This is a genomic window from Flavobacteriales bacterium (genome assembly GCA_016699575.1).
Taxonomy (GTDB): Bacteria; Bacteroidota; Bacteroidia; order Flavobacteriales_F; family PHOS-HE28; genus PHOS-HE28.
On record CP064979.1, the window covers coordinates 2,420,859 to 2,478,131 of the forward strand.

Sequence of the window (57,273 nt, forward strand, 5' to 3'; positions counted from 1 at the left end):
ATCTCGTGCATGGTGGCCATTCCGGCGGGCACCATGGTCAGATCGAGGAAGATGGCCTTGATGCGATCGTCATCGGCGGCTTTCTCAATGCTGGCCAGGATGTCGTTCAAGCCCTGCTTGCCGCTGCCCTTGAACGGACCGAAGTTGAAGTTGATGTCCTGATCGCTGCCGCGGTCCACGATCTCCTGATCGAGGGTGATGTGCAGGATGCTGTTGTCCTGCACCTTGGTGGGTTTGCCGCTACCGAACGAACTGCTGTCGCCGAAACTGGCCAGGCTGCTCACCAAGGCTACAATGAAGATGAAGATGAGCACCACCCCGATGATGAGGGTGCCGAGCATGCTGGCGAACATGAATTTGAAGAACTGTCCCATGGTCTTGCGTTGAGCGGGTTGCCCCTTGTGGTTGTTTGCGCAGCGAAAATGGAAGATGCTGCATACGGCGCACCTGTCCGATCCATGAGCGGTGGGCGAAGGGGTACGGTTGGTCCGGGCTGGCAGCCTTTCCCAGGGCATTCACATGATCTCTCGCCCAAGTGCTCGTTTCCTGGCCTGCTGCGCACCACCTTCGCGCTCGGCACTCGTCCATTCGTCCCATGCACATCGCCCGACCGGTCACGCTCCTTCTTGCCCTGCCCGTACTGTTGGCGGCCGCCTGTGGTGGTGGTGGCCCCGACCAGCCCAAGCAGGATACCGCAGCGGATGCCCCCCTGCTCCGTCCAGTGCCCGCCTCGGAAAGCGGGCTCGCCTTCAGCAATGCCATCACCGAGACCAGCGATCTCAATTACTTCACTTACCAGTACATGTACAACGGCGGTGGCGTGGCCGTTGGCGACCTCAACAACGATGGCCTCCAGGACGTGTACTTCACCGGCAATCAGGTGCACGACAGGCTCTACCTGAACAAGGGAGGCTTGAAGTTCGAGGACGTTACCCGGGCTGCCTTGCCATTGGACACGCTCGGTTGGCGCACCGGCGTGAGCATGGCCGACGTGAACAACGATGGACTGCTCGACATCTACGTGTGCCGCAGTGGGCCAAGCTTCGATCCCGCCCTGACGACAAACCTGCTCTACATCAACCAAGGTCCGGACGCCAAGGGTGTGCCCGCGTTCACCGAAGAGGCTGAGCGCTACGGCATCGCGGACACCACCCATAGCACGCAGGCCGTGTTCTTCGACATGGACAGCGATGGCGACCTCGACCTGTACGTGATGAACCATCCGCATCTGCACGAGCGCGGCATGAGCAACGTGGATGCGATGAACGCCATCCGCAACCGGACGGCACCGACCAGCCGATTGTTCCGCAACGACCTTCTCCCCTCCACCGGAGTGGCCGGGGGAGGCCATGGCACCTTCACTGACATCACCTACGAAGACGGGATGCAAACGTTCGCATACAGCCTGGGCGTGAGCGTGAGCGACCTGGACCACGACGGCAAGCCCGACCTGTACGTGGCCAACGACTACGACATCCCCGACCTGATGTACATGAACCAGGGCAACGGCCGCTTCCTGGAGCAGGTGCAGGCGCGCACGGGGCACATGAGCAACTTCGGCATGGGCACCGATGCAGCCGATTACAACAACGACGGCTGGGCCGACATCGTGGTACTGGACATGACCGCCGAGGACCACGTGCGCAACAAGACGAACATGGCCAGCATGAGCCCCGCCAAGTTCTGGAACAACGTGCGCGGCGGCATGGGCTTCCAGTACATGCTGAACACGCTGCACCTGAACAACGGGCCGCTGCCGCCGGGCTGCACGCCGCCGGGCGCGCCGTTCGGTGGATACAGCGGCATCACCTTCAGCGAAGTGGGCCAGATGGCGGGCATGGCGCGCACCGATTGGAGCTGGGCGCCCCTGTTGTGCGACCTGGACAACGACGGTTGGAAGGACCTGGTGGTGACCAACGGCTTCAAGCGCGACATGCGCAACAACGACTTCGTGCGGAAGTTCGAAACGTACGTGGACACCGCACGGCAGAAACACACCGCCGACCTGCTCGAACTGGTGCCCAGCAACAAGCTGCGCAATTTCCTCTACCGCAACAAAGGCGACCTCACCTTCGAGAACGTCAGCGAGAAGTGGGGCTTCACCGAGCCGGTCAACAGCAACGGCGCGGCCTATGCCGACCTGGACAACGATGGCGATCTGGATGTGTTGATCAACAACATCGACGCGCCCGCTTCGCTGTACGAGAACACCGCTACCCAACAGCACTCCGAGCGGCATTGGTTGCGGGTGAAGCTGAACGCCTTGCCGGGGCGCTCGGCCTTTGGTGCCAAGGTGACGGTGAAGACCGACCTCGGTGCGCAATACCAAGAACTCTATCCTGTGCGCGGCTACCAGAGCTGTGTGGAACCGGTGCTGCACTTCGGGCTGGGTGAAGCGAAGGGGGTGTGGAAGATCGAGGTCGTTTGGCCTGATGGTCGATCACTCTTCCTGCACAACCAAGCATTCGATACTTCGTTGATCATCCATGATGATGGTCGGGAAATGATCACCGGGGGGCCACTAGCTTCGGAAGGCACCAATACTGTTGGCAGGTCGTTGGACCCCGCCTCCATCGGCCTCGACTTCCGGCACGAAGACCCGCCCTACGACGACTTCAAACTGGAGGTGCTGCTGCCGCATCAAATGAGCATCCTCGGTCCGATGCTCGGCAGTGGCGATGCCAATGGCGATGGCTTGGACGACCTTTTCATCGGCGGTGGTCACGGACAAAGCGGCGCGCTCTACTTGCAGCGTCGCGATGGGAACTTCGTGAAGGCTTCTGCACAACCCTGGAGCGCGCACGCTGCCATGGAGGACATGGGTTCATTGTTCTTCGATGCCGATGGCGATGGCGACAACGATCTGCTGGTGCTGAGCGGCAGCAACGAGCACGATGTGCTGGGCGAGTTCTTCCTGCAACGGTTGTATACCAACGACGGCAAAGGAACCTTCACATATGCGCCTGACGCGTTGCCGCCCATGGCCACCAGTGCCCAGCGCGCTTGCGCTGGCGACGTGGACCGCGATGGCGATCCCGACCTGTTCATCGGGGGAAGGCAGACACCCGCGCACTATCCCTTCGCGCCGCGCAGCTACTTGCTCCGCAACGATGACGGCCGCTTCACGGACATCACGGAGATGAGCGGGAACGTACTGATGGGACCGGGCATGGTGACGGATTGTGAATTCGCAGATATGGACGGTGACAAGGACCTGGACCTTGTGCTGGTGGGCGAGTGGATGCCGGTGTCCGTGTTCCGCAACACGCAGGGCGTCTTCTTCAATGCAACGGAAGAGCTTGGCTTCACGGGCAGCAATGGCTGGTGGAGCAGCTTGGCCGTAGCCGATATGGACGGCGATGGCGACAACGACCTGGTGACGGGCAACCTTGGCTGGAACAGCAAGTTCAAAGCGGACAAGGAGCATCCGCTGCATGTGTACTGGGCCGATTTTGACGGCAACGGCCGCAGCGACATCGTACTGAGCAAGGAGAAGGACGGCAAGAAACTACCCGTGCGCGGGCGCGAATGCAGCAGCCAGCAATGCCCCATGATCCTGGAGAAATTCCCCACCTACGATGCCTTCGCGCACAGCGACCTGGAAGGCATCTACTCAGCGGAGAAGCTCTCATCGGCTTTGCACCTCACCGCCACGCTCATGCACAGCGGGATTTGGACGAACAACGGAGGAACGTTCGCCTTCAAGCCGTTCCCTAACATCGCGCAAGTGGCGCCCATCAACGGCATCATTGTTCACGATGTGGATGGCGACGGCAAGCAGGACGTGATCACTGCGGGCAACAATTGGGGTGCGGAGGTGGAGACCGCGCGTTACGACGCTGGCATCGGCTGTGTGCTGCTCAACAAGGGCGATGCGGGCTTCATTCCAATGACTTCCCAGGCGAGCGGTTTTTACGCCAACGGGAACGTGAAGGACCTCGCCTTGCTGAAGACCACTGGCGCACCGCTGCTCGTGGTCGCCAACAACAGCGATGTGCCGGGCGTGTTCAGGCTGAATGCAACTGGCGGTGGGAAACTCGCGGCCGTGCGTTAGGCGCCCTTCAACGTGAAGGTGAACACCGTTCCTTGGCCCTCGGTGCTGCGTACGGCAATGCTCTGGTCGTGTGCGTCGATGATGTGCTTCACGATGGCCAGGCCGAGGCCACTGCCACCCTCGTTGCGCGCGCGGCTCTTACCCACGCGATAAAAGCGCTCGAACAAGCGCGGTAGGTGTTCCGCTGCGATGCCGATACCGTTGTCCGCGACCTCCACCACCACCTGGCCGGTCTCCACCCGGTAGGCGTTCACCGTTACGTTGCCCCCGGGGCGGCCGTAGTAGATGGCGTTGTTCAGCAGGTTCATGAACACCTGGGCGATGCGCGATGGGTCGCATTCCACCATCAGCGGCCCATCAAGGCCGTTCTTCAGGACGATGCCCTTGGCGGTGGCTTGTTGCTCGGCGTCCTTCAGCTCTTCGTTCACCAGATCGTGCAGGTCGGCGCGCTCCATGGTCATCTCCATCACACCGCTTTCCAGCTTGGCGATCATGTCCATGTCCTCCACGATCTTGCTGAGGCGGTCGGTGCTGCGCGCTGCGCGTTCGAGGAAGTCGCGGTTCACTTTCGGGTCTTCCAGGCCGCCATCGAGCAGGGTGAGCACGTAGCCTTGGATGTTGAAGATCGGTGTCTTCAGCTCATGGCTCAGGTTGCCGATGAACTCGCGCCGGAACTGTTCCCGCTCGCGCAGCTCCTTGATCTCCGCTCCTTTCTCCTTGGCCCAATCCTCCACCGTGGCCTGCATTTGGCCGAGCACATCGGTGGTCATATCAACGGCTTGTCCGGTGGTGCCTTTGTTGGTCTTCAGGTCGTGCACCATCCGGAACAGCAGGCGGATGCGCGCATTGATGAACCGCTCCAAGGCCACCATCACCACGGTGTAGCCGGCAGCGAACGCCACGGCTGCCAGGAGCAATGCCCACCATGGGCTCACGTCAAGACCAAGCTGGTCGCCCAACACCAGGGCCAGCACGCCGACCAGAATGGCCACGAACGCCGCCGCCACCAGCGCCACCTGGCGCGGGGTCATGGTGTCGATGGAGCGCTCCTTGGCCATGGGAGCGCAAAGCTACCCCGGCAGGTTTCGCGAACGTTAACACGGTGAACCGGTCGCGCGGAACGGACTGCCTCCCAGGGGTGGTGATGCATCTGCTTCCGCATTTGCCGGACCGTTCGCTATTCTTGTGTGTGCGACACTTCGTTCTTCCTGCCTTGATCATGGCCACTTCGGCCCATGCGCAGCTCTTCGACAAGGAGGAGCTCCACCGCATAGCAGAGGCAGAAGGCTGTCGTCAACATTTCATCTTGCCGAAGAGCGGCGGCCCGCCCACCCGGGGGTTCGATGTGAAGTACCACCGGATGCTCTGGAGCGTGGATCCGGCAGTGCGTGCGATCCAAGGCGGCGTCACCACCTACTTCGCCTGTTCCATCGCCGGACAGCAGGAAGTTGTTTTAGACCTCAGCGACAGTCTCGCGGTGGACAGCGTGACCCATACAAGTGGTCAACTCCCGTTCGCGCATGCTGGCGACCTCCTTTCCATCACCATGCCGGCGCCCATGGCCCTTGGCGAAGTGGACAGCGTCACGGTCCATTATCACGGTGTGCCGCCCAGTACCGGGTTCGGCAGCTTCGAGCATACCAAGCACGGTCCGGACAGCACATGGGCGCTGTGGACGCTGAGCGAACCCTACGGCGCGCGCGACTGGTGGCCCGCCAAACACGACCTCAATGACAAGGCCGACAGCATCGACATGTATGTGACCTGTCCGAGCAACTACCGCGCTGGTGGACAGGGTGTGCTGGTGAGCGAGTTGAACAGTGGAGGTTTCACAACCTACCACTGGCGCCATCGGCACGCTGTGGCCTACTACCTCATTGCGTTGGCCGTCGCGGAATACGCCGTGTACTCGGATATAGTGCAACTGAACGGTGGGCCTACCGTGGAAGTGCTCAACTACACCTTCAACGAATCGTTGGCTGATGCACAGGGAACGACCGACGACATCGGTAGCCAGCTCCAATTGTTCAGCGACCTCTTCGGCATCTACCCCTTCGCCGATGAGAAGTACGGCCACGCCCAGTTCGGCTGGGGCGGCGGCATGGAGCACCAGACCATGACCAGCATGGGGGGCTGGAGCTACGAGCTGATGGCGCATGAGCTGGCGCACCAGTGGTTCGGCAACAAAGTGACATGTGGGCGGTGGGAGGACATCTGGCTGAACGAAGGCTTCGCCACCTATCTGAGCGGCTTGTGCTATGAATACCTGGCACCGTTCTACTGGCCCATCTTCAAACGCGGCCGGATCAACACGGTCATCAGCCAGCCGGACGGTAGTGTGCTGTGCACGGACACTGCCAGCGTGCCGCGCATCTTCGATGGCCGCCTCACCTACGCCAAGGGTGCCATGGTGCTCCATATGGCGCGGTGGGTGTGCGGCGACACGGCCTTCTACAATGGCGTGCACAATTACCTGCACGATCCGTCGCTCGCTTTCGGCACCTCGCTTACCGCGGATCTCAAAGCGCACCTTGAGGCTACCAGCGGTCTTGACCTCACGGAGTTCATGGAAGACTGGTACGTGGGCCAAGGCTACCCGACCTATACTGTGCAATGGAGCCAGGACGGGAGCAACGCCGTTCAGGTGCAATTGGACCAGGTGACCAGCCACACGAGCGTGGACTTTTTCGAGATGCCCGTGCCGTTGCGCTTCTGGAGCAACGGTGCTGATACTACCGTGGTGCTTGACCACACCTTCAGTGGGCAGGCGTTTTCGTTCGTGCTCCCTTGGGCGGCGGACAGTGTGCAACTGGACCCGGACCTATGGATCGTACAAGGGACAGGCAGCATCGTGCTGCGTGTGCCGGTGGCCAGTTTCGGTAGTGCACGTCCGCTATTGTTCCCCAACCCCACGGACGGAGATGCCACCGTTTATGTCGGTCGTTCGATGCAAGGCAATGTGACCGTGCGGGTAACGGATGCAACCGGTCGCGCGGTTGTGGACGTCGTGCAGGTCGTGAACGATCGCCGCGCGCTGGTGCCCTTGGAGCGCCTCCGGGCAGGGGCTTACACTGTGCAGCTCGTAAGCGGTGCGGAAACCATTACGCTGGGCGTGGTGAAGCGCTAGCCATCATCCGCTCCACGTACTTCCCCAGGATGTCGAACTCGAGATTGACGCGCATGCCCGGCAGCAGCGCATGGAAGGCGGTGTGCGCGTACGTGTAGGGGATAATGGCAACGCTGAAGTGCTCGCCGGTGAGGTCGGCGATGGTCAATGAAACCCCGTTGACACAGATACTGCCCTTGTGCACCAACAAATGCTTCTCCTCCGGAAGATGGAACGTGAACCACCAGCTGCCGTCCCGGTTTTCCCGCCCGGTGCATTCCACGGTGGTATCCACATGGCCTTGCACCATGTGCCCATCCAAGCGATCGCCGAGGCGAAGGCAGCGTTCGAGGTTCACACCGTCGCCGGAACGCAGGGAGCCGAGGTTGGTGCGTTGAAGCGTCTCTTCGATCGCGGTGACCTTGTAGTGCGCGCCGTTGACTTCCACCACCGTCAGGCAAACGCCATTGTGCGCAACGCTCTGGTCCACCTTCAGCTCATGCGCCATGCGGGCCGATACAACGATGTCAAAGTTGCCGCCTTTCCGGCGCACCTCATGCACCGTCGCCACCTCCTCCACGATACCTGTGAACATCAGTTGCCGTTGGTCTGGCTGCCGTTGCTGCCGAGCACGTGCACGTAACCGTTGATCTGCTCCGGCACGATGCCGATCAATCGCTGGTAGAACACCGTGCACGTCACGAAGTACACACCATCCGGCACGGGCTCATTGCGTTCGGCTTGCAGACCGTTCCAGTTCACGGCGGGGTCTTCGGTGGCGAAGACCACCATGCCCCAGCGGTTGAACACCTTCAGGTCCACGCGCTCCACGCCACGCCACGGGAATGGAACGAACAGGTCGTTCTGGCCATCGTTGTTAGGGCTGAAGACGTTGGGCAGGGCATAGTAGGGGCAGTTGTCGCCGCATACGATGTTGGTGAACGCGCTCTCGTTGCCCGCACTGTCCGTGGCTGTTATGGCATAGCACCCGGCCACACTGCCATCAATGACGTGCTGGAAGGTGGTGTCCTCGCAACCGCTGATGGTGCCGATGAGCAGGAGTTCGCCGTCCTGTGTTGGGCTGAAGTAGACGCTGTAGGTGGCGCAGTCGTCGGAGCAAGTGCTGTTGGGGTTGTTCCACGTTAGCGTGTTCAGGGGCGTATTGCAGTCGTTGTCGAGCACCAGTGTTGGTGGGCACGGCGGCGTAAGGTCCACTGGCACGCCGCAAGCCTCCTGGCTGTAGTTGATCAGTATGTCCTGGAAATCGGGCAAGCTGTAGGCCCCGGTGCTGCGGATGCGGTAGCAGTATTCATCACCGTTCACCAGGCCCGTGTCCGTGAACTGCGTCGTTGGGGTGGTGCCGATGGTCACGAAGTCGGTGCCATCGAAGCGCTGCACCTCATACAAGGAATTCACCCACGGTGTGCTGCTCTGCCAGCTCAGGTTAAGCAGTTCGTCGTTCGGGTCAATGCTCAGGAAGATGCTTGTGGCCGGGCTGCTGTCGCCGATGGTATCGTTGCCACCGCCCGCATAGAGTTCCACCCGGTACACGTGCGGACCGGTCTCCGTGTCGATGTTGATGTCCAAGAACGTCGTATCGGGGTTCTGGAACAACGCCGATGTGATGGATGTATGGATCAGCGTGTTCGCACCGTTGAAGCCATTGCCACGGTACAACTTGAAAAAGTACGGTCCGGGGTGCTGCAGCGTGTCCAGGTCCCAAGCGTTGGCCCAGCGCACGGTGTCGATACCAGCCACGACATCGGTTGCCCCAACGCTCACATGAGTGATGATGGGCACGGTCTGCTCGAGGATGGCGCAGAACTCGATGCTCGCGTAGCTCTGTGCTCCATCCGGGAAACACGCCACCAACATGTAGCAGTACTCGTTGCCGACGAAGAGGTTGGGGTCGTTGTCGAGGAGGCTGGTGCTTGTGATGCAACTGCTTGTGATCTCGGTGTAGCCCGTGTACGCGGGTACGCCCGTTTCGCAGTTGTCCGGCACAAAACCGTACGAGCCACTGCGGCGATAGACCCTGTAGCCGGTGGCGTTGCTGCAGATGCTTGCGTCCCAGTTCAAGAGAATGGCATCGCTCTGTGGCGTGGCGGCGGGGTTCTGCGGGGCTGGTGCCACCACCGTGATGAACATCGTTTCGAAGTCCTCCAGATCAACGGGGTCGCCCATGGCCTCACCGTTGTCGCGCGCATTGAAGACCACTTGATAAGGTTGCAGGCGCACGTGGTCGCAGACGGTGGCCCAAGTGAAGTTGGCAGTTGCCGGATTGCCGGTCACGGCATTGGTCAATTGTGCTGGGCTGCTGCCGGGGGTGAAGGGTTCACCGATGCCGGTGATCGTGACATCCTGGTCCGTGTCAGGATCCGAGGCTATCACAGGAACGGTGAGGAACGTGCCAGCGGTCACGCATGTGTCATCGACGGCCGTGAGTTCAGGCACCTGGTTGTTGCAGGGGTCGATCACGTAGATCTGCATATCGCGCTCCACGTAACCGATGGGCTGTCCATTGCGCCACTCGATCACCATGAAGGCGATGTTGTAGATACCGGCCAACTGCGGGCTCACCCAACTGATGGTGCCCGTGACCGGGTCCATGTCGAACTGGTTGTCCGGGCCCGGGATGATCTCGTCAGGGAAGAAGTACGGGTCGATCTCCTCGCATCCGGCACCACGGCACACACGCAATTGATAGCTGAGGCTATCGCCATCGGGGTCATACGCCCCGGGGTTGTGGTACCACGGTTGGAAAATGCAGGCGTCCTGGATGGGTGAGTTGAGGAAGCGGGGTGAACATCCGTAGCTCTCTCCGGCACCTAGCGGGACGTTGATGACCGTTTGCACGCAGATCGGGATATTGACGCTCCCGGGGATGTTCACCACACCACCGATGCGGTTCGGGTCTTCGTATTGCAGCGTGTACACGGCACCCCCCACGTACGTATGCACATCGGTGTAATAGTTGATCTGGATGTCGTTGCCGAGCAGGACCACGCTGTCGCGCGCGATGGTGTCCAAGGGGCTGCCATCGCCCCAATCGAGAATGAACTCCGGACGGTCGGCCGGAGAACTGGTGCGCGTGTGCGTGATGATGGTGACCTCGTACTCCAGGCCGCCGAGGTGGCAAATAATGATCTCTCCTGCCTGGTTATGCGTGGCTTGCGCCCCGAAGGACAGGGCCATCAGCAGGCCGAAGAGGAATGTTCGGAAGCGGTTCATCGGAAGGGGAGAACAAAGTACGGCATTGCGCGCACGAGCTGCGTTAAGTGACCTGCATAATGGGCAATGGCGCCATGCAGGAACGCACCGGCAGGGGGGCTTGGTGCCTGGCCTGACGTCGATCCAGCTGCTGGGCGTGGGAGGCTATGGGCCCGTCCGACCGGTCGCGGCTTCGGGTGCTGACCCCGCCGCGAAAGCGAGGATCTTCCTAACCAGAACCTCGGCCATCTTGCGCTTGCCCTCGTGCGTCACCCCAGCAATGTGCGGTGTGATCACTACGTGCTCATGGCCCAGCAGGCGTTTCATCGTGTGCGGCTCGCGCCCGAGGTCAAGCCCGCTCAGGTCGGGCCGCTCGAACTCCAGTACATCGAGGCCGGCACCGATCACCTTCCCGGAATCCAGGCCATCGAGAAGGGATGCTGTATGCACCACACCACCGCGTGCCGTGTTGATCAACCAGAACGGCTTGCGCATGCGCGCGATGAACGCAGCATCGACGAAGTGCGTTGTTTCCTTGGTCAGCGGAAGATGAAGACTGATCGCATCGCACTCCTCCTGGAGCTGTTCCAGCGCGCATTCCTCCACACCAGCGGTGGCATAGTTCTTCAGGTACTTGTCGTGGGCCATCACGCGTACATCGAATCCGTGCAACCGCTGCGCGAACGCCGAGCCCATGTGGCCGAAACCGATGATGCCAACGGTCTTGCCTTCCAGGTCGGTGCCGCGGTTCTCCTCGCGCAGCCAAAGCCCAGTGTGCGCCTGTTCATTGCCCCTGACAGCGTGCTTCAGCAGCATGAGGAGCAGCATCACCGCGGTTTCCGCCACGCCATCGCGATTGCCCTCCGGCGAGTTGAAGACGGCGATGCCTGCCTTTTTGCAATAGTCGCGGTCGATGTTCTCCAAACCTGAGCCCAGGCGTCCGATGAACTTCAGATCACCGAGCTGTCGCAGCAGATCGGCACTGAGCTGCCGGCTTCGCACTACGATGCCTTGGTGACCGGCCAGGGCATCAACCAGGTGCGCATCATCCACCTGGTGCAGGGCGGTGCATTCGTGACCGGCCGCCACCAACTGCTCGGCGAGCAACGGATGGGCGCTATCGACAAAGCCGATCCGCATGTTCAATGGAACTGGCCGTACATCAGGTGGCCCACGGTGAAGTAGGTGAGCAGCCCGAAGATGTCGTTGACCGTGGTAACGAAAGGACCTGTCGCGAGAGCGGGGTCCACCTTCAGCTTGTCCATCACCAGCGGTGTGAGCGTGCCGAAGAGAGCAGCAGTGATGATGACGGTGAAGAGTGCCGCGCTTACGGTGTAGGTGAGCGCTTGGGGTTGCTGAAGCGCGAGGTTCAACAGGAAGATGAGCCCGGCGCAGATCACCGCGTTCATGATGGCCACCTTGAATTCCTTCCACAGACGATGGCCCACACGCACGTTCTCCATGTCGCCGCTGGCAAGGCCCTGCACCACGATGGCGGAGCTCTGCACGCCCACATTGCCGCCCGTTGCCGCGATGAGCGGCATGAAGAACGCCATGGTGGGATCGATCCGCAGGTCATCCTCGTAGAGGCCGATGACACGCGAACTCAGGATGCCGCCCGCGATGCCGATGAGCAGCCACGGGAGCCGGGCACGGATCTGCAGCCACGGCTTGTCGGTGATGTCCACGTCCTCGCTGATACCACTGGCCAGTTGGTAGTCCTCCTCGGCTTCTTCCGTCATCACGTCCATCACATCGTCGAACGTGATCCGCCCGAGCAGCTTGCCGTGATCGTCCACCACGGGCAGCACCGCCAGGTCGTACTTCTTCATCATGGCGATGGCTTCCTCGGCCGGTTCGCCGGTTGTGATGGTGATGACGTCCTTCTGGCAGATGTCGCGCACCAAGGAGCGTGTGCTTTCGGCGGAGAACAGGATATCCTTCAACGGCAGCAGGCCGACGAAGCGCTCGTCCTTGTCCACCACGTACACGGTGTACACGTGCTCCACCTCCTGCGCTTGTTGCCGCATGTCGAAGATGGCCTGGGTCACGGTGCGGTCGTCGTGCACCATCACGAGTTCCTTGGCCATCAGCGAACCGGCCGTGCCCTCTTCGTAGGTGAGCAGTTCCCGTATGTCCTCCTTCTGTTCCTCGTCGTCGATGTGCGCGATCACCTCGCGCTGTTTCTCCACCGGCAGCTCGGCCATCACGTCGGCCGCATCATCGCTGTCGATGTGTTCCAGCAGGTCCTCCGCGATCTCTTTCGAGGTCAACGACCCCAGCAGTTCCTCGCGGCGGTCCTCGTCCAGCTCGAGCATCACCTCCGCGGCGGTCTCGGGCTCCAGCAGCTTGTATATGTACCGTGCCTCGTCTTCGTCCAGCCGGTCAAGTATGGCCGCAACGTCCGCCGGGTGCAACTCGCTCAGCAGCGTCTCCACACTGCTGTCGCGCCCTTCGGCCACATCATCTCTGATGCGGTCCAACAGGCTTTTGGTGAGCTCGAATGACATGACGCGCAGCCCCGCCATGCAGGGCGCGCGAAGCTACGGAAGCGGGGTGGGGGAAAGTCCCCCTACGCAATGGTCTCGAAATGTCGTCAAGCAGCGCGAAGTGGGCGTGGGGGCTCTTGGACTTGGATAGTCCTAACTTTCACTGCACATCGTCATGAGTAATTCCAGAACAACTCTTCTGATCGCTCTTGTCATTGCCACGATAACAGCGGCCCACGCCCAAGTATGGTGCCCTCCCGGCGCTCGCTGGCTTTTCGATACCGGTAATCCGTGGCAAGTGGCCCAAACAGAGGTCGCCTATGTTGGCGATACGATCGTTGATGGTTTTGTAGCACAGAAGCTTGAGCGTCACTACAAGCTCGTGCAGTCGTTCGGTAACGACACACTGATCGAAGGCTATCATTCGCCGTGGATTACCCGCGTGGAGGGTGACATGGTCTTGGACAAAGTAGAAGGTGTTTGGGATACCCTCTTCCGATTTGATGCGGTGCCCGGCGACCACTGGCAACCGAACTGGCTTGATGGAATTGAATGTCCCGACTACACGCTACACGTTATCGATACGTCGGTTGTGGTCTTCTATGGTGTTCCGCTCCGGCAGATCGAGTTGGAGGTGTACCAATTCGCGGTTCCGATGGGATGGTTCACCACGTTCACGGAACGATTCGGCGGTGCATTCTGGCTTGGTCCTCCTCCGTGTACAACGTATGAGTGTTTCTGCTCACCGCTGTGTTACCAGGACAACGAGATGTTCAACCCGCTCAACCCATGCACCTTCACCGTCGGCTTAGAGGATCTGCAGGCAGGTGAGGATGCCCCGCTTCAGATTTCCCAGCTCGGCTCGGGGATCGTTGTTGAGGTCCTAGCGCGATGATCGGCAGTGAACTTTCCATCCATGACCCGACTGGGCGGGTTGTGCGACTACAGGTCACAACAGGTGCGAATGTGCTCGTTCCGATCACTGGCTTCGCGCCAGGAGCGTACATCGCATCACTTCGGACAAAAGACCGACTGCTTCAGGGCCGCTTCATACTGCCTTGAGCACCAACAACGTCAAGCCCCAACCGTCGGAGTCGCAGCTTTTGTCAACTCCAAGAACTCCTCCACGCCCAATTGCTCCGCACGCAGCCGCGCGAACCGCTCCGGCACACCGTGCGTGAAACCACCGTGGGCCTTCAACGCGTTGTGCAGGGTCTTGCGGCGTTGCCCGAACGCGGCCTTCACCACGCTGAAAAATAGCCGCTCGTCGCAGGGTAGTTGCACCACGTCGTTGCGCTGCATGCGGATCACCGCGCTTCTGACTTTCGGCGGCGGGATGAACGAGCCCGGCTCCACATTGAAGAGGTGCTCCAAGCGGTAGAAGGCTTGCGCGAGGACACTGGTGATGCCGTAGGTTTTGGACCCCGGCCCAGCGCACAACCTATCGGCGACCTCCTTCTGGAACATGCCCACCACCTCGGTGCACGCGTTGCGATGTTCCAGCACCTTGAAGACGATCTGCGTGCTGATGTTGTACGGGAAGTTGCCGATGACGGCGAAGGGACCCTCGCCCAAGGCGCCCAAGTCCAGCCGGAGGAAGTCGCCCATGATCAGTTTGCCCTCCACCGCGGGCAGTGCTGCGCGCAGTTGATCGGCGGCAGCGTGATCCACCTCCACGCAACGGAGGTCGATGTCCGTGAGCTGAAGCAGGTGTTGCGTCAAAGCGCCGGTGCCCGGACCTACTTCCAGCACGCGCCGGTAACCGCCGTGGTGCGTGAGACTCTCGGCAATGCGTTGCGCGATGGCAGGCTCCTTCAAGAAGTGCTGGCCGAAGTGCTTCTTCGCCGTGGCGAACCCGCCGTGCTGGGCTTTCATGCCGTGTGCACCACTTCGAGCAGCGTGCGGAACGCCGCGAACTTGCCATCGTAGCGTTCGCTGTGCTTGCGCTGCAACGCGGGCGCGTGCAGGGCCTTGTAGATCTCGTAGGTGGCCAAGTCGGCGCAGGTGTACTGGATGGCGTAGGAGAACTCTGCGGGATCGTCGGTCAGTACACGGCAGATACGGTTGTCGAGGAAGAGGCCGGTGGACATGACATCGGGGATGTGCTCGGTCTTCATCCACTGCAACCATTCTTCGTGCGCGTCGGCATCGATGCTCACGGTGACGTTGTACACGATCATGGTGCGGTGCCGTTCAGGAATTTCTCTTCCTCGGTCTGCTCGCCATCATGGTCGCCGCGCAGGAAGCGGTATCGTTTGCGGGCTTCAGCGGTGAAGATGCTGCCGGGTTGCTCGAATAGGAGTTTCTCAAACAGTGCCTTCGCCTTCTCCTTGTCGTTGAGGCGCTCTTCGTACAGCTTGGCCATCTCGAACAGCGCGTTGTCCACGAGGATGTCGATGGGGTAGAGGTCGATGATCTTTTGCAGGTGCACCACGGCGGAATCGAACCGGTGCTGCGCGGTGGCGATGTGCGCGCGCTGCAACAGCACTTCATCGCCGATGCTGTGCATAGGGTACAACGCATCGAGGCTGTCGAGCACGATCAACGAGCTGTCGTACTTGTGCTGGAACCGGAGCAGCTCGGCCCTTGAGTAATAGGTGAGCGGCACGGCGTTGCTGTCGGCGCCGAGGTTGTCGGTGATGAGCAGCGAAAGCTCCATGGCATCGTTGGCGATGAGCTTGCTGGTGCTGGCTTTCAGGATGTCGAGCTGGGCCTGGCACCAGAGGAAGTCACCGGCATAGAAGCTCACTTTGGCATTGCGGAACCGCGCGTCGTGGCCCAGTGCGTCGTGCTTGTAATCGAGGTCAACTTGGCTGTACAGAAGTGAGGCTTCCCAGATGTCACCTTCCAGGACTTCCACATCGCCAAGGTCCAGTTTCAATTGCGCTTGCACCTTGGGGTCGAGGCCGGGGATGTTGATGCCTTCCTCCAGTATGGCGGCCGCACCGGTGCGGTCATCCAGGTAATAGGCGCGCAGGCGGCCCAAGCCCCGCATCAGTTCGATGGTGCCATTGGCGCGGCCCAGCTCGCCGAGCGTGGTTACGTATTCCTCCTCCAGTTGGCGCAGCTCTTCCATGGGAGGCTGCGCTTGGTCCGTGACTTTCGCGTCCAACGCTTTGATGAGCCCGATGCGCGCCGAGGTGTAGAACGGCTTGTCGGCACCGAGGCTGCGCACATGGTCGAAGCACTTGCTGGCAATGTCCCAATCGCGGTTGTTGGTGGCCAGCGTGCCCAGCTCCATCACGCGGGCACCTTGCTCGTTGAAGCGCTTGTCCATCGCCTTCGTCTGCACGAACGCGCTGTAGAGGTCCTTCTGCTGCTCGTACATCCAGATGAGCAGTTCCTGGAAGATCACATTGTCCGGGTTGCGCTGGATGCGTCGCAGCAGTTCGGTACGCAGCACTTCGCTGCGCGCGTCCTTCTTCTCGAAGTCGATGGCCCGCCCGAGGCTGTTCTGCACGGCTTGGATATAGCCCTGGTTCACGGCCAGCACTTCCATGAACTCGCGCACCATGCCTTCGATGTCGCCCTTCGCGCCGTAGAGAACGGCGATCTCGTAATGGAAGTTGGTCCCGTCCTTCACGAGCTTCTGGCCCCGTGTGTAGGCATCCAGCGCGCGGTCGAATTCGTTCTCGCGCTGGAAGGCGTTCGCCACCTGGCGCACGCGGTTCGCATCAGACGTCAACGACTTCAGGGCTTTGTCGTACTGCTGCGCGCTCTTGTCCGTTTCGCCCATCATGCGGTACAGGGCTCCCAGGTCCACGAGCACCTTCGGGTCTTCGACGCGCTTCAACTGGTCCTTCACCACCTTCTCGGCCTCGGCGTACTGCTTCAAGTTCACATGGCTCTTGAAGAGCTGCTCGTAGAAGTAGGGCGTGGGCGTCTTGCGGTAAAGCTTTTCGTAGTAGAGGATGGCCTTGTCGTATTCGCCCCGCTGGAAATACTGGGCGGCCAATTGCTCATCGGTGCCCGGTTGGGCCAACGCCGCGCTGCACGCATGGAGCAGGACGAAACCGATGAGGAGCAGTCGTTTCATGGTTGCTGTTGAACGACGCGTTTCCGGGCAAGCAGGGTGTCCACCAGTGCATGGCCGTTCTGCCATTCGCGTTGCGCGGTCCCCAAACTACGTTCCACGATCTCCGTGCGTTTCGCCAGGTCGGCGAGGATGATCTTCTCCTGCTCGTAGAAGGCCAGCTCCTGGTCCTCGGGCCACAGGCCTTTGCTGGCGTCCTTGTGCAGGTCGCGGAGTTTGTTCCGGCTTTCCTCGATGGCCGAACGGTACCCACGGCGGTCGTTCAGCGCGCGGTTCAAACTGCGGTTCATGGCCCGGTAGTAGTTGCCAGCTATGAGGGCTGTGTCGCGCTGGAGCGTGTCCTTGAAGAGCGCCTCGATCGCGTCGCGCTGCTTTTCGAACGTGGAATCCATGATCGTAAGGGCCGTTGTATCGATGGCATCGAGCCGCAGGGCGAGCGAATCGGCCACTTTGATCAAGCTGTCAATGGCGGTCACGCGTTGCGGGTCGTTGGGCCTGCGGCAACCTTGGTTGAAGGTTCCGAGGACCAGGAGAACGAGAACGATGCCGAGCGCAGTACGCTTCATTTGGTGATCAGTTCAAAACCGGTGTAAGGCACCAGCGCTTGCGGGATGCGGATGCCGGCTGCTGTTTGGTTGTTCTCCAGAATGGCCGCCACAATGCGGGCCAGCGCCAATGCGCTGCCATTGAGCGTGTGCAGCAGTTTCGGCTTCTTGTCCTCGCCACGATAGCGCAGCTTCAGCCGGTTGCTCTGGAAGGTCTCGAAACAGCTGATGGAGCTTACTTCCAACCAGCGCTTCTGGGCTGCCGCGTACACCTCCATGTCATAGGTCATGGCACTGCTGAAACCCATGTCGCCGCCACAGAGCAGTAGTTGACGATAGGGGAGCTCGAGGTCGCGGAGCAGGCCTTTCACGTGCTCCACCATTTCCTCCAGCACGGCATAGCTGTTCTCCGGCTTTTCAATGCGGACGATCTCCACCTTGTCGAATTGGTGCACACGGTTGAGTCCGCGCACGTGTGCACCGTAGCTCCCGGCTTCACGACGGAAACACGGTGTGTAGCCGACGTTCTTGATCGGCAGGCGGTCGTCGTCGATGATCTCGTCGCGGTATAGGTTCGTGATGGGCACTTCTGCCGTGGGGATCAGGTAGAGCTCATCGGCGGTGGCGTGGTACATCTGGCCTTCCTTGTCGGGAAGTTGGCCGGTGGCGAACGCCGAAGCCGCGTTCACCATGTGCGGTGGAATGACCTCTTGGTAACCAGCAGCCGTGGCACGGTCCAGGAAGAAGGCGATAAGCGCGCGTTGCAGTTTGGCACCTTGGCCTTGGTAAACCGGGAAGCCCGCACCGGTCAGTTTCACACCAAGGTCCAGGCTGAAGAGCTTGTATTCCTCGCCGAGTTCCCAATGCGGCTTGGCATCAGCGGCCAGTTCAGGCACGGCGCCTTCTTGCAACACCACGGTGTTCTCCTCCGGTGTCTTTCCAATGGGCACCTTGGCGTTGGGCGCGTTGGGGATGGTGCAGAGGTGATCGTGCTGGGCTTTTTCCGCGGCTTCCTGCTTCTCCTTCAGCGCAGCGATGGACGCCTTCAGGTCGGTGCTTTTGGCCTTGGCGGCTTCGGCCTCGGCTTTCTTGCCCCCTTTCATCAGTTCGCCGATGGAGCGGCTGAGCTCGTTCATTTCGGCCTGCTTGGCGTCCGCTTCGGCTTGCAGGGCACGGCGTTGCTCATCGAGCTCCAACGCACGGCCAACGAGACCTGCCGCATCGATGTTGCGCTTGCTCAGGCGTGCGATCGCCTCGTCTTTCTTCTCCCTCAGGAACGGCAGCTCCAGCATGTGTCTACGACTGTTCGGTTGGTTGGCGAAGGTAGGCGGCTCGTGCTGGGCGGTCCGGACGTTGCTCGCGCTGCACTAACAGGAATTGGATGAAATGAAAACCCCTCTCCGCAGCGCGGAAAGGGGTTCCAGTGACGAAGATGTCGTGTGCTCAGGCTTCGGCGGGCACCACGCTCACGTAGCTGCGCTCGCCTTTCTTCACCTCGAACTTCACGGTGCCGTCCACGAGGGCGTACAGCGTGTGGTCCACACCGATGCCCACGTTGCGGCCGGGGTGGTGCTTCGTGCCGCGCTGGCGGACGAGGATGTTGCCGGCAATGGCTTTGCTGCCGCCGTAGATCTTCACGCCGAGGCGTTTGCTGTGGCTCTCGCGGCCGTTCTGGGTACTGCCTTCACCTTTCTTGTGTGCCATGGCTTCTTGCTTTTGGGCCTTCGACAAGCTCAGGCTGACAGGGGCACTGTCGATCCGAGCATGGACGAGGGATTACTTCTTGTCGGTCTTCTTGGCTGCTGCCTTCTTGGGGGCTGCGGTCTTTTTCGGAGCGGCTTTCTTGGCTGCAGGGGCCTTCTTCTCGGCCTTTGCCTCCTTCACTTCCTCAACGGGCTTCGCCTTGGGGGCGGGCTTCTTCAGTGCAGCAGGGGCTTTTTCGCCCTTGCCCAGAATGCCCAGCACGCGCAGTTCGGTGAGGTACTGGCGGTGGCCGTTGAGCTTCTGGTAGCCCTTGCGGCGCTTCTTGTGGAACACCAGCACCTTGTCGCCCTTGCCGTGGCTCATCACCTGGGCGGCTACGCGAGCACCTTCCACCGTGGGGGTGCCAACGCTCACCGTGGTGCCGTTGCTCACCAATAGCACCTGGTCCAGTTCCACCACTTTGCCTTCCTCAGCGTCAAGGCGGTGAACCTTCACGATGGAGTCCTTCTTCACTTTGAACTGCTGGCCTGCGATATCGACAATGGCGTACATGGGGTCTGCGAAATGGGGTGCGAATGTAACCGGATACGGTGATCCGACAAACGGAAGGGCCGTGGTGCCCTCCCGGAAGTCGGGACAGGAGGTAGGCGGAAGGCCGGGCTTACAGCTTGAAGGCCTTCTTGACCACGTCCACGGCATTGAGCTCTTCCCACGGGAACAGCTTCACCTTCACAGTGGCCTTCTGGCCAGCGTTGTTGAAGGTTTTGGTCACCGTGCGGCTTTCGCGGCCCATGTGCCCGTAGCTGGCCGTTTCGCTGTAGATGGGCGTGCGGAGGGCGAAGCGCTGCTCGATGAAGTAGGGGCGCATGTCGAATTCCTTGAGCGCCGAGATCTTCCGGGCGATCTCACCATCGCTCAAGTGCACCTTGCTCGTCCCGTAGGTGTTCACATAGAAGCCGACGGGCTTGGCCACCCCGATGGCGTAGGCCACCTGCACCAGCACTTCGTCGCACACGCCGGCCGCCACCAGGTGCTTGGCCACGTGGCGGGCTGCATAGGCCGCGCTGCGGTCCACCTTGCTGGGGTCTTTTCCGCTGAAGGCGCCGCCGCCGTGTGCGCCCTTTCCGCCGTACGTGTCCACGATGATCTTGCGGCCGGTGAGGCCCGTGTCGCCGTGCGGACCACCGATCACGAACTTGCCGGTTGGGTTGATGTGGTAGGCGATGTCCTTGCCGAAGAGCGCCTGCACGCGCTTGGGCAGCTTTTTCATCACACGGGGGATCAGGATGCTGATCACATCGGCCTTGATCTTCGCCAACATCCGGGCCTCCTTGTCGAAGTCGTCGTGCTGGGTGCTCACCACGATGGCGTCGATGCGCAGGGGTTTGTGGTCGTCGCTGTACTCGATGGTCACCTGGCTCTTGGCGTCGGGCCGCAGATAAGGCATTGCGCTGTTCTTCTCGCGGCGGATGGCGGCGAGCTCACGCAGCAGCAGGTGGCTGATCTCGAGCGGCAGCGGCATGTAGTTGTCCGTGTCGCGGCAGGCGTAGCCGAACATCATGCCTTGGTCGCCGGCGCCCTGCTCTTCCGGCTTTTTGCGTTCAACGCCCTGGTTGATGTCAGGGCTTTGCTCGTGTATGGCACTTAGCACGCCGCAGCTGTGCGCCTCGAACATGTACTCGCTCTTGGTGTAGCCGATGCGCTCGATCACCTCCCGGGCGATCTGCTGCACGTCGAGGTAAGCTTTGCTTTTCACCTCTCCTGCGAGCACCACCTGTCCGGTGGTCACCAGCGTTTCGCACGCCACCTTGCTGCTCGGGTCGAACGCGAGGAAGTGGTCGATGAGGGCATCGCTGATCTGGTCGGCGACTTTATCGGGGTGGCCTTCGCTGACGGATTCGGAGGTGAAGAGGTAAGGCATGGGTCGGTTTGAAGGGCCGCAAAGGAATGTCTTCCCCCGATCCGATCCAACGGCACTTCTTCACAGCCCGGACATCCACCGTTCCATCAAGCGGTGCACGGGCAATGCGAGGAGTTGCTTGCGGTTGAAGGCTTGCCAATCCTGCAGGGCCTTCCAGCGCAGCGCGAACGGACACTCCCAAAAGACCGCTACGATGCGCTGGTGGGAAAGGACATGTTCAACCGGACCATGCATCTTCTTGAATTCAGTGATGGGTGCCCCGAAGCTTTGTTCTGTGAACGCTTTCCGCAGCACGGCCGGTGTCCCTGGCCGAGCGGTTTCCACCATCGGAAGTTCCCAGAGCCCCTGCCAGATGTCCTTGCCGTTGCGTTGGCGCATGAGCAGTCCCTTGTGCGTGCGTATCACCAAGTAGTTGAAGTGCCGCGTACGAACACCGGTCTTCTTGCTCCTCGCCGGCAGTGCCGCGATCCGTTCCTCTGCTCGGGCCAAGCACTTGCGCGCAAGCGGGCACTTCCCGCACTGCGGTTGTTTGGGCGTGCAGACCGTCGCCCCCAACTCCATCACAGCTTGGTTGTGATCGCCCGGGCGGTCGGGATCGATGAGTGCGTTGGCCAGTTCCTGGAATTGGCGCTTGCCGGAGGACGAATCGATGGGCGTGCCGATACCGAACACACGGGCCAACACCCGGTAAACATTGCCGTCCACCACGGCTTCAGGTTCGCCGAAGCAGATGCTGGCGATGGCCGCTGCCGTATAGTCGCCAACACCCTTCAAGGTCCGGAGTTCGGTGTGCGTTCCAGGGAAACGACCAGCAAACCGATCGACCACTTGTTGGGCGGCCATCCTCAGGTTCCGGGCCCGGCTGTAGTAACCAAGCCCTTGCCATTCCTTAAGCACATCGGCCTCACTGGCTTTGGACAGGGCCGTCACGTTCGGCCATCGCTTAACGAACCGCTCCCAATAGGCGGTGCCTTGGTCCACGCGGGTCTGCTGCAAAATCACCTCGCTGAGCCACACCCGGTAGGGGTCTTTGGTCCGGCGCCAGGGAAGGTCGCGGTGGTGGGCGGCATACCATGGCTGAAGGGCCCGTGTGAACCAGCGCAACGAAGCCCTGTCCTTACCGTTTCCCGGTTGTGCTGCACTTGGCAAGTGCGAACGGCTTGACATTGAGGCACAAAGATGGGTTGCGGGCTTGGGTTGTCCGGCTATATTCGCAGCCCCTTTTCGGGGACCTAGTCATGACAAAGGCCGATCTCATCGCCCTCATCAGCAAGCGCACCGGCATCGAGCGCGAGGTGGTAACCGTGACCGTTGAGGCGTTCATGGACCAAGTGCGCACGAGCCTTGAACAGGGCGAGGACGTGCATATGCGCGGCTTCGGCAGCTTCCTGGTGAAGCATCGTGCGCAGAAGACCGGCCGTCTCCTGCCGCAGAACACGCCCATCATCATTCCGGCGCACGATGCGCCTGCTTTCAAGCCCGCCGAAAGCTGGGTGGAGAGCATGAAGACCAAGACAACCAAGTAGTGATGGCGCTCGGGGGCAAACAATGGATGATGATCGGTGCGGCCGCAGTGGTCGGCGCCGCGTTGTTCCTGCTGCCACGTTCGCCGAAGGCCAACACGGCCGGTGTTGCCCCGGAGATGAGCGAACGCAACAGTGCAGCCCCGAGCACCGACCAGCGCGTGGCGGAAGCGGCAGTGCTCGTTCAGAGCGAGAACCCGATGGCCGGGATCATGGCCTTGCGCGCCATCCTTCAGGAGGACAGCAACAATGTGGAAGCGCACTGGCAGCTCGGCCTGTTCAGCGTGCAAAGCGGCCAGTTGGACAAGGCCGTTGCGCGCTTTGAAAAGGTGACGGCTTTGGAGCCCACGCGCGCTGATGCGTGGCTGGCCTTGGCCAAGGCGCACGCTGCAATGGGGAACGCACCCGCTGCAACGGAGGCCATCAACAAGTACAAGACAATGGTGACGGATGCCGCAGCGCTCGCCGCGGCCGATGCGATCATCAACGGGAACACGAACGAAAAGAAGTAGAACACATGCCCTGCGGTAAGAAGAGGAAGCGTCACAAGATGGCCACCCACAAGCGCAAGAAGCGCCTGCGGAAGAACCGTCACAAGAAGAAGATCCGGTAGGACCTTCGGTGATGGTTGAGTGCCCGGTGATGAGCTGGGTCCACGGCCCCAGTGCGGCCCGGCTTGCCGGAGCCGTCCACATGTCACACACCATAACGTCGCGCTTTTGAGCATCGACCTGATCATCAAGTCGAGCCCTTCCGAAACGGCCATCGCCGTTGTGAAGGACAAGCTTCTCACGGGCCTGCATCGCGAAAAGAGCGATCGCGGGTTCGCGGTTGGCGACGTCTACCTGGCCAAGATCCGCAAGGTGGCCCCTGGCCTCAATGCGGCCTTCGTGGACGTGGGGCACGAGAAGGACGCCTTCCTCCACTACTATGACCTGGGCCCGCAGTTCAAGAACAGTTACCGCTTCACCAAGGCAGCGGTGAGCGGCAGCCTCAACAGCAGCATGCTGGAAGGCTGGAAGATGGACCCCGACATCCCGAAGGAGGGCAAGTTGCAGGATGTGGTGAGCGCCAGCCAGAGCTTACTGGTGCAGATCGCCAAAGAGCCCATCAGCACCAAGGGCCCACGCCTCAGTGCCGAGATCACACTGGCCGGGCGTTACATGGTGCTGGTACCCTTCATCCAGAAGATCAGCATCAGCAGCCGTATCACCGACGAGGAGGAGCGGAAGCGCCTCAAGCAGACCATCAACCAGTTCAAGCCGCAGAACTTCGGTGTCATCGTGCGCACCCAGGCCGAGCACAAGGGCGCGGAAGAACTAGAAGCCGACCTTAAAAGCCTGCTGCAACGCTGGGACGTGCTCTTCCGCAACCTGAAGAGCGCCATGCCGCCCAAAAAGGTGCTCGGCGAACTGGACCGCACCAGTGCCGTGCTCCGCGATCTGGTCAGCGCCGATTTCGCCAACATCCATGTGGACGATGACACGGTGGCCGAGGAGGTGCGGCAGTACCTGGAGGTGAATGCTCCGGAGAAGAAGAACATCGTGAAGCCGTACAAAGGCAAGCTCGACATCTTCGATCACTTCGGCGTCAACAAGCAGATAAAGGCAGCCTTCGGCAGGCACGTATCGCTGCCCAGTGGTGCCTACCTCATCGTGGAGAAGACCGAGGCCATGCACGTCATCGACGTGAACAGCGGCGGTCGCAAGGGCGGCTTGAAGGACCATGAGCAGAACGCGCTCGAAACGAACTTGGAAGCGGCGAAGGAAGTCGCGCGTTTGTTGCGCCTGCGCGACATGGGCGGCATCATCTGCGTGGACTTCATCGATCTCTACGAGCCCGAGAACAGGAAGAAGCTGCACGCCACCTTGAAGGAGGCGATGGAGGACGACAAGGCGAAGCACAACGTGCTTCCCATGAGCAAGTTCGGCGTGGTGGAGATCACCCGCCAGCGCGTGCGCCCCGAAACGGAGATCGTTACCACGGAGAACTGCCCCACCTGCAACGGCACGGGCGAGGTGAAAGCCCCGGTGCTCATCATTGATGAACTGGAGCACGCCCTCCATTACCTGCACGGGGAGAAGAACATGGGCGGGCTCACCGTGGTGGTGCACCCCTTCATACACGCTTACCTCACCAAGGGTCTGTGGAGCAAGCAGCGCCAGTGGTGGTGGCGATGGAAGAAGAGCGTGAAGGTGAAGCCTGAGGGCAGCAGCCAGTACCTCGATTTCAGCATCCAGGACAGCGCCGGCAACGCGATACCGTTATAGTGCGGTGACGCACATGGGGCCGCTTTGCACAGGCGTGCCCACATTTGCCCCATTACGCTCCACAGCTGTGGCCCAAGGTCTTGTCATGCGCTCAACCGGCAGCCGCTACCGCGTGCGTGCCGAGGACGGGTCCGTGCATGATTGCGTGGCCAAGGGCAACCTGCGCATCAAGGGCTACACCAGCACCAACCCCATCGCCGTTGGCGATCGGGTGGAGTTCGAACCGCAGCGCAACGCCGAGGAAGTAGGTGCGGTCACCGCCCTGCACGACCGTAAGAATTACATCGTGCGGCGTAGCGTGAACCTCAGTCATCACAAGCATGTCATTGCGGCCAACCTCGACCAGGCGTTGCTGATGGCCACCGTGGCAAGTCCCCGTACGTCCTGTGGCTTCATCGATCGGTTCCTCGTTACCGCTGAAGCGTACAGTGTGCCATGCGTTCTGCTGTTGAACAAAGTGGATGCGCTTGATGAGGATGAAAGAGCCCTGCTGGAAGAGTACCGCGCAGCGTACGAGTTGGCTGGCTATAGAGTGGTACTGACATCAGCGAGGACCGGAACCGGTGTGCAGGAGGTGAAAGACCTGTTGAAAGGAAAGGTGACCTTGGTGGCCGGTCACAGCGGTGTTGGCAAAAGCACGCTGGTCAACGCCATTGATCCATCGCTCGACCTGGACACGCAGGAGATCAGCGAAGCCAGCGACAAGGGACAGCACACCACCACCTTCGCCGAGATGTTCGAGCTGCAGGCGGATGTGCCCACGTTCATCATCGACACGCCGGGCGTGAAGGGCTTCGGTCTTGTGGACATGACCCCCGACGAGATCGTGGACCAGTTCCCCGAGCTCTTCAAGTTGAAGGGTGAATGCCGCTTCAACGACTGCAAGCACATGAACGAACCGGGCTGCGCGGTGAAGCGTGCGGTGGAAGCAGGTGCCGTGGCAACCAGCCGCTACAGGAGCTACGTCGATATGGTGAACGGCGTGGAGGACGATGGTCCGTACCGCCTTGATTGAACAATCGAAAGATGAAGAAGATCGCAATGACCATGCTCACCACGGCCTTGTTGCTCGTGGCTTGCACCTCCACCAAACCCGTGGCCGATGCGCCCGCCAAAGTGCCCTACGTGCCTTTCGCACTGAGCCAACAGAATGCCGATGCCGTGATCTACCAGCACAGCAGTGCCGAGGTGTACCGCCTCTACCAGCAGTGCTACGAACTGGCCCGCTTACGGCTGGACGCCAACCTGGCCAAACCGCACGTGCTGCCTACGGCGGTCATCGTGGACATCGACGAAACCGTGCTCGACAATTCACCTTACCAAGTGACGAACGTGAACCGTGGCCGCACGTTCAGCAGCGCGACCTGGGCTGAGTGGACCGACAAGGCCTCGGCCAAGGGATCCCCTGGTGCGCTCGACTTCCTCCGGTACGCCAAGAGCCGCGGATGCGAAGTGTTCTACATCAGCAACCGCGACAACAACGAAAAGGCGGCCACCATCAAGAACCTTGCGGCCCTCGGTTTCCCCGATGCCGACGAACGTCATGTGCTGTGCATGGACAAGACCAGCGACAAGACCGTGCGGCGCGCGCAGGTAAAGGCCGGGCACTACATCGCCCTGCTGTGCGGCGATCAACTCCGCGATTTCGATGAATCGTTCAAGGACAGGGGTGCTGACTTCGGGAAGGCGCGCGTGAATGCGATGAACGACACCCTGCGCGACCACTTCATCCTGTTGCCCAACGCCATGTATGGCACCTGGCTCGACGCCGTCGGGGGCAAAGCCGACTCGTTGAAGCTCGACTTGAAACAGAATTACTTCGGCAAGCACGCGTACTGATCATGCGGGCCGTTGTTCAACGGGTGCGCGAAGCAAGCGTGACCATCAGCGGCGAGGAGCGCTCGCGGATCGGGCACGGTCTCCTGGTCTTGTTGGGGATCGAGGTGGCCGACACAACAGAAGACCTGGAGTGGCTTTGCGGCAAGATCGCGCGCATGCGGATCTTCGCTGATGAGGCCGGTCTGATGAACCGCGACATCAACGAAGTCGGTGGCCAGTTGCTGTTGGTGAGCCAGTTCACATTGCACGCCAACACGGCCAAGGGCAATCGCCCCAGCTACATCCGCGCTGCGCGCCCAGAACAGGCCATACCGCTCTACGAAGAAGCCATTGAACGCTTCGAGCAATTGGTGACTTCAGGTGTACGCACCGGGGAGTTCGGTGCCGGAATGAAGGTGGCGTTGATCAACGACGGACCAGTGACGATCATCATCGACAGCAAGCAACGCGAATGAGCAGGACCAAGTCACTTTCAGCGCCCCTAGCGGTGCTCCAGGAGCGTGTGCACGAGTGGGTCACCACTGTCGGAGTGCGCTACTTCGACCCCATGACCAACATGGCCCTGCTCACGGAGGAAGTCGGGGAGGTGGCCCGCATCATGGCGCGCACTTATGGGGAACAGTCCAAGAAGAAGAAGGACAAGGGGGAACTGGGCGAGGAGCTGAGCGATGTGCTCTTCGTGGTGCTGTGCCTGGCCAACCAGACCGGCACAGACCTTCAATCCGCCTTTGACCGGAAGTTCGAGAAGCGGACGAAGCGCGACAAGAAGCGCCACGCGAAGAACAAGAAGTTGCGCTAGGGGAGGAACCGGCTCCGCTCTTCTGGCGTCGGCATCCGGCACGTTTCCTTCTGCCCGAACCACGTGATTCGGTTGCGCGCAACGAAGTCGTACACCATGTTCCGCAGGGGCGCGGGTACAAGGATCAGAATACTCGCCAGTTTCCAGATGCCGCCGAGATCGCGCAGTACGCGCAATGCGGCTCCGCTGCGGGTCCACGTTTTCCCGTTCCGCTGGTACACCACGGTCGTCAGGTTGCTCCCGCGCAGTTCAGCTGGCAGGCGCTCCAGTGCTGTGGTGCCTTGGAGCGGCGTAACGCGAAGAACGCCGTGACGGTCCTCAGCGAACAACAGGTCGACGAAGCTGTTGCACAGTCCGCAGACGCCATCGAAATAGAGCACGCCGCTGCGGTCTTCGGTCGGCTTCAGCCAGCGCTCTTCCAGCGCGAAGGCGTGGATCATCAGCATGCCGATCGTAAGGTCCGCAAAGTCGACGATGCACAGGATGCCGAGGTGCATGAGCGCCATGCCTCCCCACGCGATGATCCGGGTGCGGGCGAACAACGCCAGCGGAAGGAAGAGCACCTCCATGGCAAGGATGCTCCACGTCATTGCGCGGTGCAGCCCAAGTGGCCAGGACAGCATCCACTCACGCAACCACGTATCACGGGCCAACGGGTTCTCCAACAAATGGACAATGGCGGTGCCGTCGCGCCAGCTCGGTGCCATCCACTTGTCGATGCCGCTGATGGTGTAGCCCAACGCCATCAACAACCACGCACCGACGTACAGCACGCGCGGCAAGTGCCACTCTTCACGCCTTGGTCCGAGGCTGAGCGGCTCACCTCGCGGTACCACAGTGCACACGAGCAACAGCCAACCCACGTAGGGGATGCCCGGGTTCCCGATGAGATTGTTGCGATCGAAGAGCGAGGCCCAGCCCAGCCAGAGCAGAACGGATACGATGGGACGTTGCCAGCCCAGCAGCAGCGCCAACCCCAAAGCAGCCATCGCGACGATCAGACCTGTCGCTACCCCTTCGATGTTCAACCACGCCAACGGCAACACTCCACCGGTCAAGTTCAGCGCCGGTTCAGGGATCATCCCATGCGGCCCCCACAACTCCTCAGCAGAGGGTATCAGCATCAGGAAGTGCACGAGCAGGTAGATCCCCAGTGTGATCCTGAAGAAGGTGAAGTGGTAGGGTGAGGTCGGTTTCAGCGACATGGGCCGGGATCGAGCGTCCATTCATCATCGCTGCCGGCGGTGCGCGTGTGCAGCACGAAGCGTGTACTGCGCATGTCGTCGGGCAGACCGAGTTCGCGTTGCAGCACACCGGAGCAAAGCCCATAGCCGAGAACGCTGCGCCATAGGTCCTCGTCCAGCACCGGGCCGTAGGCGATGGCAGCACCGAACACGTTGCGACGGTTGTAGGGTCCGTTGAGCTTGCTGTAAACAGATGGTGTGATCCGCACGCGCAGTGTGCTGTTGTTGCTGTTCTCGTACACCACGTACACATCGCTTGCGAACGTCTCCACGCCTTTCACTTCGGTGAACACGATGGGGAGCGGGGACGCGGCCGTGATGGCGCCAAGACCTTTCACCGTACCGCTCTGCAACAGCCACCCCGCTATGCGCAGGAAGCCGACAACGATGACGATGCCGTAGAGCGCCTTACGCATCGCGACGCTTGCCGTTCACATTGCGGAACAGGAGCATGTCCACCAGCCGTGTCTCGCGCTCTGGCTTGAAACCGCATGGTGCATACTGCTCCTTCGCGTTCTCATAGGTGCCGAAGAGCATGTCCCATACGGGCAGGTCGCTGAAGTTGTTGAAATGCTTGCCGCGTTGGTGGTGGATGCGGTGCATCTCCGGACGCTGGAAGAAGTAGCCCATGGCTTGTGGCGTCTTCACGTTCATGTGGTAGATGTACTCGCCAACACTGCTGTAGAGCAGGCACCAACCGGCGGCTTCCAGCGAAAGCCCGAGCACCAGGAAGTTGATGCTGCCGATGATGATGGAGTTGGCGACGATCTCAAGCGGATGCTTGAAGAACGACGTGATCGTTTCGATGCGCTGCGGACTGTGGTGCACTTGGTGGAACGCGTTCCAGAGGAAGTCCACTTCATGGCGCCAGCGATGCCACCAGTAGAACACGAACGTCACCACGAAGTAGCCGATGAGCCCACCGATCCATGGAGCCAGCGTGCTGAGGTCGAACAGCGATGCACCCTGCAGCCATTTGTCCCAAGTGGCCCTTCCGAGGAAGAGCACTCCGAGCTGAAGCAGGTTGATGATGATGACGCGCGTCCACCAGCCTTTCACGTGCGGCAGTTTCTGGTCCGGAACAATACGTTCCAGAACGATGAAGCCAAGCCCGATGGCGATCATCACACCGATCATGCGCACAGGAGTTTCCCGCCAATGTAACGGCGCAGTCCTTCGGTTATCCCTTCGCTGAAGGCCCCTGGCCACCTCCTGGGCGCGGACCACGGGGGCCACGCCAGCGGTTGCTGCGCCGCTTGCCCCCATTGCCGCTTCCGTTGTTGTTCGCGCTGGACTGACCTTGGCCCTGTCGGCTGCCGTGCGACTGCTGCTGCTTCTCACCGCTGGGGCGATGGCTGCTCTGCTGGCGAGGGCGTTGGTGGTTGTGGCGCGGGCCGCGCTCTTCCACTTCGCGTGGAGGAGGCGGTGCACCATCGAACGGATGGTCCCGCACCACCGGCACCTGCATGCCGATGAGCTTTTGGATGTCGCGCAGGTAGTCGCGCTCCTCGCCGGTGTCGCAGAAGCTGATGGCCAGGCCGCTGGCCCCTGCACGTCCGGTGCGTCCAATGCGGTGCACGTAAGTTTCCGGCACGTTGGGCAGTTCGTAGTTGATCACATGGCCCAGTTCATCGATGTCGATGCCGCGCGCAGCGATGTCCGTGGCAACCAGCACACGGGTTTTGCCGCTCTTGAAGTTCGCCAGCGCACCTTGCCGGGCGTTCTGGCTCTTGTTCCCGTGGATCGCCTCAGCTGTAATACCGGCCTTCAGCAGGTCTTTGGCCACTTTGTTCGCGCCGTGCTTCGTGCGGGTGAAGACCAAAGCGCTCCGCAGCGCCGGGTTCTCCAGGACGTGCACCAACAACGCTCGCTTGTGGCCCTTGTCCACATGGTACACCTGCTGCTGCACCTTTTCGGCGGTGGTGCTTTGTGGCGTCACTTCAACCCGCCGTGGGTTGGTGAGGATGGTGTTCGCCAGCTTGGAAACGTCGGGCGGCATGGTGGCGCTGAAGAACAGCGTTTGCCTTTTGGAGGGCAGCTTTTGGATCACGCGCTTCACGTCGTGGATGAAGCCCATGTCGAGCATGCGGTCGGCTTCGTCCAGCACGAAGAGTTCGATGCTCTCCAAGTGCACATAGCCCTGGCCCATGAGGTCCAGCAAACGACCGGGCGTGGCGATCAGCACTTCCACCCCGCGGTGCAGTGCATCCGTTTGGGGCTTCTGGCCCACTCCGCCGAAGATCACGGTGTGCCGGACCTGAAGGTTGCGGCCGTAGGCGGCGAAACTCTCTCCGATCTGGATGGCGAGCTCGCGTGTGGGGGTGAGGATGAGGCAGAGCGGTTGTTTGCCTTTGCGGGGCCCGGTCGGTGCAGCAACGGCCACTTCCGCGGTCTGTTTCCCGCCGAAGAAGGAGCGCAGCTTGCTCACTCCGCCTGTAGGCTGGGAGGCAGGCGCCGATCCGCTTATCAGTTGAAGGATGGGCAGGGCGAACGCTGCTGTTTTCCCTGTGCCGGTCTGTGCGCAGCCGAGCAGGTCGTGGCCCTGCAACAGGATCGGGATGGCTTGTTCCTGGATGGGGGTGGGCTTGGTGTAGCCTTCGTGACGCAACGCGTCGAGCAAGGGCTGGCTCAGCCCCAGTTGGTCGAATGTCATGATGGTTGAGAGAGATGCGCTTGTGGCGGCGGCCTTGGGGGCGCTGGTCCCCGAGGCAGAGATTACCTGCCAGCGCGTGCCCCTGATCTGTTGGCGGGGCGGGGTGAATGGTTGACTATCGGGGGCGAATGTACTGCGATCGGCCGGTGCGACAGGTCGGGACCCGGGCTTTCAGGCTCGATCCAGGGTTCGGACATCATAGGATAGCGCACTTTCCGCCCCACGATTTGTCCAACCTTCGACAATACATTTGGACCCCTTCGTAAGCACAAACCTCAACCATAACCAAGATGAACAAACAGTACATCACCGCTCTTGCCGCGATCCTCGTCGCTGGCGGGGCCATTGCCCAAAGCAACGCGGGCACCCGCGCACTGAAAGAGCGCTATGACGCATCAGCCGTGCGCCACAACACCCCCGGCGCCGCCAAGGGTGCGGTCATTTGGAGCAATACGTTCGCCAGCGCGAGCGATTGGGTCATCAGCCATGACCCGAACGGGTTCGTGGTGGATTGGCAGATCGGTATCGGCTTGGAGAGCTCCGGCCAGTACGGCACCCCTGCGATCCTGAGCACCACGGCTTCGGATGGTTACGCAATGTTGTGCAGCGACTGTGGGAACAACGGCGGAAGCACCTACGAGCAGAGCTTCCTTACCACGGCCCAGTCCATCGACCTGAGCGCCTTTCCGAACGTTGTGCTCCAGTTCGAAACGCAGTACCGCCGTTTCAACAACGAGCAGACCTACATCGCCATCAGCACCGACGGTGTGACCTGGCCTGTTCCCCCGAGCGATACGGCCACCGTGGGCCTGCCCACGGGGCTTTATCCCGTGTGGAAGGACGGCGAGCTCACGCAGAGCGTTTCCCCGGGCAACCCCACCGTTAAGCGGATCAATATCAGCGATGCGGCCGGCAGCCAAGGCACCGTTTGGGTCCGTTTCTACTGGTACGGTGTATGGGGCTACGCCTGGTACGTTGATGACGTGCGGGTGGAAGAGCAGCCCCAATATGATGTTGTGATGAAGAGCGGTTTCGTATCCCACACTGGCACTGGTGATGAGTACGGCCGTATCCCTGCCGCCCAAATGGGCACCTTCCTGAACGTGGGCGGTGAGTTCACCAACCCGGGCGTGCAGGACCAGACCAACGTATCGGTGAACGCCGATGTGGCCGGTTACAATGCGAACACCAGCGCCGCTCTGCTGGTTACGGACGAGACCTTGCTCATGGACGAGGACATCACCCTTGGTGGTGCACTGGCCCAGCAGCTTTACACCTGCAGTCTCTCGGTGACGAGCGATCAAGGGGGACAGGATGCTTACCCGGACAACAACCTCTACCTGCGCAACTTCGAGATCACGGACAATGTCTACTCCTTGGACGGTATCGATAACCACCCCGCTGGCTACGAACTGCTCACCGCAACCGGTACCAACAGCTTCACGGACAATGCCGATCAGTTGTTCCTGATGACCATGTACTACATCAGCACACCGATGACCGTCACCGGCCTTGAGGTGCTGCTCGCCAATGGCACCGTTGAAGGCGGTACCATTACTGCCAGCATCCACGATACCACGGAGGTGCTGAACGACAATGTGCTGAGCCCGCTGGTGACCAGTTCGGAGACCGACGTAACGGCGTGGCACATCGCCAACGGCCGCGTCGGCATCGCGTTCAACCCTCCCTTCACGCTCAACCCGGGCGTGTACTACGCCGCGGTTGAACTGGTGAGCAACAGCAACGCGAACGACATCCGCGTTCTGGACGATGTCACCGTGCCCCAGCCGGCCATCGCCAGCATGATCAGCTTGGCCAGTGACGGTCTTTCCTACAGCAACGGCAACGCCTATGGGATCCGTCTCAGCAGCGATCCCGCTGTTGCCGTGCAGGAGAACACCGGTGCGCTGGAAGGCATCAACATCTATCCGAACCCCAGCGAGGGCCTGTTCACCATCAATGCAGCCGAGGCCGGCAGCTACCTGGTGGACGTGACCAACATCCTGGGCGAGGTGGTGTACACCGTGAACTTCAACAACCTCACCGTTGTTGACCTGAGTGGCCTAGCCAAGGGCGTGTACAGCGTGCGCGTGAGCAACGACGTTGCCAGCACCGTGCAGAAAGTGACGATCCGCTAGGCGGTATCCGAACGAAACGGGCCCGCGCATCCTGGCAACAGGGTGCGCGGGTTCTTTTTGCGGCCCTACCTGGCCAGGTCGTTGGAAGGCACGTAGGGTTCCATGTACCCTTCGCGGGCCATCTTCCCGCCGATCTCCATGAACTTCTCCTTCTCCGGCCAGGCCCAGGTGTTCAGACCGTCCACGTAGCGGTTGAACATGCAGAAGCTGGCTGCGATGAGCACGGTATCGTGGATCTCGATGTCCGTGGCACCGGATTCCCTTGCCTGGGCAACATCGTCTTCGGTAACGTGCTTGCCGCCGCGTTGCACTTGGTGCGCTACGTGCAGCAGGGCTCGCATCCTGGGCGATAGTGCCTCGTTGGGCAGTCCTGCCTTGATCTCGTCAATGAAGTCGGCCGCGCGGCCCAAGTGCGCACAGGCGGCTGCGGCGTGGCTGGTGTGACAGAAGTGGCAGCCGTTCCACCAGCTCACGCTGGCAGCGATGATCTCGCGCTCGCCCTTTGTGAGCGTGCTGGGTCCTTGCAAAAGGATCTCCACCAGTTCACGGAGCGGCTTCGCGGTCTCGGGACGGTAGATCAGCAAGCCACTGATGCCGGGGCTGTGGCCGGGAGGGAGGTTGATGTGGGGCATGCCGGGAATGTGGGGTGAAAATGGAGGTCGTTCCTGCGCACGTGATCCGGGCGGAGGCCAATACTGCGGTTCGTTGTGCCGATGGCTGGGACCGCAATGCAAGCCAAAAACGAACGGCGCCGAGAAGGCGCCGTTCGGAAATGCTCTTTGGGATCGGTCACTCCGCCAACACCAGCACGGTGTTTTTCATCACTTCCACCACGCCGCCCTTAACGGGGAACTCCTGCACTTTGCCGTCAGCGGTGGTCACCTTCACGTTGCCTGCCTTAAGCACGGTGATCAGCGGGGCGTGGTTGTCCAGGAAGCCCATGCTGCCGTCCACACCGGGCACGCTCACTTGCTTGGCTTCGCCCTTGAAGACCTCCTTGTCCGGGGTGATGATCTCTAGTTTCATGTGTCCATGTGATCATGTGTCCATGTGCTCATGCGCTCGGGCCACGGCCACTTGGGCACATGGACGCATGGTCACATGCTATCAGGCTTTCGCCGCGTCAGCGAGCATCTTCTTACCGGCCGTGATAACGTCCTCGATGCTGCCCTTCAGGTTGAATGCCGTTTCAGGGTACTCGTCCATTTGGCCGTCCAGGATCATGTTGAAGCCCTTGATGGTTTCCTCGATGGGCACCATCACTCCGGGCAGGCCGGTGAACTGCTCGGCGACGAAGAACGGCTGGCTCAGGAAACGCTGCACTTTACGGGCACGGTTCACGGACATCTTGTCGTCTTCGCTCAATTCGTCCATGCCGAGGATGGCGATGATGTCCTGCAGTTCCTTGTAGCGCTGGAGGATGGCCTTCACGCGCTGGGCGCAACGGTAGTGCTCCTCGCCAACGATGGCAGGCGTCAGGATGCGGCTGGTGGAATCCAGCGGATCCACCGAAGGATAGATACCCAGCTCTGCGATCTTGCGGCTCAACACCGTGGTGGCGTCCAAGTGCGCGAACGTGGTGGCCGGCGCTGGATCGGTCAAGTCATCCGCGGGCACGTAAACGGCCTGCACTGAGGTGATGGAACCGCGCTTGGTGGAAGTGATGCGTTCTTGCATGGCACCCATCTCCGTTGCCAGCGTAGGTTGGTAACCCACGGCGCTCGGCATACGGCCCAGCAGCGCCGATACTTCGGAACCCGCTTGCGTGAAGCGGAAGATGTTGTCCACGAAGAACAGGATGTCACGGCCGCCGCTCTGCTCATCGCCATCGCGGAAGTACTCGGCCAAGGTGAGGCCGCTCAGGGCCACACGTGCACGGGCTCCAGGGGGCTCGTTCATCTGCCCGAAAACGAAGGTGGCCTGGCTCGTCTCGAGTTTGGTGTAATCCACCTTGCTCAGATCCCAGCCCCCCTTCTCCATGCTGTGCATGAAGTCGTCACCGTACTTCACGATGCCGCTTTCGATCATTTCACGGAGCAGGTCGTTCCCTTCGCGGGTGCGTTCACCAACACCGGCGAAAACACTGTAGCCGCTGTAGCCCTTGGCGATGTTGTTGATCAGCTCCTGGATCAACACGGTCTTGCCCACACCAGCACCACCGAACAGACCGATCTTACCGCCTTTGGCATAGGGCTCGATCAGGTCGATGACCTTGATGCCGGTGAACAGCACCTCAGTGCTGGTGCTCAGTTCCTCGAACTTGGGAGCGGAACGGTGGATGGGATAGCTCTTGCCGCCGCTCACGTCCTTCATGCCGTCGATGGCAGCGCCCACCACATTGAAGAGACGGCCTTTGATCGCGTCGCCCACGGGCATGGCGATCGGTTGGCCTTGGCCCTCAACGCGGGTATCCCGGGCGAGGCCATCGGTGCTGTCCATGGAAACAGCGCGTACGGTGTCTTCACCGATGAGCTGCTGGGTCTCCAGGATCAACACGTTTCCGTCTTCGCGTTTGATGTGCAGCGCGTCGTAGATGTTGGGCAGGTCCTTGCCGGCCTCGAAACGAACGTCCACAACGGGTCCGATCACCTGGACCACCTTACCGATCTGCTTTGCCATGGGTCTATTTGATGCGGGCCTGCCTGCCGAAGGCAGGGATACCCCCTGTTTTGCGGCCGCGAAAGTAGCCGGACCGGACATACAGGGCCGGGGTGTGGAAAAAAGCGATTCGCGTAGCGCAACATCCCTTTGTGGACCGGTCGTGCTTGGGCGCCGTGGGATAGCCAGTTCACACGCTCATCTTCGGCCCAGGAATGAGGATCCACACCGATATCTCGCAGTTCTACGGGGTGAAACGCCCCGTGCTCACCACGGGCACCTTCGATGGCGTGCACATGGGCCATCGCAAGATCCTTTTGCGGCTCAAGGAGATCGCTCAGCGCGAAGAGGGGGAAAGTGTGCTCTTCACGTTCCATCCCCACCCGAGGATGGTGCTTTTCCCGCACGACAACGACCTGAAGCTGCTGAGCACCCAGAAGGAGAAGACCTCGCTGCTCGAAGATGCCGGTATCGACCATCTCCTTGTTGTGCCCTTTACGCGTTCGTTCAGCCGGATGACCGCATTGGAGTACGTGCGCAACATCCTCGTGGACGGTATCGGCGTGCATGCCATGGTGATCGGGCACGACCACCGTTTCGGGCGCAATCGCGAGGGTGATATCGGCACGCTGCGCCAGTTCGGCGAGGTGTACGATTTCAAGGTGGAGGAGATCCCAGCCGAGGAGATCGATCATGTGAAGGTGAGCAGCACCAAGGTGCGGCATGCCCTGCAGGCGGGTGATGTGGCCCAAGCCTGCCACTGGCTCGGGTACGAATATCCCTTGACCGGCTTGGTCGTGAAGGGCGACCAGGTGGGCCGGACCATCGGTTTCCCAACGGCCAACATCGCCCTCACCGACCCTTACAAACTGGTACCGGGCGACGGCGTGTATGCCGTTCACGTCTCCTTGCGCGACGGTGAACACTTCGGCATGCTCAATATCGGTAAGCGGCCCACCGTGCACAGCGACGGAGAGCGCACCGTGGAGGTGCATGTGCTCGGCTTGGAGCGCGACTTGTACGGAGAGACCATCACCGTGCGTTTCCATCAACGCGTGCGTGACGAGATGAAGTTCAACGGCCTGGACGGCCTCAAGCAGCAGTTGGCGATCGATCGCGACCACGTCTCACGTTTGTTCGCGCAATGACAAGGTTCCTCCCGTACCTGCTCTTCCTCTGTTCGTTGACCGCGACGGCCCAATTGCTCGATGCGCCCGCGCTCGACAGTGTTCGCACCTTCAACAGCCTCGAACGCGCATTGAAGGATCCCCTGAGCGTCCATCGGCTCGACCTTTCCGGAAAGAAGATGAAGGCGGTGCCTGAGGAAGTGCGGCAGTTCAAGAACCTCAACATGCTCGACCTGGGGAAGAACAAGCTCAAGGAACTACCCGATTGGCTGGCCGAGCTTCCTTACTTGCAGGAGGTGCACCTGGGCCGCAACAAGTTCACGGCATTCCCCGGTGTGCTTTGCAAGCATGTGCACTTGAAGAAGATCGTGGCCAGCCAGAACGAGATCGATGGTTTACCGCCCTGTATCGGTGGTCTGGAGAAGCTCGTGGTGCTCGACCTGTGGAGCAACGACATCGGTGCGCTGCCCGCCGAGGCGGAAAATTTGAAGGCACTCCGCTTCCTTGACCTCCGCGTGATCGAGATGAACGCCGAGGAGCAGGCAGCGATCCAGGAGCTGGTGCCGTGGGCCACCACATACTTCAGCACGCCCTGCAATTGCGGACAGTAGCGCGCTTCAACGCCGGACCTTTCTTTGGCGCTTGAAGCCAGAGCCCTGGAACCGGGGGCTTCGTCCGCATGCCACCTGAACTTCTCCTCGCTTTCGAATGGTCGGCCGTTGCGCTCAACATCGGCTTCACCATCCTCATTGCGTTGGAGAAGCGCCCGGGCTGGTTGCTGGGGTTCGTGGCTGCCATTTTGAGCATGGTGGTGTATGCCGCAAAGGATGCGTGGCTCATGACCGTGCTCAACGCTTTCTACGCGGGGATGGGCCTTTACGGCTGGTGGTCGTGGGGCAGAGATCCCGTCTCGAAGACCATTGTCGAGTTCCCGTTCCCCAAGCACGCAGTGCTGCTGTTGCTCGGCTGCGGCATCACGGTGTCCCTATGGGCGACCATGCATTGGTTGCGCATCCCCGGCGACTACCAGTTGATGGAAGCCTTCGTTGCCGCTTTCGCCATCATCGCCACATGGATGATGAGCGCCAAGGTCCTGAGCAACTGGATCTACTGGACCATCGGTGATCTGGTGTCCGTGGTGTACAGCGAGTTGTTGGACCTGCACGGGTACGCCCTGCTCAACGCGGTGTACATCGGCCTTGCGGTGGCCGGATACGTGCGCTGGCGCAGGGCGTACCGTGAGCAATGGCCAAAGCCAGCGGTTACTGCTTGATGAATGTCTTCGTGCCTCTGGCGCCACCGTCGTTGAGAACCACGCTGTAGCTACCGGGAGCCAATGCCGAAACGTTGAAGTTGCGCACAGCGCTGCTGCCCAATAGCTCGTTTATCACGACGCGGCCTGTTGCGTCGACTACCGCGAGCGTGGCCCGTTCGTTCGCCGCATAGGTGAGCGTGATCATATCGTGGGCCGGGTTAGGTGCGAGGCCGAACTCCAACCGCCCGGAGGGATCCACTACACCCGTGCTCAGGTCGAACGTGCCAATGTGATCGAGCTGTGTGCTATTGCCGCTTGTAAAAGCGCCCCCGATCACCACCAGGTTGCCGTGCAAGGCGATGTCCTGTACGTTGTTGTCCAAGGTTGCGGCGGGTTCGAACTGGTCGGGCACGCCGTGGAAGCGCGCGATGTTGCTGCCGTAGGTGAGGCCACTGGCAATGTTGAATTCACCGCCCAGGTACAGTGTCGTGTCCGCAACATGCAAGGTGTGGATGGCACTGATGCCAACACCCGGGAAGACGTAGTTGGTAAGGTTCGGCATCAACTGTTCCCAAGCGCTGCTACCAGCGGCCAGACGCGCAAGACCGAACACCGGCGCTATGTTCTCGAAGAGGTCACCGCCGGCGTGCAAAGCCCCATCGAACAGTTCCAGGTCGCGCACAGCCGCGTTCAACCCACCGGCCAGTTGCTCCCATCCGCCGTTGTTCAGCCGCGCCACGTGCATCAAGCTGGTGTCCTGCGCGCCGAAGACCTGTACGCCGACGAACTCGCCGCCGATGATCAGGTCCCCGTTGAAGGAGGCCAGCGCCAGGATCGTGCCGTTCAGGTTGCCACCGACGTCCTGCCACGACAGGCCCACCAGTTTGCGCACACGCTGGTCGGTGCCCGCGAACCCGCTCACCGTGCCGGCCGCGAACAGCTCGCCATTGTGGATGTGCAAGGCGTGCACCGATGGCGCCTGCCCTTGGAATACGTTGCTGTAGCTCCACATGGTTCCGTTCCAGATGGCCACGTCGGTTGCATTGTTCTGGAACGAACCACCGACCATGACGATACCCGCTTGCTCAATGGCGCACTCGATCGTCCCATCGAGGCCATTGCCCATTTCCTGGAAAGTGTTGCCGTCCCAGCGGGCCACGCGTGTGCGGTTCAGACCACCGGCCTGGGTGAAGTCGCCCGCAACGAGCAGGTCGCCGTTGCCCAGGGTGAGCAGTGTCGTAACGGTGCCGTTGGTACCGCCACCCAGGCTGAACCATGGGTCGCCGGGCGGGTAGCCGGGTTGGATCCAAGCGAGTTCATCTGCGGTGAAACCTTGTTCGGTTCCCCATGTGGCCACATCGGCAATGGTGATGTCGTGCACGAAGGCGAGGTTCATTTCGTCGTGGATACGTTGCGCCAATGCTCCATTGCCGCTCTCGCGCATCAGATGGCCCACGGCGCAAGCGGTGTTCTGCTCGTCGATGAACACCGGATTGCGGTAGTCCAGCACATGGTTCTGCGGGAAACGGCCGGCGTCGGCATAGGCCCGCAGCCGCCCGATGAGATGGATGCGGTTGGCCAACTGGGATGGGCTCAGGCCTTTCGGAGCGCTACTGCTCAGCCGGTCGCACACCATGCGCAGGTGTGTGCCGATGCGGTCCGGCTCGTTGCGGAAATGCCTTGGTGTTGAAGCAAGCGACGCCGGGTCCATGGTGCGCCACTGGACGTTCACTTCCATCAGGTGGGCTGCCAGCGGTGCTTCGGCTTGCGGTGGCAATTGGGCCGTTGCAGCGGTTGTCGTTGCGCAGGCCAAGGCGAGGATGAGTGTTCTCATGGTCGTTCGTTCGGGTTCCGGCTGTATGATGCGGGCCGCGCCGCCATCGCTGCCCGGAAGTGATGGAAAGTTGACGAATGCCGCTGCTTCCGGGCGTCCTCACAGCCCGTGGTTGGTGTAGGACAAGTCGTGACCGATGGCCCTTCACTTCCTTCCCAGGGCACTCAGCACTTCGGTCCTCCTCCTTCTGCTGATCTCCACCTTGCTGTCGTCACTGAGCAACAGTTCATCGAGCGCCCCCACGTTCTTGATGTGCGCACGGTTCACGATGTGACTACGATGTACACGCAGGAAATCATTCTCCGACAGGAACTCTTCGTAGGCCTGCAGCGTTCGGCTGCTCATCACCCGTTCGCCGCGCCGCAAGTGGAAGAGCGTGTAGTTGCGATCGGCCTCGCATCGGATGATGTCGTCCACGCGCAGATGGCGGTCGCCATCGCGCATGGGGATCACCAGCATGCGCGGCGCCTCTTTCTCCTTGTGCGTGCTCACGAGCATGTCCAGGCGTGCGGGCAGGAACGCGCGGTGCGCGATGAAGTGCCCGAGGGCTGCGTCGAACTCTTGTGGCTTGATGGGCTTCAGCAGGTAGTCCAGCGCACTGTAGCGGATGGCCCGGATGGCGTACGCATCGTAGCTGGTGATGAAGATGACGCCGAAGATCCGTTCGGCGATCGCGTCGAGCATCCCGAACCCGTTCATGCCTTTCATCTGCACATCGAGGAACACCAGATCGGGCCGGTGCGTGGTGATGGCCTCGATGCCTTCTTCGCCGTTGGCGCATTCGGCCACCACATCAACAGCATCGCTGTAGCGCTCCAATTGCTTGCGCACCTGACCGCGCGAGAACGCGTCGTCGTCGATGATGATCGCGCGCACCAAGGCGGTCATGTGAGCGTGGTTTGAACGAGTTCGACGAGCGCTTGCGCATTCGGCTTCCACTGCGGGTCTTTGTCGCGCAGCAGTCGCGCGGTGGGTTCATCGAAGGTGGCGCGGTCCCGCTCGATGAGCTGCGGGCGCAGGGCGTGCACGATGTTGCGGACCTCGATCGCGTCATCCTGTGCCAATGCCGTGCGCAAAGCCTTCAAGCGCTGTGGCACGAGCCAGTGGTAGAGGGCAACGTTCGGGTCGTGCACGTCGAAGCCGATACCGGCTGGTGCACCGCTATCGCCTGTGACCTGGCCAATGGCGCGCAGCAGTTCATCGGCTTTGAAGGGCTTGGGCACGCATGCGTCCATGCCCGCGTCGAGGCATCGGCTCAGATCGCTCGGCAGCACGCTTGCGGTGAGCGCGATAATGGGCACCCGGGCCGCATCACCGTTGATCGCGCGGATCCGTCGCGTGGCCGTCATCCCGTCCATGACGGGCATTTGCACATCCATCAGCACCAGCGCGATGTCGTGGTCGGTGTCTGCGACCATGTGGTCAAGGGCTTCCTGCCCGGTGCGCACCACCACCGTTTGAGCGGCGGGGTAGTAACGCCGTAGGGTTTCGGTGGTCACCAAGGCGTTCATGTCGTTGTCCTCGGCCACAAGGATCGTGCGACTTGCCAGGGATCCATTGCCCGTGGATACTGCCCGTTGCGATGCGATCGCTGGCGCAGGTGAGCCCACCAATGGCAGGTCCACGGTGAAGGTGGTGCCTTGCCCATGGGCGCTGTGCACGTGGATGTTGCCTTTGTGCAGGTCCACGAGTTCTTTCACAATGGACAAGCCCAGACCTGTGCCACCATACTTGCGCTGGTCGTTCACGTCCACTTGCGTGAAGCGGTCGAAGATGTCCGGCAGTTTTTCCTTCGGTATGCCGATGCCGTTGTCGCGCACGGTGAAGCGGATCCCAGCGGCCCCCATCCTCACCCCGACTCCCACCGTGCCGCCTTGCGTGAATTTGAGCGCGTTGCCAGCGAGGTTGAGCAGTACTTGGAGCACTCGTGCGCTATCGCCCATCACCCATTGCGGCACATCCCAGGCAACGTTCGTGGTGAACGTGTTGCCTTGCTCTTCAGCGCGGTGCTGGAGGATCTCCGCGCAAAGCCGCACCGTGCGGTGGAGGTCGAAGGGTTCCTTCACCAGTTGCAAGCGACCGGCTTCGATGCGGCTCAGGTCGAGCACGTCATTGATCACCACCAACAAGTTGTCGCCAGCCTCGCGGATGTTCGTGAGGTAGCGCGTGGTGCGTTCATCGCGGTGCTCATGCAGCAACAGGCCGGTGAAGCCCATGATGGCGTTGAGCGGTGTGCGGATCTCGTGGCTCACGTTCGCCAGGAAGCGGTCCTTCGCCCGTTCGCTCTCTTCGGCGCGGTCCTTCTGCCGCAGCACTTCGGCGTTCACGCGTTCCAGTTCTTCCGCGGCGCGGCGCTTCGATCGGAAGCGGGCGATGAACAGCACGAGCAGAACGCCAAGCAACGCGGCACCGCCGAGGTAGGCGAACTTCAAGGTGCGTTGGTGTTCCGTTTCAGCACGGGCAGCAGTCTCCAGCAATCGCGAGGCCTCCAACGCCTTCTCCTTTTTCTCCGTCTCGAAGCGCGTGGTCATTTCGTTCAATTGACGGTCGCGCTCTTCGGTGTTGGACTGCTCCAGCGCGTGCACGTAGCGTTTGTACCACGCAAGCGCCGCGCTCGCATCCCCTTGTCCTTCCTTGGCGGTGGCCACGGCCAGCATGGCGTAGATCCGGTCGCTCACCAGCCCCAGGCTGTCGGCGATGTGCAGAGCGTGCCGTGCTGCGGTATCGGCCTCTTTCGCCCGATCGGCCTTGGAATAGAGGTTGGCCAGGTTGATGGCCGCATGTGCCGATTCGGCCGCGCGCTTGAGCCGTACCAGTAGGTTGTACGAGAGCTCGGCACGTTCCACGGCTGCGGGCAGGTCACCCTTTGATGCAAGGATCTTGGACACGTTGTAATGCACGTAGGCCACGGTGAGCGAATCGCCGATGGCAAGACTGTATTTCACGGACCTGTCGTGGCTGGCCAGAGCCTCTTCGAGGCGCCCGGTACCCGAGTAGGCGTTCGCGATCGCCACGTGCTCCTTGGCAAGACGGGTCGTGTCGTGCGCGGCGCTGTCAAGGGCGATCGCTTCCTGGTAGTACGGCAACGCCTCTTTGTACCGCTGCATGTTCGCGTACACCGACCCGATCGCATAGAGCCTCGTGGAGCGCTGCTGCTGGGTGGGGCACTTCTCCTCGGTCTTCAGCACGCGCAGGAAGATCTCCAACGCCTGTGCTTCCTGTTGCAGCATCTGGTGGTTGAGCCCCACGTTGTACCACATGCCCGCCGCGCCGCAGGGGTCTTTCAAACGGTCATACAAGGCGATGCTGCGTTCGTATGCCGCTTGCGCCGAATCGAAAGCGCTCTTGCGCGTGAGGCAGTAGCCGATGTAGCCGTGCGATTGTGCTTCACCTTCGGGAAAGCCGATGCGCTGTGCAAGTGCCAGCGCGCGTCGGCCATATCCCAATCCCTTGTCAGGGTCCAGGTCGGAATACTTGAAGCAGAGCTTGTTGAGCCCCACCACACGCGCGCTATCGGTGCCCAGCGTGTCCGGTACGGTGTCCTGCGCGGATGCCGGGCGGACGACGAACAGAAGAAGGAATGGGAGCGCGTTTCGCACGTTGCCAAAGTATCGGCCTTCCCCGGTCAATGCCATGCCACCGGATCATCGTGCGACCGTTCGCTCACCGGCCACCCACCGGGGAACGGAAGTTGGGCGTGCACCGTTCGGGTATCGAAGTGCCGCAGGATAAACGGGACTGGACGCGGGGGACAGCCACGCGTTCAACTTGCAAAAACATTCAACGATGCCCGCCTCATCCTTTCGTCATCTGTTGATCCTTATCGCCCTGGCGAGCCCCTTTCGCGCGTTGGCCCAGGGCGGTGTAGGCATCAACAACCCGGCGCCGCATGCCAGCGCGCTCCTCGACCTGACGAGCTCGGCCAAAGGGCTGCTGACGCCCCGCATGACCACGGCCCAGCGCACGGCCATCGCCGGTCCGGCCACCGGTCTGCTGGTGTTCGACACCACCGTCGGCAACTTCTTCTATTTCAATGGCACGGCCTGGGTCATGCTCACGAGCGGCCCAGCGGGCTGGTCCTTGAACGGCAACATGGGCACGAGCCCAGTGCTCAACTACATCGGCACCAACGACCTCACGCCGCTGGCCTTCCGCATTGGTCTGGTGAACGCGGGACGGCTCGACTTCGCGAACACGTGGATGGGCTGGCAGAGCGGGAACGCGATGACCGTGGGAACGCAGAACAGCTTCTACGGCGTCAATAGTGGCGCAGCGAATACGGCCGGATCGAGCAATACGTTCATCGGGCACAGTGCGGGCGCGGCCACGACCAGCGGCACCGAGAACACGTTCGTCGGCGCCACTGCGGGTCAGTCCAACTTCGTTGGCTTCAACAACACCTTCCTGGGATCGGGCGCAGGGCGCAACACCTTCAATGGCGCGAACAACACCCTGGTGGGGCGCAATGCGGGTTTCGCGAATACCAGCGGGGCCACGAACACCTTCATCGGCAACAGTGCAGGAGCGGCCAATGTGAACGGGAACGCCAACACCGTGGTGGGGTCCGGGGCCATGACCGCGAACACCTCCGGTTCGTCCAATACCATGTTGGGTGCGGCGGCGGGGCAGTCGAACACGACCGCCTCGAACAACGTCTTCATCGGCAGCCAGAGCGGTCAACAGAACACGACCGGCTCCGTGAACACCTTCGTGGGGACCTCGTCCGGTGCGTTCAACACAACGGGCACGGACAACACCTTCATCGGGACATCTGCGGGCATCACCAACGTCGATGGGTTGCGCAACACCTTCATCGGACGGAGCGCCGGAAGGCTGAACGTCTCTGGTGGCGACAATGTCTACATCGGTGTGAACACCGGTTACAACAGCACGGGTGACCGCAACACGTTCGTGGGTCGTAGTGCCGGGGTGAACAGCACGGGCTCCGACAATACGCTGATCGGCTACAATTCGGCTGCGGTCCTGAGCACAGGTACGGGGAATACGACCCTTGGGCAGCAGGCGGCCTGGGGCCTGAGCACGGGTTCCGACAACGTGTGCATCGGGATGAGCGCAGGCTACAACACCGGTGCCGGTGTGGACAATGTGATGGTGGGCCGAAGCGCGGGCACGAGCAACACCGGTTCGCGGAACACCTATATCGGCCGCAGCAGCGGAGGCAGTCCTGCGCTCACCAATGCCACGGCGATCGGCTACTTCGCGCAGGTCACCATGGACAACAGCCTGGTGCTCGGCGCTACAGGCGTGAACGCGGTCAACGTGGGCATCGGGACCACCGCGCCGCAGTATGGCCTGCATGTGCTCCGGGCGGCACCGGCTTCAGCCACCCTCGGTCTCCGCAACACGGATGATTCAGGGGTGAGCGGTGCCCACTACTTCGGCGCGGCGGGCACCCTTTGCGGAGTGACCGGATGGGCCAACCTGGGCAACAGCTACACCCCGAACACCCTGGTGCATGGTACGCTCAACAATGCATCAGCCACCTTCATCACCAATGGCAGCGAGCGCATGCGCATCGATCAGACCGGCCAGGTCGGTATCGGCACGAACGCTCCCGCGAGCACCCTTGAGGTGAACGGATATACCATGCTCGGCAGCAACGCACCGGCGGTGAAGATGCTCGAGCTGAGCGGCACCACGGCGGCCGCGCAGAACTCAAGCACGATCATCCCGTACGGAGCCGGCGTCTCCCGTGTCATCGCGGTGAATGTCCTGGTGGAATGGTCTCCCGGTGTGTGGATCCCGGCGGGCTACACCCTTGGATTCGGCACGCACTACCAGTATACCGTGATGGCCGCAGGCGTCAACGTGATCAACGTGGCCGCGCAATCCGCATCCATCCTGAGCAAGCCGATCAAGATCCTGGTGATCTACGCCCCATGAGATCATGGGCGGCCATAACAGCGGCGGTTCTCGCCTGCTCCTGCCATGCGCAGTTGCTCACCGATGCGGGTGCAGCCATCACCATCACGGCAGGCACGCAGCTGACCGTGAAGGGCGATGTGCTCGCGACCACGGGTGCCACCGTGGCGAACGCAGGCAACATCGACCTCAGTGGCAACCTCACGAACAACAGCGGCGGACAGCTCTTCGCGCCGGTGGCCGGAACGGTGATCATGAACGGTGCAACGCAGACCATCGACGGGACTTCCGTTGCCGCCTTCGATGGCCTCGACCTGCAATGCGCCTCACTCGGCCTGCAGCAGGATGTGGTGGTCGGTGGCACCTATCCCGCGCCCGCTGGTGTGCTGCAATTGCGCGATGCCGTTGTGCAACTGAACACGCACCGCATCACCGTGAGCAACGGCGCCTCCACGGCCATCACCCGCCTGAACGGGCAAATGGTGAGCGAGAGCGATCCGTTGACCGGTTACGGCGAGGTGGAATGGCACATCGGCGCGAACACCGGGAACTACAAGGTGCCGTTCGGTAACGGCAGCGCGTACTTGCCGGTGGTGCTGGCTATTTCATCGGCGGGTACCGGGCCGGGCACGTTCATCTTCGCCACCTATCCCACGGATCCGTTCGGCGCACCCAACAACCGGCCGTTGCCAACGGGCATGACCGTCTTCACGGACCTGGCGGGCAACGAGAACGCGCACAACGTGGTGGACCGCTTCTGGCCGATCACCACCAATGGTTACACGACAGCGCCCACCGCCATCCTCAACTTCAACTACCAGGACAGCGAGTGGAACAGCGGCACCAACACCATCGTGGAAGCCGCGCTGCAGGCGCAGCACTTCAACGGTTCCGTGTGGTCGCAACCGCCGAACGGCATCGTCAACACCGTGCAGAACGTGGTGATCACGGCCAGCACCAGCAGCTTCGACTTCGTATGGGCGTTGGTGCAGAGCTCAACGCCGTTGCCGGTTGAACTGCTCCACTTCGATGCACGGCCGGAGGAAGCGGAAGTGTTGTGCACGTGGGCCACGGCCACCGAAACGAACAATGACTTCTTCACCGTGGAGCGGAGTGCGGACGGGGAGACGTTCTCCGACATCGGCGAGGTGGACGGTGCGGGCCAGTCGCAGACAACCCTGGCGTATGCGTTCAGCGATGATGCACCGCTGGACGGGCTCTCGTACTACCGTCTTCGCCAAACGGACTTCGACGGCACGGAGACATGGTCGCAGGCGGTGGCCGTGTGGCGCGGTGCACCTGCGAGCGAACTCGTGCTCTATCCCAACCCGTGCGGGGATGAGCTCTTTTTTGCGGGTGGTTCGCTACCGGAGGAACGAGCATCAATCCTCGACGCGACCGGTCGTGTAGTGGTTGATCGTGCCACGCTCGCTGGTGCGCGCATCGATGTGTCCACGCTCCTGTCGGGCAGCTACATCGTGCAGCTTTCGACAGAGGGTGGACGTCGCTCAGCGCGGTTCTTGAAGCGTTGAGGCCCGCTCTGCCGTCGGGGCTGCATTGTGCGTGTGCCGTCGAGGCGCTTGTGCCGGACTACATTGCGGGCACAACCGATGAACAACACCGAACAACTCTTCGTGCGCATGGCGCTCGATGCCTGGAACCGGGAGATCAAGGCCACCGATGTACTGCTGGCGAAGCTCAGCGATGAGCAGTTGATGCGCGAAGTCGTTCCCGGCCGCAATCGGGGCATTTACCTACTTGGACATCTAGCAGCCGAACACGACCAGATGATGCCCTTGCTGCGGTTCCGCGAAGCAATGCATCCGGAACTCCACAAGCCCTTCATCAACGAACCCGACAAGGCCGTGGCCGACCTGCCTCCGCTGTCGTTGTTGCGAGGGCACTGGAAGGAAGTGAACAGCACGTTGATGGACCACATCAAACAACTGCCTGCAGGGGAATGGTCCACGCGGCACGCGAACATCACCGAGGAGGACTTCCCCAAGGAACCGCACCGCAACCGGTTGAACGTGCTGCTGAGCCGCACCAGCCACTTGGCGTACCACCGCGGACAGCTGATGCTGTTGAGCGGCAAATGACCGTCGCAGCATGAGCACCTCGTTCAAGCCGGACGGCTACAACTCCGTCTCGCCGTACTTCATCGTTCCCGATGCAAAGCGTTTCGTTGAACTGATGAAAGCCCTGTTCAACGCGAAGGAATTGCGGAGCTATGACATGCCCGACGGCACCATCATGCACGCCGAGATGATGCTGGTTGACTCGGTGATCATGTTGGGGCAGGCATCGGAGAAGTTCCCTGCCGTGCCCATCGTGATGCATGTGTACGTGCCCGATGTCGATGCCGCTTACGCGAAGGCCCTGGCCTTGGGATGCGAAGCGGTGGAAGCTCCGAAGCAGCGCGAAAGCGATCCTGATCGGCGCGCATCCTTCAAGGACTACGCGGGGAATTGGTGGAGCGTCGGCACGCAGTTGTAGGGTGTCGCATACATTTCCCCGAACCTTCCCCATGGCTGCCGGTCCATATCACTGGTTCCTCAATACCCTCGTTCGTGTGCATGTCGCTTGCGATGAGGGTTCGGACCGCATCTCCTACATCGAGCATCATGTGTGCCAGGGCGAGTCGCCGCCGCTGCACATCCACGAACGAGAGGACGAGATCTTCCACTTGATCGAGGGCAACTTCACCTTCCGGCAAGGCGATACCGACGTGAGGAAAGGACCGGGCGATGTGATCTTCGTTCCCAAGGGCACGCCGCACACGTTCCGTTGCGATTCCGCGACCGGGCACTTCTTCAGCATCACCACAGGGCGCGACTTCGAGCTCTTCCTGCGCGCCATGTGGCGGCCGGCAGAGCGCGCCGAGCTGCCCACGCCCGTCGCGCCATCGCCTGCCGACATTGAAGCGTTGGGCAGGGCAGCAGCAGAGCATCACATGCCGGTGGTCGGTCCTCCGCTCTAAAGACACTAACGCCTGCTAGCTCAGGCCTCCCGACAAGTCGGACGAAGCCCCGCCGTCGCTGTTCGATCGTGCCCTCACTTCCTCGCCGGATCCCCGGAGCCGCCCATCATGCCGAGTTGCTCCATCATTTTCATCTCCTCCATGTAGCCCCAGTGCTCCACGATCTTCCCGTTCTCGAAGCGGAGGATGTCCACACAGTTCACGTCGACGGACGCATTGGTGGCAGGCATGCCTTCGCCCATGGAGCCGGTGTTCTTCCCCGTCCAGCGGTAATGCGCGATCACGCGGTCGCCCTCGGCCGTCAGGTGCTGGTCCTCCGCCTTGTTGTCGGTGAAGGCCGCGTTGGACATGGCGATCATGTCCTTCAGCTTCTGGATGCCGGAGGAAGTGACGCCCGGGATGGTCATGTGGGTCGTGAAGTTCTGGGCCATGATCCCGTCGAGGCCATCGGTCTTTCCGGTCCACCAGGCATCGAGGAAACTCTGGGCGCCTTGTTTCATTTGGTCCGTGGCCGCTTTGTTGGCACTGTCGGCCGCGTGCAAGGCGGCGTGGTCGGCCATCATTTTGTCGTGCTCCGGGTGGGAGCCACCGCCGCAAGCTGCGAGGAGCGCCAGCGGAAAAACGAGGAGAAGGTGTTTGGTCATGGGGTTGAGGATGGTGAGTGTGGCCCGAAGCTATTCACCCTGTCCGATCGCTGGCGGTGCCGTCACGCGGCGTAGAGCAGTGATCGCGTTCGAGGTGGCTTTGCCAATGAATTGTTCCGTGAAAGTACCGTCACAACCACTGTGAAGCACCCATCACCAAGAAGAAGGATCGAAGTCGATGCGCACGTCAGCAATGACGGTTCTCACCCGTCTTCTGTAGAGAAACCAGCGCGATGGCCTCGCATGCTAACCAACGTTCTATTGCGCTCAGCTTCTTGACGCGGTTGCTTGGCACCCTGAACCAACAGCCCCATGAAACGACTCTCCACTGTTCTATTGCTGGCTGCAAGCGTCGCATCACCTGCGGTCGCGCAGACACCGGAACCCGCCCAGATCTTCGGCACCAACGGCTGTGCGGATATCGCCTTGCCCATCACATCCCAAGCGGCCTTCAAGAGCCACGCTTTGCAAGCCGACGGCAAGCTCTTGCTCGCAGGCTGGGGTGGAAATGGCTTTCCCTACTACGCGCTCATGGCCAGGGTCGACACCGCATGCGGTGCGCTCGACCCCACCTTCGGGCAGAACGGCGTGCTCGCGCATCACTTCGAGCAACGCACCATCTGCAGCAGCATCGCGGTGCAGGCCGATGGCAGGATCGTGGGCGGCGGTTTGATCGCGGCCAGCAACGCGGGCTCCGGCCAGTTCCCCGGAGTTTGGCGCTACAACGCGGACGGATCGGTGGACAACACCTTCAACGGGACAGGCTACAACAACACTGGCTTCTCCACGGGCTCGGCCACGGGCAAAGCGGAAGAGGTCTTCATCGATGCGGATGGCCGCATACTCGCCGCCATCATCGGCAATGCGCAACTGGGTGTGTTCCGCTATACGACCGACGGAGTTCTTGATCCCAGCTACTCAGCGGACGGTCGCGCGGAGATGCCCGTTGGTTACACCCCGTTCAACGAGGACCTTGGCGCGGTGATGGACCCCGACGGATCCGTGACCATCGCCGGTCTCGTTGGTACGAGCCCATTCGATCCGTACTTCATGGCGCTCGCTCGTTTCCTTCCCGATGGCGATCCCGATCCGGCTTTCGGTACCAACGGCCTTGCGCTGCATCCGACCATATCAACCAGCCATCTCGGCGGCCCCGATGGTTTCAAGGATTGGAGCATGGTGCGCCGCCCCGGTGGCGGATTCCTCGTGGGCTATGGCGCGCACGACGGCGATACGCGTCCGAGCATTGCCGCATTCAACGAGGATGGCTCCATCGATCTCACCTACGGCACCGATGGTATCTTCCAGGTCACGGGAAGCAATCCGGTGGGCAGTGGGCTGTGGATGGATGATGATGGAAGCGTACTGCTCTTCCACCGGCAAAGCAACATCACCAATGGACCTGGTGCCATCTTGAGGTTGACACCCGGCGGGCAACCCGACGCGGGCTTCGGCACCAACGGCGTGCTCCAGTCGCCGTTCGCCAACCGCGGTTTCGTGCATGGCTTCCGGCTCAGTGGCGGAGACCTCATCACCTACGGCGCGAACAACAACAATGGCAACGGCTCTGTGTTCCGCTTCAGCCTGGATGTGGAAGCGAACGCGTTGCCTGTTATCTCCTTCGACTTTCCGGACCTCACCGTGAGCGGCGGCGGCAGTGTTCAGTGGTTCCTCGATGGAACACCGATCGGCGGTGCTATGGCGAGCACACACACACCCACGCAGAACGGCACTTACACCGTGGAGATGAACTCCTTCGGCTGCATCAACACCTCGCCGCCCTTCCAGTTCCTGAGCACGGGCATCGCTGATGCGCAGGAAGCAGGCATCACTTTCCGTCAGGACCTGGCTGCTGGTGTGCTCTTCATCCAGAACAATGCGGCCGCCACCGACTGGTTGCTCGTTGATGCGAGCGGTCGCGCATTGCGCAATGGTGTGTTGCGCTCAGGAGCGAACGAGGTTTCTACGACCGACTTGCGCAGCGGGGTGTACGTGCTGCGCTGCGGTGGGCAGGTGCATCGGTTCGTGAAGCCTTAATGAAGACGAACGAATGAGCAGGCCCGCTTCAGAGGAAGCGGGCCTGTTTGCATTTGGGGAATAGCGTGTTGTTACGGATCACTAAAGTTGCTTCGCTTCGTGCTGATGCTCCATTTGAGTGCAGATGCGCGCTCACGATCGCAACCAAGGAGCAAGCCTCGGCTGGACCTTCGCCCCAGCTCCTGCCAGCACGTCGAACGAGTTGGAGAGGATAATGATCCACCGCAAGGCGCGTTGTAGCACCATGAAACCGGAACGCATGCTACTTCGGACTCTCGCCCTGGTTGTGATCGCAACGCTGATCCGATCCGATGCGATGAGCCAGATGACCCGGTTCGAAGCCGGGTTGCAGCTCGGTCCAAGCCTCAGCTGGTTGCGCGGCAACAAGGCGATCGACGGTACCGATGCCCTATTGGGCCCTGCCGCCGGCCTCTCATTGCAGTATAACACTTCTTCCGTGTTCGGGATCCGCCTCGGCGCGGGTTACCAGGAGAAAGGGTACAGCTCCGATGTCACCTTCACCGACATCAATGGCAACACGATAGGATCGGGGACCGTTCGTTACGAGCTGCACTATCTCAGCATTCCGCTGATGCTCCGTTTCGGGTTCGGCGAGAAAGTCAGGGTCACTGCCGGTGCAGGTGGTTACGCCGGCGTGCTGATGTCCGGGCAGCTCACGTCCAAGGGCTTCGACCTTGCGGACCAGACCGTGACCGACGATTTCGAGAACCTCGATCTCGGCATCTGCGCCAGCATCGCCGGGTCCTTTCCGCTCGGTGCACACTTCGGGCTGAACACAGAGGTGCGCTACGACAAGGGGCTCACCAACATCAGCGCGCTGCCGGTGGTGGACGATGGCAGCATCCGCACCAACGCGGTGAGCCTGCTTGTTGGTTGCAGCTACCGGTTCGGCAAGGCGATCTAGCTTCACCGGCGGCGTTGCGTTGCGCCGCAATGGTGATGCCCCTGCGTGTGTTGCTTGCCTGTGCCCTGCTCGGTGGATCGATCTTCGCCGGCGTGCTGCGTGCGCAGGATCATGCCGCGTTCGCCGATAGCATGCGCCTCGCGCACCGCATCCCCGAGCTCGGGTACGCCGTGGTATCGGCGGACAGCGTGTTGGAGCTGCATGTGCTCGGCACCAAGCGGGTCGATCGCGCCTGGCCCGCGGATGAGGACGACCGTTTCCGCATCGGCTCCAACACCAAGACCATCACCGCGCTCATCGCTGCACAACTGGTCCATCAAGGGAAGCTCTCGTGGGACACGCGCTTCTTCGACCTCATTCCGGAGATGCGCAAAGGCGCGCGCAAGGTGTACCGGCAACTCACCCTGCGCGACCTGCTCAGCTTCCGCACGCGGCTGTACAAGTACACCTACACCGATGCGGAACCCCGGCGCGAAGACCTCACCGGCGATGAAGCGGAACAACGGCGCCAGCTCGCGGCTTGGGGCTTCGCGCACAAGCCACTGCACACCAAGGACAGCATCAACTTCTCCAACCTCGCTTTCGTGGCCGCTGGGCTGATGTTGGAAAAGGCCAGCGGGCGCAGCTATAAGCAACTGGTGGGCGAGCTGGGCGCGCAACTCGGTATCCATTTCGACTTCGGTGCGCCCAATACCAGCGACACGCTTCAACCTTGGGGACACGATGCGCAACTTGTTCCGCAGCCACCTTCAACAGATCACAAGCTTGCTTGGCTCGAGGCAGCGGGCAACATCAATGTGAGCCTGCCCGAACACGCGCGTTTCATACAGGAACTGCTGCGCGGAGCGCAGGGTCGATCACCGCTCCTCCCACAGGCCGGGTTCGATGATCTTCTCTTTGGTCGGTCGCGCTTCGCCCTGGGCTGGTGGTGGGGTGTGGATGGACAGGGAAAGAGGCTGGCCTGGCACCAAGGCAACCCCGGCAGCTTTCTGAGCGTGGTGTACGTGCATGCCGATGTGGACCGTGCATACATCGTGTTCGCCAACGTGCAAAGCGATGATGCTGCGGAGGGAATGCGGGTGCTGTATGACACATTGAGCGCTGATCCCGGCCAATAGCGCGAGCCATCTACCTTCGCTCACAATGGCAACCAAGAGGAAGCCCCTCGACTGGCAACTCGTCCCCGCCCCCGAGTCCAAGGACCACGTGCATTGTCCGCCCCGTCGGTTCTAACTTTGGCCCGTCATGTCCGCCAAGCAAACTCATATCGGTTTGAGGGATACGCCAGCCTATACGATGGCTCAAGCGGCTCATTATTTGGGCCTGCCCTATAGCACGGTGAAGTCTTGGGTGGTCGGCCAGACCTACTACGATTCGAAGGAGCAGGAGAAATTCCTGAAGCCGCTCATTCATCCAGCTGACAAGGACGAGAACGTTCTCTCCTTTCGCAACCTCGTCGAGTTGCACGTCCTTTCCGTGACACGCAGGGAGTACAAGATCCCCATGCCACAGGTCAGGATCGCGATCGAGTACATCAAGAAGGAGATCGGGACGGCGCATCCGCTGTCGGATGTTGATCTGCAAACCGACGGTGTTGACCTACTGGTCGAGCAGCTCGGTCAACTTGTGGCCGCGAACAAAGGCGGACAAGTCACCATGCGTGATGTTGTTCTGCAGTATTTGAAGAGGATAGAGCGCGATAAGCATGGCGTCCCCCTCCGTCTCTATCCATTCACCAGAAAGGCGGCGTTCGACCAACAACCTCGTTTGGTCGTCATCGATCCTGAACTTTCGTTCGGCCGGCTCGCGCTCGCGGACATCGGTGTTTCAACTCGCATGATCGCCAATCGGATCAAGGCTGGCGAATCGATCGAAGATCTCATGGCGGATTACAACTGCTCTTCAGAGATGATCGTCGAAGCATTGCGGTGTGAAATGACCATCTCGGATGCCGCCTGATGCTTCCAGCGAACCGGAGATCGTCTTCTTTGTCGACCGTTGTCTAGGTCGGCTCAAGGTGGTCGAGGCTCTGACGGCCGCAGGCTACAAAGCCATCCCGCACGATAAGCTCTTCAAACAGAACGCCAGGGATCATGAATGGCTGCCGAAGGTGGCCAAGCTCGGATGCGTGATCCTATCATTCGACGAGCACTTGAAAACGAATGCCCTGGAACGACTGGCGATCAAGAACTCCAAGGCCGGTGTGTTCGTCCTGGTTTCAAAGAACCTGGTCGGTGAAGAAATGGCGGCGGCATTCGTCAAAGCCGCACCGGCGATGAAAAGGTTCGCAGCGAAGCACAAACGCCAACCGTTCGTTGCCAAGGTGTATGGCACCGGCGCCGTCGCCCCTTGGAAGTGGGACCAGCACCTGTAGTTCTGGAAGGGTAGCCCCTCTACCTTCGCTCACGATGGCAACCAAGAACAGAGCGATCGACTGGCAACCTGCCTGTCCGGCAGGCAGGCTCGCTCCAGCCCCCGAGTCCAAGGAACACGTCCGAATTCTGTGATGAAGCACTTCCACAGTAAGTCTCAACTGGGAGAGGACGACGTCAAGTACATCATCGTTGAGAAAGGCGAGCGACTGACGGTTCGCTTTGGTGAAGTGGACAAGGACAATGATGGCGCGCCGATCTCGCAAGGCATCAAGCTCTGGTTGAACCGTTGTGAACTGCTATTGGGAGAAGTGCCGGTCGAAGCAGGTCGTGTGATCATCTGGCATGCTGAGAAGCCCAAGCCAATGCGTGTGTCTGGTGGTCACGCGCACATCTACGCGAAGGAGGTGATTCTCACCGTAGGCAAGACAAGCGGAGAGAATGCTAATCTTGGACTGTTCAACGTTTGGACTTCAGACAACCAGCGCTGCTACGAGTTCTCGAGAAGCAGCAGCATATCGGACAAGGACCAGAAGCGCTTCACAGCAAGACATGGCTGGTCGAAAAGCGACAAGGCGACCATGGCCTTTGAGATAGAACGAACACCTTTGGCCAATGGCTAAGAAGAAGACCCTCGACTGGCAGTTGGCTCCTGCTCCCGAAAGCAAGGACCACGTCCGCATCGACCCCCAATACGAGCTCTTCATCAACGGCAAGTGGCAGAAGCCGAAGAGCGGCAACTACTTCGACACCATCAACCCCGCCAACGAGCAGAAGCTCGCGCGCATCGCCGAGGCGGGCGAGGCCGATGTGGACGCCGCCGTGAAGGCCGCCCGCAAGGCTTACGACACCGTGTGGTCGAAGATGCCCGCGGCCGAACGCGCCAAGTACATCTACCGCATCGCGCGGCTGCTGCAGGAGAAGGCCCGCGAGTTCGCCGTCATCGAAAGCATGGACGGCGGCAAGGCCATCCGCGAAAGCCGCGACGTGGACGTGCCGCTCGCCGCCGCGCACTTCTTCTACTACGCCGGTTGGGCCGACAAGCTGCACTACGCCTTCCCCGGCAAGACCGTATCGCCGCTCGGCGTGGCCGGCCAGGTCATCCCCTGGAACTTCCCGCTGCTCATGACCGCGTGGAAGCTCGCCCCCGCGCTGGCCTGCGGCAACACCGTGGTACTGAAGCCCGCCGAGACCACCCCGCTCACCGCGCTCAAACTCGCCGAACTGCTGCAGGAGGCCGAGCTCCCCGATGGCGTCGTCAACATCGTCACCGGTGCGGGCGCCACGGGCGCGGCGGTCGTCAATCATCCCGATGTGAACAAGGTCGCCTTCACCGGCAGCACCGGCGTGGGCAAGCTCATCCAGCGCGCCACCGCGGGCAGCGGCAAGAAGCTCACCCTCGAGCTCGGCGGCAAGGCGGCCAACATCATCTTCGCCGACGCCACCATCGACCAGGCCGTCGAAGGCATCATCAACGGCATCTACTTCAACCAGGGCCACGTATGCTGCGCCGGCAGCCGCCTCTTCGTGGAGGAAGGCGTGCACGACGAAGTGATCCGCAAGCTCAAGCACCGCATGCGCTCGCTCGTCGTGGGCGATCCGCTCGACAAGAACACCGACATCGGCGCCATCAACAGCAAGGAGCAGCTTGCCACGATCAACCGCTACCTCAAGATCGGCGTAGCCGACGGGGCTGAGATCTACTCGCCGACTTGCGACTTGCCGACTAAGGGATTTTGGTGCCGCCCCACGCTCTTCCTCAATGTGGCGCAGAGCGCGCGCATCGCGCAGGAAGAGATCTTCGGCCCCGTGCTCGCCGTGCAGACCTTCCGCACCGTGGACGAGGTGATCCAGAAAGCCAACAACACGCCCTACGGCCTCAGCGCCGGCGTGTGGACGGACAAAGGCAGCAAGATCTTCAACCTCACGAGCAAATTGCGCGCGGGCGTCATCTGGGCCAACACCTACAACAAGTTCGATCCCACCTCACCCTTCGGCGGCTACAAGGAAAGCGGCTACGGGCGAGAGGGTGGCTTGCACGGGTTGAGCGCGTACTTGAATTTGAATTGAGTAATGCTTGGCGCGATGAG

Annotated in this window: 52 protein-coding genes (1 of these 52 cut by a window edge); 26 read left to right on the top strand and 26 right to left on the bottom strand. The window is 61.2% G+C overall.

Annotated features, from left to right (window positions below):
* Nucleotides 1–374 carry the start of a signal peptide peptidase SppA gene (gene sppA, locus IPJ76_09975; protein ID QQR84949.1) on the bottom strand. 1,474 nt of this gene lie to the left of the window's left edge, so 374 of the gene's 1,848 nt are visible here — the first part of the coding sequence; it begins with the start codon at nt 372–374; its stop codon lies beyond the left edge, outside the window.
* Nucleotides 375–595: 221 nt separating this feature from the next.
* Here sppA and IPJ76_09980 point away from each other — a divergent pair, with 221 nt between their 5' ends.
* On the top strand, nt 596–4,054 hold the full coding sequence (locus IPJ76_09980; protein QQR84950.1) for a VCBS repeat-containing protein: 3,459 nt from the start codon (nt 596–598) through the stop codon (nt 4,052–4,054).
* Here the strand turns inward: IPJ76_09980 and IPJ76_09985 are convergent.
* Nucleotides 4,051–5,112, bottom strand: coding sequence for an ATP-binding protein (locus IPJ76_09985; protein QQR84951.1), 1,062 nt, complete (start codon nt 5,110–5,112; stop codon nt 4,051–4,053). The genes IPJ76_09980 and IPJ76_09985 overlap by 4 nt on opposite strands.
* A gap of 161 nt (nt 5,113–5,273) precedes the next feature.
* Between IPJ76_09985 and IPJ76_09990 the strand changes: the two genes are divergently transcribed.
* On the top strand, nt 5,274–7,181 hold the full coding sequence (locus IPJ76_09990) for a T9SS type A sorting domain-containing protein (protein QQR84952.1): 1,908 nt from the start codon (nt 5,274–5,276) through the stop codon (nt 7,179–7,181).
* On the opposite strand, the gene IPJ76_09995 is transcribed toward IPJ76_09990, so the two are convergent.
* The 4 genes from IPJ76_09995 to mgtE all read right to left on the bottom strand — a co-directional run bounded on the left by IPJ76_09995 (nt 7,156) and on the right by mgtE (nt 12,880).
* Nucleotides 7,156–7,755 (bottom strand): riboflavin synthase, encoded by a 600-nt coding sequence (locus IPJ76_09995; protein ID QQR84953.1) that lies wholly within the window; start codon nt 7,753–7,755, stop codon nt 7,156–7,158. The genes IPJ76_09990 and IPJ76_09995 overlap by 26 nt on opposite strands.
* The gene (locus IPJ76_10000; protein ID QQR84954.1) at nt 7,755–10,391 is read right to left on the bottom strand and encodes a gliding motility-associated C-terminal domain-containing protein; all 2,637 of its coding nucleotides are present in this window, start codon (nt 10,389–10,391) and stop codon (nt 7,755–7,757) included. The genes IPJ76_09995 and IPJ76_10000 overlap by 1 nt, the downstream gene beginning before the upstream one ends.
* A gap of 144 nt (nt 10,392–10,535) precedes the next feature.
* On the bottom strand, nt 10,536–11,510 hold the full coding sequence (locus IPJ76_10005) for a hypothetical protein (protein QQR84955.1): 975 nt from the start codon (nt 11,508–11,510) through the stop codon (nt 10,536–10,538).
* A gap of 2 nt (nt 11,511–11,512) precedes the next feature.
* Nucleotides 11,513–12,880: a magnesium transporter gene (mgtE, locus tag IPJ76_10010; protein ID QQR84956.1), complete on the bottom strand. Its 1,368-nt coding sequence runs from the start codon at nt 12,878–12,880 to the stop codon at nt 11,513–11,515.
* A 277-nt stretch (nt 12,881–13,157) separates the two neighbouring features.
* Between mgtE and IPJ76_10015 the strand changes: the two genes are divergently transcribed.
* The gene (locus IPJ76_10015) at nt 13,158–13,754 is read left to right on the top strand and encodes a hypothetical protein (GenBank protein ID QQR84957.1); all 597 of its coding nucleotides are present in this window, start codon (nt 13,158–13,160) and stop codon (nt 13,752–13,754) included.
* A 179-nt stretch (nt 13,755–13,933) separates the two neighbouring features.
* Here the strand turns inward: IPJ76_10015 and rsmA are convergent, their stop codons facing one another.
* The 9 genes from rsmA to mutY all read right to left on the bottom strand — a co-directional run bounded on the left by rsmA (nt 13,934) and on the right by mutY (nt 22,229).
* Nucleotides 13,934–14,734, bottom strand: coding sequence for a ribosomal RNA small subunit methyltransferase A (rsmA, locus tag IPJ76_10020; protein ID QQR84958.1), 801 nt, complete (start codon nt 14,732–14,734; stop codon nt 13,934–13,936).
* Nucleotides 14,731–15,039, bottom strand: coding sequence for a DUF4286 family protein (locus tag IPJ76_10025; protein QQR84959.1), 309 nt, complete (start codon nt 15,037–15,039; stop codon nt 14,731–14,733). Before IPJ76_10025 ends, rsmA begins: the two co-directional genes overlap by 4 nt.
* A complete protein-coding gene (locus IPJ76_10030) occupies nt 15,036–16,895 on the bottom strand; it encodes a tetratricopeptide repeat protein (protein QQR84960.1) in 1,860 nt (619 codons plus the stop codon). Before IPJ76_10030 ends, IPJ76_10025 begins: the two co-directional genes overlap by 4 nt.
* Nucleotides 16,892–17,458 carry a hypothetical protein gene (locus IPJ76_10035; protein QQR84961.1) on the bottom strand — a complete coding sequence of 189 codons (567 nt, stop codon included), beginning with the start codon at nt 17,456–17,458 and terminating at the stop codon, nt 16,892–16,894. Before IPJ76_10035 ends, IPJ76_10030 begins: the two co-directional genes overlap by 4 nt.
* Complete coding sequence (serS, locus tag IPJ76_10040) at nt 17,455–18,729, bottom strand: serine--tRNA ligase (GenBank protein ID QQR84962.1); 1,275 nt, start codon at nt 18,727–18,729, stop codon at nt 17,455–17,457. The genes IPJ76_10035 and serS overlap by 4 nt, the downstream gene beginning before the upstream one ends.
* Before the next feature lie 151 nt (nt 18,730–18,880).
* Nucleotides 18,881–19,141 (bottom strand): 50S ribosomal protein L27, encoded by a 261-nt coding sequence (rpmA, locus tag IPJ76_10045; protein QQR84963.1) that lies wholly within the window; start codon nt 19,139–19,141, stop codon nt 18,881–18,883.
* Nucleotides 19,142–19,213: 72 nt separating this feature from the next.
* On the bottom strand, nt 19,214–19,693 hold the full coding sequence (gene rplU / locus IPJ76_10050) for a 50S ribosomal protein L21 (GenBank protein QQR84964.1): 480 nt from the start codon (nt 19,691–19,693) through the stop codon (nt 19,214–19,216).
* Between the two features lie 109 nt (nt 19,694–19,802).
* Nucleotides 19,803–21,062 carry a methionine adenosyltransferase gene (locus IPJ76_10055; protein ID QQR84965.1) on the bottom strand — a complete coding sequence of 420 codons (1,260 nt, stop codon included), beginning with the start codon at nt 21,060–21,062 and terminating at the stop codon, nt 19,803–19,805.
* A gap of 60 nt (nt 21,063–21,122) precedes the next feature.
* The gene (gene mutY / locus IPJ76_10060) at nt 21,123–22,229 is read right to left on the bottom strand and encodes an A/G-specific adenine glycosylase (protein ID QQR84966.1); all 1,107 of its coding nucleotides are present in this window, start codon (nt 22,227–22,229) and stop codon (nt 21,123–21,125) included.
* A 71-nt stretch (nt 22,230–22,300) separates the two neighbouring features.
* On the opposite strand from mutY, the gene IPJ76_10065 reads away from it, so the two are divergent.
* The 7 genes from IPJ76_10065 (at nt 22,301) to IPJ76_10095 (ending at nt 27,493) form a co-directional block, all read left to right on the top strand.
* Nucleotides 22,301–22,588, top strand: coding sequence for an HU family DNA-binding protein (locus IPJ76_10065; protein ID QQR84967.1), 288 nt, complete (start codon nt 22,301–22,303; stop codon nt 22,586–22,588).
* A 2-nt stretch (nt 22,589–22,590) separates the two neighbouring features.
* On the top strand, nt 22,591–23,097 hold the full coding sequence (locus IPJ76_10070) for a tetratricopeptide repeat protein (protein ID QQR84968.1): 507 nt from the start codon (nt 22,591–22,593) through the stop codon (nt 23,095–23,097).
* A gap of 207 nt (nt 23,098–23,304) precedes the next feature.
* Nucleotides 23,305–24,855, top strand: coding sequence for an Rne/Rng family ribonuclease (locus tag IPJ76_10075; protein QQR84969.1), 1,551 nt, complete (start codon nt 23,305–23,307; stop codon nt 24,853–24,855).
* Nucleotides 24,856–24,868: 13 nt separating this feature from the next.
* Nucleotides 24,869–25,870, top strand: coding sequence for a ribosome small subunit-dependent GTPase A (gene rsgA, locus IPJ76_10080; protein ID QQR88438.1), 1,002 nt, complete (start codon nt 24,869–24,871; stop codon nt 25,868–25,870).
* Nucleotides 25,871–25,881: 11 nt separating this feature from the next.
* On the top strand, nt 25,882–26,694 hold the full coding sequence (locus IPJ76_10085) for a 5'-nucleotidase, lipoprotein e(P4) family (protein ID QQR84970.1): 813 nt from the start codon (nt 25,882–25,884) through the stop codon (nt 26,692–26,694).
* Nucleotides 26,695–26,696: 2 nt separating this feature from the next.
* Nucleotides 26,697–27,149, top strand: coding sequence for a D-tyrosyl-tRNA(Tyr) deacylase (locus tag IPJ76_10090; protein ID QQR84971.1), 453 nt, complete (start codon nt 26,697–26,699; stop codon nt 27,147–27,149).
* The gene (locus IPJ76_10095) at nt 27,146–27,493 is read left to right on the top strand and encodes a nucleotide pyrophosphohydrolase (GenBank protein QQR84972.1); all 348 of its coding nucleotides are present in this window, start codon (nt 27,146–27,148) and stop codon (nt 27,491–27,493) included. Before IPJ76_10090 ends, IPJ76_10095 begins: the two co-directional genes overlap by 4 nt.
* Here IPJ76_10095 and IPJ76_10100 read toward each other — a convergent pair.
* The 4 genes from IPJ76_10100 to IPJ76_10115 all read right to left on the bottom strand — a co-directional run bounded on the left by IPJ76_10100 (nt 27,490) and on the right by IPJ76_10115 (nt 31,390).
* Nucleotides 27,490–27,933, bottom strand: coding sequence for a DUF393 domain-containing protein (locus IPJ76_10100; GenBank protein ID QQR88439.1), 444 nt, complete (start codon nt 27,931–27,933; stop codon nt 27,490–27,492). The two genes, IPJ76_10095 and IPJ76_10100, sit on opposite strands and share 4 nt — an antisense overlap.
* 755 nt (nt 27,934–28,688) lie before the next feature.
* Nucleotides 28,689–29,153, bottom strand: coding sequence for a hypothetical protein (locus tag IPJ76_10105; GenBank protein QQR84973.1), 465 nt, complete (start codon nt 29,151–29,153; stop codon nt 28,689–28,691).
* Complete coding sequence (locus tag IPJ76_10110) at nt 29,146–29,874, bottom strand: sterol desaturase family protein (protein ID QQR84974.1); 729 nt, start codon at nt 29,872–29,874, stop codon at nt 29,146–29,148. The genes IPJ76_10105 and IPJ76_10110 overlap by 8 nt, the downstream gene beginning before the upstream one ends.
* Before the next feature lie 43 nt (nt 29,875–29,917).
* A complete protein-coding gene (locus IPJ76_10115; GenBank protein ID QQR84975.1) occupies nt 29,918–31,390 on the bottom strand; it encodes a DEAD/DEAH box helicase in 1,473 nt (490 codons plus the stop codon).
* Nucleotides 31,391–31,680: 290 nt separating this feature from the next.
* On the opposite strand from IPJ76_10115, the gene IPJ76_10120 reads away from it, so the two are divergent.
* Complete coding sequence (locus IPJ76_10120) at nt 31,681–33,528, top strand: T9SS type A sorting domain-containing protein (GenBank protein QQR84976.1); 1,848 nt, start codon at nt 31,681–31,683, stop codon at nt 33,526–33,528.
* 65 nt (nt 33,529–33,593) lie between these two features.
* On the opposite strand, the gene IPJ76_10125 is transcribed toward IPJ76_10120, so the two are convergent.
* From IPJ76_10125 to IPJ76_10135, 3 genes are all read right to left on the bottom strand, one after another.
* Entirely contained in the window at nt 33,594–34,160 is a 567-nt protein-coding gene (locus IPJ76_10125) for a peroxidase-related enzyme (protein QQR84977.1), read from the bottom strand.
* A 157-nt stretch (nt 34,161–34,317) separates the two neighbouring features.
* Complete coding sequence (atpC, locus tag IPJ76_10130; GenBank protein ID QQR84978.1) at nt 34,318–34,554, bottom strand: ATP synthase F1 subunit epsilon; 237 nt, start codon at nt 34,552–34,554, stop codon at nt 34,318–34,320.
* An 81-nt stretch (nt 34,555–34,635) separates the two neighbouring features.
* Nucleotides 34,636–36,147 carry a F0F1 ATP synthase subunit beta gene (locus IPJ76_10135; protein ID QQR84979.1) on the bottom strand — a complete coding sequence of 504 codons (1,512 nt, stop codon included), beginning with the start codon at nt 36,145–36,147 and terminating at the stop codon, nt 34,636–34,638.
* Between the two features lie 194 nt (nt 36,148–36,341).
* Between IPJ76_10135 and IPJ76_10140 the strand changes: the two genes are divergently transcribed.
* The 3 genes from IPJ76_10140 to IPJ76_10150 all read left to right on the top strand — a co-directional run bounded on the left by IPJ76_10140 (nt 36,342) and on the right by IPJ76_10150 (nt 38,526).
* The gene (locus IPJ76_10140; protein QQR84980.1) at nt 36,342–37,274 is read left to right on the top strand and encodes a bifunctional riboflavin kinase/FAD synthetase; all 933 of its coding nucleotides are present in this window, start codon (nt 36,342–36,344) and stop codon (nt 37,272–37,274) included.
* Nucleotides 37,271–37,864, top strand: a complete 594-nt coding sequence (locus tag IPJ76_10145) for a leucine-rich repeat domain-containing protein (protein QQR84981.1) — start codon at nt 37,271–37,273, stop codon at nt 37,862–37,864. The genes IPJ76_10140 and IPJ76_10145 overlap by 4 nt, the downstream gene beginning before the upstream one ends.
* A 68-nt stretch (nt 37,865–37,932) precedes the next feature.
* Nucleotides 37,933–38,526 carry a nicotinamide mononucleotide transporter gene (locus IPJ76_10150; GenBank protein ID QQR84982.1) on the top strand — a complete coding sequence of 198 codons (594 nt, stop codon included), beginning with the start codon at nt 37,933–37,935 and terminating at the stop codon, nt 38,524–38,526.
* Here IPJ76_10150 and IPJ76_10155 read toward each other — a convergent pair.
* The 3 genes from IPJ76_10155 to IPJ76_10165 all read right to left on the bottom strand — a co-directional run bounded on the left by IPJ76_10155 (nt 38,516) and on the right by IPJ76_10165 (nt 43,941).
* Nucleotides 38,516–40,342 carry a T9SS type A sorting domain-containing protein gene (locus tag IPJ76_10155; GenBank protein ID QQR84983.1) on the bottom strand — a complete coding sequence of 609 codons (1,827 nt, stop codon included), beginning with the start codon at nt 40,340–40,342 and terminating at the stop codon, nt 38,516–38,518. The genes IPJ76_10150 and IPJ76_10155 overlap by 11 nt on opposite strands.
* 144 nt (nt 40,343–40,486) lie before the next feature.
* Nucleotides 40,487–41,230: a response regulator transcription factor gene (locus tag IPJ76_10160; GenBank protein QQR84984.1), complete on the bottom strand. Its 744-nt coding sequence runs from the start codon at nt 41,228–41,230 to the stop codon at nt 40,487–40,489.
* Nucleotides 41,227–43,941 (bottom strand): response regulator, encoded by a 2,715-nt coding sequence (locus IPJ76_10165; GenBank protein QQR84985.1) that lies wholly within the window; start codon nt 43,939–43,941, stop codon nt 41,227–41,229. The genes IPJ76_10160 and IPJ76_10165 overlap by 4 nt, the downstream gene beginning before the upstream one ends.
* A 187-nt stretch (nt 43,942–44,128) precedes the next feature.
* On the opposite strand from IPJ76_10165, the gene IPJ76_10170 reads away from it, so the two are divergent.
* The 5 genes from IPJ76_10170 (at nt 44,129) to IPJ76_10190 (ending at nt 49,205) form a co-directional block, all read left to right on the top strand.
* Nucleotides 44,129–46,246, top strand: a complete 2,118-nt coding sequence (locus IPJ76_10170) for a hypothetical protein (GenBank protein QQR84986.1) — start codon at nt 44,129–44,131, stop codon at nt 46,244–46,246.
* Nucleotides 46,243–47,757: a T9SS type A sorting domain-containing protein gene (locus tag IPJ76_10175; protein ID QQR84987.1), complete on the top strand. Its 1,515-nt coding sequence runs from the start codon at nt 46,243–46,245 to the stop codon at nt 47,755–47,757. Before IPJ76_10170 ends, IPJ76_10175 begins: the two co-directional genes overlap by 4 nt.
* 78 nt (nt 47,758–47,835) lie before the next feature.
* Nucleotides 47,836–48,324 carry a DinB family protein gene (locus IPJ76_10180; protein QQR84988.1) on the top strand — a complete coding sequence of 163 codons (489 nt, stop codon included), beginning with the start codon at nt 47,836–47,838 and terminating at the stop codon, nt 48,322–48,324.
* 10 nt (nt 48,325–48,334) lie between these two features.
* Complete coding sequence (locus tag IPJ76_10185) at nt 48,335–48,721, top strand: VOC family protein (GenBank protein QQR84989.1); 387 nt, start codon at nt 48,335–48,337, stop codon at nt 48,719–48,721.
* Between the two features lie 31 nt (nt 48,722–48,752).
* Nucleotides 48,753–49,205: a cupin domain-containing protein gene (locus IPJ76_10190; protein QQR84990.1), complete on the top strand. Its 453-nt coding sequence runs from the start codon at nt 48,753–48,755 to the stop codon at nt 49,203–49,205.
* 74 nt (nt 49,206–49,279) lie between these two features.
* Here the strand turns inward: IPJ76_10190 and IPJ76_10195 are convergent, their stop codons facing one another.
* Entirely contained in the window at nt 49,280–49,849 is a 570-nt protein-coding gene (locus IPJ76_10195) for an ester cyclase (GenBank protein QQR84991.1), read from the bottom strand.
* Between the two features lie 312 nt (nt 49,850–50,161).
* Here IPJ76_10195 and IPJ76_10200 point away from each other — a divergent pair, with 312 nt between their 5' ends.
* The 7 genes from IPJ76_10200 (at nt 50,162) to IPJ76_10230 (ending at nt 57,253) form a co-directional block, all read left to right on the top strand.
* Nucleotides 50,162–51,886: a hypothetical protein gene (locus IPJ76_10200; protein QQR84992.1), complete on the top strand. Its 1,725-nt coding sequence runs from the start codon at nt 50,162–50,164 to the stop codon at nt 51,884–51,886.
* 316 nt (nt 51,887–52,202) lie between these two features.
* On the top strand, nt 52,203–52,811 hold the full coding sequence (locus IPJ76_10205; GenBank protein QQR84993.1) for a PorT family protein: 609 nt from the start codon (nt 52,203–52,205) through the stop codon (nt 52,809–52,811).
* A 35-nt stretch (nt 52,812–52,846) separates the two neighbouring features.
* On the top strand, nt 52,847–53,929 hold the full coding sequence (locus IPJ76_10210) for a beta-lactamase family protein (GenBank protein QQR84994.1): 1,083 nt from the start codon (nt 52,847–52,849) through the stop codon (nt 53,927–53,929).
* 127 nt (nt 53,930–54,056) lie between these two features.
* Nucleotides 54,057–54,770, top strand: a complete 714-nt coding sequence (locus IPJ76_10215) for a DUF433 domain-containing protein (GenBank protein QQR84995.1) — start codon at nt 54,057–54,059, stop codon at nt 54,768–54,770.
* Nucleotides 54,760–55,185: a hypothetical protein gene (locus IPJ76_10220; GenBank protein QQR84996.1), complete on the top strand. Its 426-nt coding sequence runs from the start codon at nt 54,760–54,762 to the stop codon at nt 55,183–55,185. Before IPJ76_10215 ends, IPJ76_10220 begins: the two co-directional genes overlap by 11 nt.
* 132 nt (nt 55,186–55,317) lie before the next feature.
* Complete coding sequence (locus IPJ76_10225) at nt 55,318–55,806, top strand: hypothetical protein (protein ID QQR84997.1); 489 nt, start codon at nt 55,318–55,320, stop codon at nt 55,804–55,806.
* Complete coding sequence (locus IPJ76_10230) at nt 55,799–57,253, top strand: aldehyde dehydrogenase family protein (protein ID QQR84998.1); 1,455 nt, start codon at nt 55,799–55,801, stop codon at nt 57,251–57,253. The genes IPJ76_10225 and IPJ76_10230 overlap by 8 nt, the downstream gene beginning before the upstream one ends.
* The last annotated feature ends 20 nt before the right edge of the window (nt 57,254–57,273 follow it).

Bases quoted from the DNA above. Each gene is read 5' to 3' on its own strand.
- IPJ76_09980 (QQR84950.1), top strand. From the start codon at position 596: ATGCACATCGCCCGACCGGTCACGCTCCTTCTTGCCCTGCCCGTACTG.
- IPJ76_09985 (QQR84951.1), bottom strand. From the start codon at position 5,112: ATGGCCAAGGAGCGCTCCATCGACACCATGACCCCGCGCCAGGTGGCG.
- IPJ76_09990 (QQR84952.1), top strand. From the start codon at position 5,274: ATGGCCACTTCGGCCCATGCGCAGCTCTTCGACAAGGAGGAGCTCCAC.
- IPJ76_09995 (QQR84953.1), bottom strand. From the start codon at position 7,755: ATGTTCACAGGTATCGTGGAGGAGGTGGCGACGGTGCATGAGGTGCGC.
- IPJ76_10000 (QQR84954.1), bottom strand. From the start codon at position 10,391: ATGAACCGCTTCCGAACATTCCTCTTCGGCCTGCTGATGGCCCTGTCC.
- IPJ76_10005 (QQR84955.1), bottom strand. From the start codon at position 11,510: ATGCGGATCGGCTTTGTCGATAGCGCCCATCCGTTGCTCGCCGAGCAG.
- mgtE (QQR84956.1), bottom strand. From the start codon at position 12,880: ATGTCATTCGAGCTCACCAAAAGCCTGTTGGACCGCATCAGAGATGAT.
- rsmA (QQR84958.1), bottom strand. From the start codon at position 14,734: ATGAAAGCCCAGCACGGCGGGTTCGCCACGGCGAAGAAGCACTTCGGC.
- IPJ76_10025 (QQR84959.1), bottom strand. From the start codon at position 15,039: ATGATCGTGTACAACGTCACCGTGAGCATCGATGCCGACGCGCACGAA.
- IPJ76_10030 (QQR84960.1), bottom strand. From the start codon at position 16,895: ATGAAACGACTGCTCCTCATCGGTTTCGTCCTGCTCCATGCGTGCAGC.
- IPJ76_10035 (QQR84961.1), bottom strand. From the start codon at position 17,458: ATGAAGCGTACTGCGCTCGGCATCGTTCTCGTTCTCCTGGTCCTCGGA.
- serS (QQR84962.1), bottom strand. From the start codon at position 18,729: ATGCTGGAGCTGCCGTTCCTGAGGGAGAAGAAAGACGAGGCGATCGCA.
- rpmA (QQR84963.1), bottom strand. From the start codon at position 19,141: ATGGCACACAAGAAAGGTGAAGGCAGTACCCAGAACGGCCGCGAGAGC.
- rplU (QQR84964.1), bottom strand. From the start codon at position 19,693: ATGTACGCCATTGTCGATATCGCAGGCCAGCAGTTCAAAGTGAAGAAG.
- IPJ76_10055 (QQR84965.1), bottom strand. From the start codon at position 21,062: ATGCCTTACCTCTTCACCTCCGAATCCGTCAGCGAAGGCCACCCCGAT.
- mutY (QQR84966.1), bottom strand. From the start codon at position 22,229: ATGTCAAGCCGTTCGCACTTGCCAAGTGCAGCACAACCGGGAAACGGT.
- IPJ76_10065 (QQR84967.1), top strand. From the start codon at position 22,301: ATGACAAAGGCCGATCTCATCGCCCTCATCAGCAAGCGCACCGGCATC.
- IPJ76_10070 (QQR84968.1), top strand. From the start codon at position 22,591: ATGGCGCTCGGGGGCAAACAATGGATGATGATCGGTGCGGCCGCAGTG.
- rsgA (QQR88438.1), top strand. From the start codon at position 24,869: ATGGGGCCGCTTTGCACAGGCGTGCCCACATTTGCCCCATTACGCTCC.
- IPJ76_10085 (QQR84970.1), top strand. From the start codon at position 25,882: ATGAAGAAGATCGCAATGACCATGCTCACCACGGCCTTGTTGCTCGTG.
- IPJ76_10090 (QQR84971.1), top strand. From the start codon at position 26,697: ATGCGGGCCGTTGTTCAACGGGTGCGCGAAGCAAGCGTGACCATCAGC.
- IPJ76_10095 (QQR84972.1), top strand. From the start codon at position 27,146: ATGAGCAGGACCAAGTCACTTTCAGCGCCCCTAGCGGTGCTCCAGGAG.
- IPJ76_10100 (QQR88439.1), bottom strand. From the start codon at position 27,933: ATGATCCACGCCTTCGCGCTGGAAGAGCGCTGGCTGAAGCCGACCGAA.
- IPJ76_10105 (QQR84973.1), bottom strand. From the start codon at position 29,153: ATGCGTAAGGCGCTCTACGGCATCGTCATCGTTGTCGGCTTCCTGCGC.
- IPJ76_10110 (QQR84974.1), bottom strand. From the start codon at position 29,874: ATGATCGGTGTGATGATCGCCATCGGGCTTGGCTTCATCGTTCTGGAA.
- IPJ76_10115 (QQR84975.1), bottom strand. From the start codon at position 31,390: ATGACATTCGACCAACTGGGGCTGAGCCAGCCCTTGCTCGACGCGTTG.
- IPJ76_10120 (QQR84976.1), top strand. From the start codon at position 31,681: ATGAACAAACAGTACATCACCGCTCTTGCCGCGATCCTCGTCGCTGGC.
- IPJ76_10125 (QQR84977.1), bottom strand. From the start codon at position 34,160: ATGCCCCACATCAACCTCCCTCCCGGCCACAGCCCCGGCATCAGTGGC.
- atpC (QQR84978.1), bottom strand. From the start codon at position 34,554: ATGAAACTAGAGATCATCACCCCGGACAAGGAGGTCTTCAAGGGCGAA.
- IPJ76_10135 (QQR84979.1), bottom strand. From the start codon at position 36,147: ATGGCAAAGCAGATCGGTAAGGTGGTCCAGGTGATCGGACCCGTTGTG.
- IPJ76_10140 (QQR84980.1), top strand. From the start codon at position 36,342: ATGAGGATCCACACCGATATCTCGCAGTTCTACGGGGTGAAACGCCCC.
- IPJ76_10145 (QQR84981.1), top strand. From the start codon at position 37,271: ATGACAAGGTTCCTCCCGTACCTGCTCTTCCTCTGTTCGTTGACCGCG.
- IPJ76_10150 (QQR84982.1), top strand. From the start codon at position 37,933: ATGCCACCTGAACTTCTCCTCGCTTTCGAATGGTCGGCCGTTGCGCTC.
- IPJ76_10155 (QQR84983.1), bottom strand. From the start codon at position 40,342: ATGAGAACACTCATCCTCGCCTTGGCCTGCGCAACGACAACCGCTGCA.
- IPJ76_10160 (QQR84984.1), bottom strand. From the start codon at position 41,230: ATGACCGCCTTGGTGCGCGCGATCATCATCGACGACGACGCGTTCTCG.
- IPJ76_10170 (QQR84986.1), top strand. From the start codon at position 44,129: ATGCCCGCCTCATCCTTTCGTCATCTGTTGATCCTTATCGCCCTGGCG.
- IPJ76_10175 (QQR84987.1), top strand. From the start codon at position 46,243: ATGAGATCATGGGCGGCCATAACAGCGGCGGTTCTCGCCTGCTCCTGC.
- IPJ76_10180 (QQR84988.1), top strand. From the start codon at position 47,836: ATGAACAACACCGAACAACTCTTCGTGCGCATGGCGCTCGATGCCTGG.
- IPJ76_10185 (QQR84989.1), top strand. From the start codon at position 48,335: ATGAGCACCTCGTTCAAGCCGGACGGCTACAACTCCGTCTCGCCGTAC.
- IPJ76_10190 (QQR84990.1), top strand. From the start codon at position 48,753: ATGGCTGCCGGTCCATATCACTGGTTCCTCAATACCCTCGTTCGTGTG.
- IPJ76_10195 (QQR84991.1), bottom strand. From the start codon at position 49,849: ATGACCAAACACCTTCTCCTCGTTTTTCCGCTGGCGCTCCTCGCAGCT.
- IPJ76_10200 (QQR84992.1), top strand. From the start codon at position 50,162: ATGAAACGACTCTCCACTGTTCTATTGCTGGCTGCAAGCGTCGCATCA.
- IPJ76_10205 (QQR84993.1), top strand. From the start codon at position 52,203: ATGAGCCAGATGACCCGGTTCGAAGCCGGGTTGCAGCTCGGTCCAAGC.
- IPJ76_10210 (QQR84994.1), top strand. From the start codon at position 52,847: ATGCCCCTGCGTGTGTTGCTTGCCTGTGCCCTGCTCGGTGGATCGATC.
- IPJ76_10215 (QQR84995.1), top strand. From the start codon at position 54,057: ATGTCCGCCAAGCAAACTCATATCGGTTTGAGGGATACGCCAGCCTAT.
- IPJ76_10220 (QQR84996.1), top strand. From the start codon at position 54,760: ATGCCGCCTGATGCTTCCAGCGAACCGGAGATCGTCTTCTTTGTCGAC.
- IPJ76_10225 (QQR84997.1), top strand. From the start codon at position 55,318: ATGAAGCACTTCCACAGTAAGTCTCAACTGGGAGAGGACGACGTCAAG.
- IPJ76_10230 (QQR84998.1), top strand. From the start codon at position 55,799: ATGGCTAAGAAGAAGACCCTCGACTGGCAGTTGGCTCCTGCTCCCGAA.